48 protein-coding genes and 3 pseudogenes (1 of these 51 running past the window's edge) are annotated in these 56,918 nt (G+C 74.2%); 28 read left to right on the forward strand and 23 right to left on the reverse strand.

Features of this window, described 5'->3' with window-relative positions; translation table 11 throughout:
* The first annotated feature begins 247 nt into the window (after positions 1-247).
* The 8 genes from ACGFX4_RS34960 (at position 248) to ACGFX4_RS34995 (ending at position 10,783) form a co-directional block, all read left to right on the forward strand.
* On the forward strand, positions 248-1,153 hold the full coding sequence (locus tag ACGFX4_RS34960) for an alpha/beta hydrolase (RefSeq protein ID WP_393083412.1): 906 nt from the start codon (positions 248-250) through the stop codon (positions 1,151-1,153).
* Positions 1,154-1,198: 45 nt separating this feature from the next.
* Positions 1,199-2,428, forward strand: coding sequence for a serine hydrolase domain-containing protein (locus ACGFX4_RS34965; RefSeq protein ID WP_393083415.1), 1,230 nt, complete (start codon positions 1,199-1,201; stop codon positions 2,426-2,428).
* Between the two features lie 351 nt (positions 2,429-2,779).
* Positions 2,780-5,890: an ATP-binding protein gene (locus ACGFX4_RS34970; RefSeq protein WP_393083418.1), complete on the forward strand. Its 3,111-nt coding sequence runs from the start codon at positions 2,780-2,782 to the stop codon at positions 5,888-5,890.
* A 102-nt stretch (positions 5,891-5,992) separates the two neighbouring features.
* Positions 5,993-7,069, forward strand: a complete 1,077-nt coding sequence (locus ACGFX4_RS34975) for a class I SAM-dependent methyltransferase (protein WP_393083420.1) — start codon at positions 5,993-5,995, stop codon at positions 7,067-7,069.
* Positions 7,066-8,514, forward strand: coding sequence for an amidase (locus ACGFX4_RS34980; protein WP_393083423.1), 1,449 nt, complete (start codon positions 7,066-7,068; stop codon positions 8,512-8,514). The genes ACGFX4_RS34975 and ACGFX4_RS34980 overlap by 4 nt, the downstream gene beginning before the upstream one ends.
* Positions 8,515-8,573: 59 nt before the next feature.
* The gene (locus ACGFX4_RS34985; RefSeq protein ID WP_393083426.1) at positions 8,574-9,236 is read left to right on the forward strand and encodes a GNAT family N-acetyltransferase; all 663 of its coding nucleotides are present in this window, start codon (positions 8,574-8,576) and stop codon (positions 9,234-9,236) included.
* Positions 9,233-9,760, forward strand: a complete 528-nt coding sequence (locus ACGFX4_RS34990) for a hypothetical protein (RefSeq protein WP_393083429.1) — start codon at positions 9,233-9,235, stop codon at positions 9,758-9,760. Before ACGFX4_RS34985 ends, ACGFX4_RS34990 begins: the two co-directional genes overlap by 4 nt.
* A 105-nt stretch (positions 9,761-9,865) precedes the next feature.
* Positions 9,866-10,783, forward strand: coding sequence for a hypothetical protein (locus ACGFX4_RS34995; RefSeq protein WP_393083432.1), 918 nt, complete (start codon positions 9,866-9,868; stop codon positions 10,781-10,783).
* 22 nt (positions 10,784-10,805) lie between these two features.
* Here the strand turns inward: ACGFX4_RS34995 and ACGFX4_RS35000 are convergent, their stop codons facing one another.
* Complete coding sequence (locus ACGFX4_RS35000; RefSeq protein ID WP_393083435.1) at positions 10,806-11,609, reverse strand: class I SAM-dependent methyltransferase; 804 nt, start codon at positions 11,607-11,609, stop codon at positions 10,806-10,808.
* Positions 11,610-11,668: 59 nt separating this feature from the next.
* Here ACGFX4_RS35000 and ACGFX4_RS35005 point away from each other — a divergent pair, with 59 nt between their 5' ends.
* Complete coding sequence (locus ACGFX4_RS35005) at positions 11,669-12,079, forward strand: hypothetical protein (RefSeq protein ID WP_393083438.1); 411 nt, start codon at positions 11,669-11,671, stop codon at positions 12,077-12,079.
* A gap of 24 nt (positions 12,080-12,103) precedes the next feature.
* On the opposite strand, the gene ACGFX4_RS35010 is transcribed toward ACGFX4_RS35005, so the two are convergent.
* From ACGFX4_RS35010 to ACGFX4_RS35020, 3 genes are all read right to left on the reverse strand, one after another.
* The gene (locus tag ACGFX4_RS35010; RefSeq protein WP_393083441.1) at positions 12,104-12,307 is read right to left on the reverse strand and encodes a hypothetical protein; all 204 of its coding nucleotides are present in this window, start codon (positions 12,305-12,307) and stop codon (positions 12,104-12,106) included.
* A 64-nt stretch (positions 12,308-12,371) separates the two neighbouring features.
* A complete protein-coding gene (locus ACGFX4_RS35015; protein ID WP_393083444.1) occupies positions 12,372-13,112 on the reverse strand; it encodes a VOC family protein in 741 nt (246 codons plus the stop codon).
* A gap of 42 nt (positions 13,113-13,154) precedes the next feature.
* Positions 13,155-13,361 (reverse strand): hypothetical protein, encoded by a 207-nt coding sequence (locus ACGFX4_RS35020; protein ID WP_393083447.1) that lies wholly within the window; start codon positions 13,359-13,361, stop codon positions 13,155-13,157.
* Positions 13,362-13,549: 188 nt separating this feature from the next.
* Here ACGFX4_RS35020 and ACGFX4_RS35025 point away from each other — a divergent pair, with 188 nt between their 5' ends.
* Positions 13,550-13,837 carry a hypothetical protein gene (locus tag ACGFX4_RS35025; RefSeq protein ID WP_393083450.1) on the forward strand — a complete coding sequence of 96 codons (288 nt, stop codon included), beginning with the start codon at positions 13,550-13,552 and terminating at the stop codon, positions 13,835-13,837.
* A 75-nt stretch (positions 13,838-13,912) separates the two neighbouring features.
* Here the strand turns inward: ACGFX4_RS35025 and ACGFX4_RS35030 are convergent, their stop codons facing one another.
* Complete coding sequence (locus ACGFX4_RS35030) at positions 13,913-14,497, reverse strand: TetR/AcrR family transcriptional regulator (protein ID WP_393083453.1); 585 nt, start codon at positions 14,495-14,497, stop codon at positions 13,913-13,915.
* A gap of 91 nt (positions 14,498-14,588) precedes the next feature.
* On the opposite strand from ACGFX4_RS35030, the gene ACGFX4_RS35035 reads away from it, so the two are divergent.
* From ACGFX4_RS35035 to ACGFX4_RS35050, 4 genes are all read left to right on the forward strand, one after another.
* Positions 14,589-15,161 carry a DUF3995 domain-containing protein gene (locus ACGFX4_RS35035; RefSeq protein ID WP_393083456.1) on the forward strand — a complete coding sequence of 191 codons (573 nt, stop codon included), beginning with the start codon at positions 14,589-14,591 and terminating at the stop codon, positions 15,159-15,161.
* A 158-nt stretch (positions 15,162-15,319) separates the two neighbouring features.
* Positions 15,320-15,772 carry a molybdopterin-dependent oxidoreductase gene (locus ACGFX4_RS35040; RefSeq protein WP_393083459.1) on the forward strand — a complete coding sequence of 151 codons (453 nt, stop codon included), beginning with the start codon at positions 15,320-15,322 and terminating at the stop codon, positions 15,770-15,772.
* Positions 15,773-15,962: 190 nt separating this feature from the next.
* Positions 15,963-17,021, forward strand: a complete 1,059-nt coding sequence (locus tag ACGFX4_RS35045; RefSeq protein ID WP_393083462.1) for a hypothetical protein — start codon at positions 15,963-15,965, stop codon at positions 17,019-17,021.
* Between the two features lie 47 nt (positions 17,022-17,068).
* A complete protein-coding gene (locus tag ACGFX4_RS35050; RefSeq protein ID WP_393083465.1) occupies positions 17,069-18,760 on the forward strand; it encodes an Ig-like domain-containing protein in 1,692 nt (563 codons plus the stop codon).
* Between the two features lie 80 nt (positions 18,761-18,840).
* Here ACGFX4_RS35050 and ACGFX4_RS35055 read toward each other — a convergent pair whose 3' ends face one another.
* The 3 genes from ACGFX4_RS35055 to ACGFX4_RS35065 form a co-directional block, all read right to left on the reverse strand.
* Positions 18,841-19,263 carry a molybdopterin-binding protein gene (locus tag ACGFX4_RS35055; RefSeq protein WP_393083468.1) on the reverse strand — a complete coding sequence of 141 codons (423 nt, stop codon included), beginning with the start codon at positions 19,261-19,263 and terminating at the stop codon, positions 18,841-18,843.
* Positions 19,264-19,394: 131 nt separating this feature from the next.
* Positions 19,395-21,191, reverse strand: coding sequence for an acyl-CoA dehydrogenase (locus tag ACGFX4_RS35060; RefSeq protein WP_393083471.1), 1,797 nt, complete (start codon positions 21,189-21,191; stop codon positions 19,395-19,397).
* Between the two features lie 47 nt (positions 21,192-21,238).
* Complete coding sequence (locus ACGFX4_RS35065) at positions 21,239-21,886, reverse strand: hypothetical protein (RefSeq protein WP_393083474.1); 648 nt, start codon at positions 21,884-21,886, stop codon at positions 21,239-21,241.
* 170 nt (positions 21,887-22,056) lie between these two features.
* Here ACGFX4_RS35065 and ACGFX4_RS35070 point away from each other — a divergent pair, with 170 nt between their 5' ends.
* The gene (locus tag ACGFX4_RS35070) at positions 22,057-23,766 is read left to right on the forward strand and encodes a putative Ig domain-containing protein (RefSeq protein WP_393083477.1); all 1,710 of its coding nucleotides are present in this window, start codon (positions 22,057-22,059) and stop codon (positions 23,764-23,766) included.
* A 60-nt stretch (positions 23,767-23,826) separates the two neighbouring features.
* On the opposite strand, the gene ACGFX4_RS35075 is transcribed toward ACGFX4_RS35070, so the two are convergent.
* Positions 23,827-25,983, reverse strand: a complete 2,157-nt coding sequence (locus ACGFX4_RS35075) for a SpoIIE family protein phosphatase (protein WP_393083480.1) — start codon at positions 25,981-25,983, stop codon at positions 23,827-23,829.
* 83 nt (positions 25,984-26,066) lie between these two features.
* Between ACGFX4_RS35075 and ACGFX4_RS35080 the strand changes: the two genes are divergently transcribed.
* Complete coding sequence (locus ACGFX4_RS35080; protein ID WP_393083482.1) at positions 26,067-26,756, forward strand: HAD family hydrolase; 690 nt, start codon at positions 26,067-26,069, stop codon at positions 26,754-26,756.
* On the opposite strand, the gene ACGFX4_RS35085 is transcribed toward ACGFX4_RS35080, so the two are convergent.
* Positions 26,722-28,200 (reverse strand): condensation domain-containing protein, encoded by a 1,479-nt coding sequence (locus tag ACGFX4_RS35085; RefSeq protein WP_393083485.1) that lies wholly within the window; start codon positions 28,198-28,200, stop codon positions 26,722-26,724. The two genes, ACGFX4_RS35080 and ACGFX4_RS35085, sit on opposite strands and share 35 nt — an antisense overlap.
* Positions 28,201-28,423: 223 nt before the next feature.
* Entirely contained in the window at positions 28,424-28,699 is a 276-nt protein-coding gene (locus ACGFX4_RS35090) for a hypothetical protein (protein ID WP_393083488.1), read from the reverse strand.
* A 155-nt stretch (positions 28,700-28,854) separates the two neighbouring features.
* Between ACGFX4_RS35090 and ACGFX4_RS35095 the strand changes: the two genes are divergently transcribed.
* The 3 genes from ACGFX4_RS35095 to ACGFX4_RS35105 all read left to right on the forward strand — a co-directional run bounded on the left by ACGFX4_RS35095 (position 28,855) and on the right by ACGFX4_RS35105 (position 34,476).
* Positions 28,855-30,126, forward strand: coding sequence for a lytic transglycosylase domain-containing protein (locus ACGFX4_RS35095; RefSeq protein WP_393083491.1), 1,272 nt, complete (start codon positions 28,855-28,857; stop codon positions 30,124-30,126).
* A 135-nt stretch (positions 30,127-30,261) separates the two neighbouring features.
* The gene (locus tag ACGFX4_RS35100; protein WP_393083494.1) at positions 30,262-31,725 is read left to right on the forward strand and encodes a multicopper oxidase family protein; all 1,464 of its coding nucleotides are present in this window, start codon (positions 30,262-30,264) and stop codon (positions 31,723-31,725) included.
* A gap of 195 nt (positions 31,726-31,920) precedes the next feature.
* Positions 31,921-34,476 carry an ATP-binding protein gene (locus tag ACGFX4_RS35105; RefSeq protein WP_393083497.1) on the forward strand — a complete coding sequence of 852 codons (2,556 nt, stop codon included), beginning with the start codon at positions 31,921-31,923 and terminating at the stop codon, positions 34,474-34,476.
* On the opposite strand, the gene ACGFX4_RS35110 is transcribed toward ACGFX4_RS35105, so the two are convergent.
* Positions 34,460-34,690, reverse strand: coding sequence for an acyl carrier protein (locus tag ACGFX4_RS35110; protein ID WP_345695064.1), 231 nt, complete (start codon positions 34,688-34,690; stop codon positions 34,460-34,462). The genes ACGFX4_RS35105 and ACGFX4_RS35110 overlap by 17 nt on opposite strands.
* Before the next feature lie 54 nt (positions 34,691-34,744).
* Positions 34,745-35,599 carry a hypothetical protein gene (locus ACGFX4_RS35115; RefSeq protein ID WP_393083500.1) on the reverse strand — a complete coding sequence of 285 codons (855 nt, stop codon included), beginning with the start codon at positions 35,597-35,599 and terminating at the stop codon, positions 34,745-34,747.
* A 474-nt stretch (positions 35,600-36,073) separates the two neighbouring features.
* On the opposite strand from ACGFX4_RS35115, the gene ACGFX4_RS35120 reads away from it, so the two are divergent.
* From ACGFX4_RS35120 to ACGFX4_RS35130, 3 genes are read left to right on the forward strand one after another with little or no spacing between them, the layout of a single operon-like run.
* Positions 36,074-37,183: a phytanoyl-CoA dioxygenase family protein gene (locus tag ACGFX4_RS35120; protein WP_393083503.1), complete on the forward strand. Its 1,110-nt coding sequence runs from the start codon at positions 36,074-36,076 to the stop codon at positions 37,181-37,183.
* On the forward strand, positions 37,165-40,185 hold the full coding sequence (locus ACGFX4_RS35125; protein ID WP_393083506.1) for a DUF6271 family protein: 3,021 nt from the start codon (positions 37,165-37,167) through the stop codon (positions 40,183-40,185). The genes ACGFX4_RS35120 and ACGFX4_RS35125 overlap by 19 nt, the downstream gene beginning before the upstream one ends.
* Positions 40,182-41,447, forward strand: coding sequence for an MFS transporter (locus ACGFX4_RS35130; RefSeq protein WP_393083509.1), 1,266 nt, complete (start codon positions 40,182-40,184; stop codon positions 41,445-41,447). The genes ACGFX4_RS35125 and ACGFX4_RS35130 overlap by 4 nt, the downstream gene beginning before the upstream one ends.
* A 72-nt stretch (positions 41,448-41,519) precedes the next feature.
* Here ACGFX4_RS35130 and ACGFX4_RS35135 read toward each other — a convergent pair whose 3' ends face one another.
* The 3 genes from ACGFX4_RS35135 to ACGFX4_RS35145 all read right to left on the reverse strand — a co-directional run bounded on the left by ACGFX4_RS35135 (position 41,520) and on the right by ACGFX4_RS35145 (position 44,193).
* Positions 41,520-42,509 carry a tetratricopeptide repeat protein gene (locus ACGFX4_RS35135; protein ID WP_393083512.1) on the reverse strand — a complete coding sequence of 330 codons (990 nt, stop codon included), beginning with the start codon at positions 42,507-42,509 and terminating at the stop codon, positions 41,520-41,522.
* Positions 42,510-42,575: 66 nt separating this feature from the next.
* Entirely contained in the window at positions 42,576-43,160 is a 585-nt protein-coding gene (locus ACGFX4_RS35140) for a TetR/AcrR family transcriptional regulator (RefSeq protein ID WP_393083515.1), read from the reverse strand.
* A gap of 82 nt (positions 43,161-43,242) precedes the next feature.
* Positions 43,243-44,193, reverse strand: coding sequence for a LysR family transcriptional regulator (locus tag ACGFX4_RS35145; protein WP_393083518.1), 951 nt, complete (start codon positions 44,191-44,193; stop codon positions 43,243-43,245).
* Positions 44,194-44,298: 105 nt separating this feature from the next.
* Between ACGFX4_RS35145 and ACGFX4_RS35150 the strand changes: the two genes are divergently transcribed.
* Both ACGFX4_RS35150 and ACGFX4_RS35155 read left to right on the forward strand, forming a co-directional pair.
* The gene (locus ACGFX4_RS35150; RefSeq protein WP_393083521.1) at positions 44,299-45,192 is read left to right on the forward strand and encodes an NAD(P)H-binding protein; all 894 of its coding nucleotides are present in this window, start codon (positions 44,299-44,301) and stop codon (positions 45,190-45,192) included.
* A 160-nt stretch (positions 45,193-45,352) separates the two neighbouring features.
* Positions 45,353-46,102, forward strand: a complete 750-nt coding sequence (locus tag ACGFX4_RS35155) for an ATP-grasp domain-containing protein (RefSeq protein WP_393083547.1) — start codon at positions 45,353-45,355, stop codon at positions 46,100-46,102.
* A 19-nt stretch (positions 46,103-46,121) separates the two neighbouring features.
* Here the strand turns inward: ACGFX4_RS35155 and ACGFX4_RS35160 are convergent, their stop codons facing one another.
* The 3 genes from ACGFX4_RS35160 to ACGFX4_RS35170 all read right to left on the reverse strand — a co-directional run bounded on the left by ACGFX4_RS35160 (position 46,122) and on the right by ACGFX4_RS35170 (position 50,134).
* Positions 46,122-47,333 (reverse strand): serine hydrolase domain-containing protein, encoded by a 1,212-nt coding sequence (locus tag ACGFX4_RS35160; protein ID WP_393083524.1) that lies wholly within the window; start codon positions 47,331-47,333, stop codon positions 46,122-46,124.
* Positions 47,334-47,396: 63 nt separating this feature from the next.
* A complete protein-coding gene (locus ACGFX4_RS35165; protein WP_393083527.1) occupies positions 47,397-48,890 on the reverse strand; it encodes an MFS transporter in 1,494 nt (497 codons plus the stop codon).
* On the reverse strand, positions 48,887-50,134 hold the full coding sequence (locus ACGFX4_RS35170; protein ID WP_393083530.1) for a M20 family metallopeptidase: 1,248 nt from the start codon (positions 50,132-50,134) through the stop codon (positions 48,887-48,889). The genes ACGFX4_RS35165 and ACGFX4_RS35170 overlap by 4 nt, the downstream gene beginning before the upstream one ends.
* A 59-nt stretch (positions 50,135-50,193) precedes the next feature.
* On the opposite strand from ACGFX4_RS35170, the gene ACGFX4_RS35175 reads away from it, so the two are divergent.
* Positions 50,194-51,333: an Lrp/AsnC family transcriptional regulator gene (locus ACGFX4_RS35175; RefSeq protein WP_393083533.1), complete on the forward strand. Its 1,140-nt coding sequence runs from the start codon at positions 50,194-50,196 to the stop codon at positions 51,331-51,333.
* A gap of 342 nt (positions 51,334-51,675) precedes the next feature.
* A complete protein-coding gene (locus ACGFX4_RS35180; RefSeq protein ID WP_393083536.1) occupies positions 51,676-52,683 on the forward strand; it encodes an endonuclease VII domain-containing protein in 1,008 nt (335 codons plus the stop codon).
* Positions 52,684-52,712: 29 nt separating this feature from the next.
* On the opposite strand, the gene ACGFX4_RS35185 is transcribed toward ACGFX4_RS35180, so the two are convergent.
* Positions 52,713-52,907: a hypothetical protein gene (locus ACGFX4_RS35185; RefSeq protein ID WP_393083539.1), complete on the reverse strand. Its 195-nt coding sequence runs from the start codon at positions 52,905-52,907 to the stop codon at positions 52,713-52,715.
* A 46-nt stretch (positions 52,908-52,953) separates the two neighbouring features.
* Here ACGFX4_RS35185 and ACGFX4_RS35190 point away from each other — a divergent pair, with 46 nt between their 5' ends.
* Entirely contained in the window at positions 52,954-53,394 is a 441-nt protein-coding gene (locus ACGFX4_RS35190; protein WP_393083542.1) for a hypothetical protein, read from the forward strand.
* A gap of 202 nt (positions 53,395-53,596) precedes the next feature.
* On the opposite strand, the pseudogene ACGFX4_RS35195 reads toward ACGFX4_RS35190, so the two are convergent.
* The 3 genes and pseudogenes from ACGFX4_RS35195 to ACGFX4_RS35205 form a co-directional block, all read right to left on the reverse strand.
* Positions 53,597-53,797, reverse strand: a pseudogene (locus tag ACGFX4_RS35195) (transposase); the annotation flags it as partial.
* Positions 53,798-54,365: 568 nt separating this feature from the next.
* Positions 54,366-54,815 carry a hypothetical protein gene (locus tag ACGFX4_RS35200; protein ID WP_393083544.1) on the reverse strand — a complete coding sequence of 150 codons (450 nt, stop codon included), beginning with the start codon at positions 54,813-54,815 and terminating at the stop codon, positions 54,366-54,368.
* 409 nt (positions 54,816-55,224) lie between these two features.
* Positions 55,225-55,906: pseudogene (locus ACGFX4_RS35205) on the reverse strand (helix-turn-helix domain-containing protein); the annotation flags it as partial.
* Between the two features lie 388 nt (positions 55,907-56,294).
* Here ACGFX4_RS35205 and ACGFX4_RS35210 point away from each other — a divergent pair.
* A pseudogene (locus ACGFX4_RS35210) lies at positions 56,295-56,918 on the forward strand (collagenase) (its annotated part continues 138 nt past the right edge of the window); the annotation flags it as partial.

Below are 56,918 nucleotides of genomic sequence, written 5' to 3' on the forward strand. Positions count from 1 at the left end.
ATCGCCCGCGAGATCTACAAACACCTCGCCAGCCCACGCACCACAGCGCCACCACTCCTTCAGACCACTTGACGATCTATAGGAGCTTCCGGCCGGCCCCACCAGCGCCCGGCGGCCGGGCGACCTGACGGCCCGACAGCTTCGTGAGCCTCCGTGCACTCCGTGCGCCGGTCGGCGCGCGATCGGCGCCGGAGCCGCGACGGATGGCGGATGACCTCCCCCGGGCGTGCTCGGGAGGATGGCCGTCATGGACCCCGAGCTCGAAGCGTTCGTCCCGTTCTTCCCCCGCACCGACCTGACCGACCCCGCCGCCGCACGCGCCGGCCTGGCCGCCCTGGCCGCCGCCGTCCCCGCACCCGACACCGCGGACCTGGACGTCGAGGACCGCACGGTCCCCGCCGACCCGGACGTCCCGGTGCGGATCTACCGCCCGCGGCACGCCGACGGCGGGGCGATCGTCTGGCTGCACGGCGGCGGCTTCGTCATGGGCGACCTGGACACCGAACACCCCTGGGCAGCCAGGATCGCCGCCGCGTCCGACGCGGTGGTGATCTCCGTCGGCTACCGCCTCGCCCCCGAGCACCCCTTCCCCGCCGCCTTCGACGACGCCTGGGCGGTCCTCACCTGGGCCGCCGGGCACGCCGAGCGGCTCGGCCTCGACCCGGAGCGGATCGCGGTCGGCGGCCACAGCGCCGGCGGCGGGATCGCCGCCGCGCTCGCACTGCGCGCCCGCGACCGGGGCGGGCCGGCGATCCGCTTCCAGCTGCTCAACCAGCCCGGCCTGGACGACCGTCAGGAGACCTGGTCGCAGCGGCGGTTCACCGACACCCCGTGGTTCGACCGCGGCAAGGCCGCCACGGCGTGGCGCCACTACCTCGGCGGCCGGCCGGCCGGCCCGTACGCCGCACCGGCCCGGGCCGTCGACCTCGCCGGCCTGCCGCCCGCGTACGTCGCCACCGCCGAGCTCGACCCGAACCGCGACGAGGACATCGACTACGCGCTGCGCCTGTTGCGGGCCGGCGTCCCGGTCGAACTGCACCACTGGCCCGGCACCTTCCACGGCTCGCAGGCCATCCTCTCCGCCGCCGTCTCGCAGCGGCAGAACGCCGAGCTCGCCGCGGCCCTCCGCCGCGCGCTGGCCCACCCGTACTGACCGAGCACCTCGTACCGATCACCTCGACCCGAGAGGACACCCGACATGAGGATCCGACTGGCGGTGTGCGCCGGCGCCGCCGCGCTGAGCATCGGCGCGGGCACGGCGGCCGCCGTCCCGGCACCGAACGGCCTGCGTCCCGGGCACGCCGACGAGGCGGGTGCCGCCGCCACCCCCGGGCTCGACCCGGCGCGGCTCCGGTCCGCCCTGGACGAACTGCACCGCGCCGGCATGCCCGGCGTCTTCGCCGAGGTCCGCGACGCCGGGCGGACCTGGCGCGGCGCGTCCGGGGTCGCCGACCTCGCGACCGGCCGGCCGATCCGCCCCGACATGCGCCAGCGCGTCGGCAGCGTCACCAAGACCTTCACCGCCGTCGCCGTGATGCACCTCGTCGAGCAGGGACGCCTGCGGCTCGACGAGCCGATCGGCGACCGCCTGCCGCAGCTGGTGCCCGGCGAGCGCGGGCGCGCGATCACCGTCCGGATGCTGCTCGACCACACCAGCGGCCTCGCCGACTACCTGTACGCCGCCTTCCCGTCGCTGGCCGACGGGTCCGCCGCCAGCCTGGAGGACAACCGCTACCGGCAGTTCGACCCCGACGAGCTGATCACCATGGGCGTGGCCGCACCGCCGGTCGGCGAGCCCGGCGGGGCGACCGGCGTCTACTCCAACACCAACTACCTGCTGCTCGGCCGGCTGATCGAGCAGGTCACCGGCACGCCCGCCGAGGAGTACATCACCCGCACGGTCATCGAACCCGCCGGGCTGCGGCACACCGGGTTCCCCACCGGCCCGCGCATCGAGGGCCCGCACCCGCGGATGTACGAGGCGCTGTACGGCCTCCTCGACCCGCCGCGCGACTTCAGCGTCTACAACATGTCCTGGGTGGGCCCGGCCGCCGCCCTGGTCTCCACCCCCGAGGACCTCAACCGCTTCTTCGCCGACCTCCTCGCCGGACGGATCGTCAGCCGGGAGTCGCTCGCGCAGATGCAGCTCACCCACCCGGTCCGCGCCTTCGACGGCTCGACCGTCCAGTACGGCCTCGGCCTGCACAAGGTCACCGTGCCCGGCTGCGGCACCTTCTGGGGCCACGACGGCAGCGCCTGGGGCGCCGGCACCGTGTCCCTCACCCGCGCCGACGGCGCGCGGCAGATGACGGTCGCCGTCAACCTGATGCGCTGGGGCCGGCCGGACACCACCGGCACCCCCGGAACCCACCCGATCGACACCGCCCTGGAGGCCGTCCACCACCTCGCCCTCTGCGGCGGGTCGTAGGCCCGCGCACGGCCGGGCCGCCCCAGGTGTGCGGGCGGCCCGGCCGGGGCAGCCGCCCAGCGGGCCCGCCCAGCGGGCCCGCCTGGCGTCCCGCTCCTGGACGACGTCCCCACCCGCTTCACCGGGCAGGTCCTCGACCACGCCGTCTGGGGCGACCACACCGGCTTCCTCCTCGCCCCGCAGTGCGCCCTGGCCCCCGACCCCGCCGCCGACGTCCTCACCCTCCGCGACGCCACCGCCATCCAGCCGGGCCACCCGGCCTGACCCGGCCCCGCCCCGCACCCCCACCGGTTCGGCGCCGGGACGGTGGGCAGCCCCGCGGGCCCGCGGGCCCGGTGGGAGAATGCCGGTGTGGTCTCGCAGGTGGAGTCCCCGCTCGTGGGTCGGGCCGCGCTGCTGACGTCGCTGTGCGGTGCGGTGGACGCGGCCGCGGTCGGCCACGGCGCCCTGGTGCTGCTGGCCGGCGAGCCCGGGATCGGGAAGACCGCGCTCGCCGCCGAGGTGGCGCGCCACGCCCGCGGCAGCGGGCTGGTGACGGCCTGGGGCGGCTGCGAGGACGGCGGCACCGCGCCGGCCCTGTGGCCGTGGCAGCAGATCGTCCGGGAGGTCACCGGGCGGACGCCCGCTTTCACCGACCCCACCGGTCCACCGGGCGGTGAGGACTCCCGGCTCGCCCGGTTCGACCGGATCGCGGCGTCGCTGCTGGCCGGCGGCCGCCCGCTGCTCGCGGTCCTGGACGACCTGCAGTGGGCGGACACCGCGTCGCTGCTGCTGCTCGGCCACCTGGCCCGGCGGGCCCGGCACGAGCCGCTCCTGCTGCTCGGCACCTACCGGGACGTCGAGCTCCCCGCCGGCCACCCGCTGCCCGCCCTGCCCGGCGCCGAGGTGGTGGAGCTGCGCGGCCTGGACGAGGCGGAGGTGCGCACGCTGCTCGGCCGCCACGGACCGCCGGCCGCGCCCGAGACGGCGGCCTCCGTGCACCGGCAGACCGGCGGCAACCCGTTCTTCGTCCAGCAGCTTGCCCGCCTGCGGGCCGCCGGGAGCTCCGGAAGCGACGGAAGCGACGGAAGCGACCGGCCGGGCGTACCCGCGGCGATCGGCCCGACGGTGGCCCGGCGCCTGGCCCGCCTGCCGGACCCGACGGCCCGGGTGCTGGGCTCCGCCGCCGTGCTCGGACGCACCTTCACCGCCGCCCACCTGGCCACGGCGACCGGGCTGCCCGCCGCCGCGGTCCCGGCGCTGCTGGAGCCCGCCCGGCAGGCCCGCATCGTCACGGAGGACGGCCCGTACGCCTACCGCTTCCTCCACGACCTCTTCCGCGAGGAACTCGTCGCCCGGCTCGACCCGCGCCGCCGCGCCACCGCCCACCTGGCCGCCGCCCGCGCCCTGACCGGCACCGCGGCCGCCGCCGAACTGGCCCGGCACTACGGGCAGGCGCTGCCCGCCGGCCCGCGGGAACCGGCGATCCACTGGGCGGTCCTGGCGGCCGAGGAGGCGGCGGACCTGCTGGCGTACGAGGAGGCGGCCCGCTGGTGGCGGCAGGCCGTCCGGCTCACCGCGCCGGACGATCCCGCCGCGCCGCGCCTGCGCGTCTCGCTGGCCCGGGCCGAACTGCGCGCCGGAGCCCGGGACGCGGCCGCCCGCGGCTTCGCCGAGGTCGCCGACCACGCCGCGGCCGACCCCGAGCCGGCCGACCCCGGGCTGCTGGCCACGGCGGCGCTCGGCCTGCACGCGGCGGGGGTGCGCAGCGACGACTCCCGGCGCGCCGTGGTCGAGCGGTTGGAGCGAGCCGAGGCGGCGCTGCGCGGCGGCCCGCGCCCGGCACTGCACGCCGAGGTGCTGGCGGCCCTCGCCCGGGAGCTGGCCGACGGCCCCGAACGGGACACCGACCGGGCCCGGGGGCTGGCCCGCCGCGCCGCGGAGCGGGCCGAGGCCGCCGGCGACCCGGCGGCGCTCGCCACCGCGCTGTTCGCCGAGCACGACGTCGAGTGGGCGCCGGGCACGGCGCGGCGCCGCCTCGCGATCGCGGGGGCGATGCTGGCCGCCGCGGTCGAGGCGCGGGATCCGGCGCTGGAGGTGGAGGCGGCGCTGTGCCGCTTCGTGGCGCTGCTGGAGCTCGCCGACCCGGGTGCGGCGGCCGCCCTGCACCGGGTGGTGGACGCGGCCGAGTGCTCCCGCCTGCCCCGCGCCCGGTACCTGGCGCGCTCGCGCGAGGCCGCTTGGGCCCAGGCACAGGGCCGCTTCGAGGACGGCGTCCGCCTGCGCGCGGAGGCCGCCGAGCTGGCCGACGCGATCGGCGAACCCGACGGCCCCGGGGTGACCGCCACGCAGCGCACCGTCGAGGCCCTGCACCGGGAGGGGCCGGCCGGGGTCGCGGCGGCGCTGGCGGAGGCGGGCGAAGCGGGGCTGCCGCCCGAGTTCCTCCCGTACGGGCAGTGCTTCGCGCTCCTCACGTCGGGCGAGCCGGACGCGGCGGCCGCGATCCTGCGGGCGCTGCCTGCGGCGGAGGAGCTGTCCCGGTTCCGCTGGCGGGCGCTGGCCGGCCTGGCGTTCGACGTGGAGATCGCGGTCGCGGCCGGCGTTCCCGAGGTCTGCGAGGACCGCTACCGGAGGCTGCTCCCGTACGAGCACGAGACCGTGGTGATCGGCGGCGGTGTGGCCGTCCTCGCCCCCGTGGCGCTGTACCTGGGCCTGGCCACGGCCGGCCCGAGGGCCCGCTCGCACCTGGCGGAGGCACTCGACGCCGCCGAGCGGCTCGGCGCCCGGCCGGTCGCCACCCGCGCCCGGCTCGAACTGGGTCTGGCCCTGCTGGCCGACGACCCCGTCTCCGAGCGCGGCCGCGAGCTGCTCGACCGGGCCCGCGCCGCCGCCGAGGAGCAGGGCGCGCACTGGCTCGCCGACCGTGCCCGCGCCGCGCTCGCGGGCGCCGCCACCGATCAGGTCTTCCACCGCGACGGGGAGCTGTGGACCCTCGGCTACCGGGGCCGCACCGTGGTCCTCAAGGATGCCAAGGGCCTGCACGACCTGGCCTTGCTGCTCGCCAACCCGGACCGGGAGGTCCCCGCCACCCGCCTGCTCACCGGCGAGGATGCCCCCGCGCCGGGCAGCGACGAACGGTCCGACCGGCAGGCCCGCGCCGCGTACCGGGCCAGGCTCGACCGCCTCGACGAGGAGATCGGCGAGGCCCGCGCCGCCGACGACCTCCCCCGGCTCGACCGCGCCGAGTCCGAACGCGACGCGCTGATCGCCGAGCTGCGCGGCGCGTACGGCCTGGGCGGTCGACGCCGGCGCCTCGGCGACGCCGGCGAGCGGGCCCGCACCACCGTCACCGCCCGCATCCGCGACGCGCTGCGCCGCATCGAGCGCGCGCACCCCGAGCTGGGCCGGCACCTCGCCGCGTCCGTCACCACCGGCCGGGCCTGCGCGTACCGGCCGGAGCAGCCGGTGCGCTGGCGGCTGTAGCCACGGATCCCACACGGTGTGAGCCGCCTTCCCACGCCTTCCGGTCACCAGCACGCAGTCACCAACACGCAGTCACCGGCACGCACGGAGAAGGTGGTCACGATGGCGACCGTTGTCGACACCGACCGGGTCGAGGAGGCCGTGGAGAAGGTCTTCGGAGAGCTCGGCGTCAACTGCACCGCACCCCTGATCGTCCTCGGCGACCGGCTCGGCCTGTTCCGCTCCCTGGCCGGCGCGGGCCCGCTCACGCCCGCCGAGCTGGCCGCCCGGACCGGGCTGGTCGAGCGCTACGTCCGGGAGTGGCTGCGCGCCGTCGCCGTGGCCGGGTACCTCGCGTACGACCCCGGGGCGGACACCTTCGCGCTCACCGACGCGTACGCCGCCGTGCTCGCCGACGACGCGGCGCCGACCGCGCTGATCGGCGTCTTCCCCGGGCTGGCGGCGCTCTGGGCCGACCTCGACCGGGTGGAGGGCTTCTTCCGCACCGGCGGCGGCATGGCCTGGGGCGAGCACCACCCGGCCCTGGGCCTGGCCCAGGAACGCTTCACCCGGCCCGCCTACGTGCACGGGCTGATCGCCGCCTGGATCCCCGCCGTCGAGGGCGCCGTGCCCCGGCTGGAGGCCGGTGCCCGGGTCGCCGACATCGGCTGCGGCCACGGCCGGTCCTCGGTCCTGATCGCCGAGCGGTGGCCGCGCTCCACCGTGACCGGGTTCGACCCCGACGACGCCGCGATCGCCCGCGCCCGCTCCACCGCCGCCGCGGCCGGGCTCGACGGGCGGGCCGTCTTCGAGGTCGCCGACGCCACCGGCTACCCGGCCGACGGCTCGTGGGACCTGATCACCTTCACCGACTCCCTGCACGACATGGGCGACCCGCTCGCCGCCGCCCGGCACGCCCGCCGGGCCGTGGCCGCGGACGGCGCCGTCCTGGTCGTCGAACCGCTGGCCGCCGACCGCTTCGCGGACGACTTCGCCAACCCGTACGCCCGGATCGGCTACGCCGTCTCCACCCTGGTCTGCACCCCGTCCTCGCTCGCCCAGCCCGGCGCCGCCGCGCTCGGCACGATGGCCGGCGAGGCCCGGCTGCGCGAGGTGCTCACCGCCGGCGGCTTCACCCGCGTCCGGCGGATCGCCGAGGAGAGCGCACCGCTCAACATCCTGCTGGAGGCCCGGCCATGACCACGCTCACCGCCGCCGACGCCGACACCCTCACCGCGCTCGACGCCACCGCCCAGGCCGCCCTGGTCCGGTCGGGCCGGGTCAGCGCCGAGGAACTCGTCACGGCCGCCGTCAGCCGCATCGAACGCCTCGACCCCGAGCTCAACGCCGTCGTCACCCCGACCTTCGACCGGGCCCTCGCCGAGGTCCGCGCCGGGCTGCCCGACGGGCCGTTCACCGGCGTCCCGTACCTGCTCAAGGACCTGGCCACCGAACAGGCCGGTGTGCGCTTCACCGAGGGCTCCGCCTTCCTGCGCGACCACGTCTCGCACCACGACCAGGAACTCGTCCGGCGGCTGCGCGCCGCCGGGCTGGTCCTGCTCGGCAAGACCAACACGCCCGAGTTCGGCATGGCCCCGACCTGCGAGCCGCTGCTGCACGGGCCCACCCGCAACCCGTGGGACCCGACCCGCACCACCGGCGGCTCCTCCGGCGGCTCCGCTGCCGCCGTCGCCGCCCGGCTCGTGCCCGCCGCGCACGCCAACGACGCCGGCGGGTCCATCCGCTTCCCCGCCTCCTGCTGCGGCCTGTTCGGCCTCAAACCCGGCCGGGCCCGCGTCCCGCTCGGCCCCGCCTACGGCGACGCCTTCGGCGGCTGGGCCGCCGAACACGCCGTCACCCGGACCGTCCGGGACTCCGCGGCCCTGCTCGACGCCGTCGCCGGACCCGAACCCGGCGACCCGTACCCCGCGCCGCCGGCCGTCCGCCCGTACGCCGAGGAGGTCGGCCGCGACCCCGGCCGGCTGCGGATCGCCTGGAGCCTGCGCCCCAGCGGCGGACACCCCGTCCACCCCGACTGCGCCGACGCCCTGCACGACGCCGTCCGGCTCTGCACCGACCTCGGCCACGACCTCGTCGAGGACGACCTGCCCGGCCTCACCGAGGACGTCGGACACGCCATCGGCACCGTCTACGGCGCCGCGATGGCCTGGATCCTCGCCTACTGGACCCGCGAACTCGGCCGCCCGCCAAGGCCCGAGGAGCTCGAACCGTACACCCGCGCCTTCTGGGAGCACGGCCGCGGCATCACCGGCGGCGACTACCTGCTCGCCGTCACCACCCTCCAGTCCTTCGCCCGCACCGTCGCCCGCTTCCTCACCCGGTACGACACCTGGCTCACCCCGACCCTCGCCCAACCGCCCCTGCCGCTCGGCGAGATGACCTCCACCGAGGACGACCCGTGGCGCACCGCCCGCGCCGGCGCCCCCTTCGTCGCCTTCCCCGCCGTCGTCGCCAACCTCACCGGCGCCCCCGCCATGTCCGTCCCGCTCCACTGGTCACCGGCCGGCCTGCCCATCGGCGTCCACGTCCTCGGCCGGCCCGGCGACGAGGCCGGCCTCTTCCGGCTCGCCGCCCAACTCGAAGCCGCCCAGCCGTGGTTCGGGCGGACGCCCGCCGTCTCGTAACGTTCCTCTCCCTTGGTAAACCGGATGCGGCCGACCCCGCGGCTGGCTAATGTCCCGGCGTGGCCCACACCTATCCCCCGCTGAACGTCGAGATCCGCACGCCGCGCCTCACGCTGGCCGGCGCCACCGACGAGCTGCTGGAACGCCTCGTCCCGCACGTCCGGGCCGGCATCGCCGACACCCCGCCGTACCCCCTCGACGACCCCAGCTGCTTCTACGCCGACAGCCCCGAACGCGAATGGCGCTGGCAGCGCTCGATCTGGGCCGGCCGCTCCCGCGTCACCCCCGAGGCGTGGCGCCTCTACTTCGCCGTCCTCGTCGACGGCGAACCCGTCGGCATGCAGGACCTCATCGGCCGGGACTTCCACCGCTTCGGCACCGTCTCCAGCTTCTCCTGGCTCGCCACCGCCCACCGCGGCCGCGGCCTCGGCAAGGACATGCGGGCAGCCGTCCTCCACCTCGCCTTCGCCGGCCTCGGCGCCCGCGAAGCCGGCAGCGACGCCTTCGTCGACAACAACGCCTCCAACCACATCTCCCGCAGCCTCGGCTACGAACCCAACGGCACCGACTGGGACACCCGCCGCGGCGAACCCGCCCGCATCCAGCAGTGGCGCCTCACCCGCGACACCTGGGAGCGGACCCGCCGCGACGACATCCACCTCACCGGCGTCGAAGCGTGCCTCCCCGTCCTCGGCATCGGACAGGAGCCCACCGCGCCGTGACCCACCACCCCGACCTCAGCCCCTACAACCCCTCCCTCCCGGAGATCGTGGCCGACGGGCTCTACCACGCCACGTTCGCGCCCACCTACCGCCGGACCCGGATCGGCTGGCTGGGCGCAGGCCACGACTACCCGGTGGGGCCCAGCCCCGACGGCTTCCGTACCCGCCTCCTCGACATCGTCCGCCGGCAGACGGTCAACGCGACGCGGGGCTTCCACGTCTGCGAGCTGTGCCCGCGCGGCCGGTCACGCGCCTCCATGCTCGCCGTCGAGCACAACGGCGACACCGTCCACCTGGGCAACAGCGAGATCCGCGTCCCCGGCGCCCCCGGCGAGGTCTTCGCAGCACCCACCCTCATCGCCCACTACGTCGCCGTCCACGACTACCTCCCACCGGCGCCGTTCGTCGACGCCGTCCTGCACTGCCCCGACGGCTGGCTCTCCGGACCGGACGCACCCGGCGTACCGACCGACGCGACCAAGCACGACTTCCGACCGCACGGCGCAACCCCCGACACCTGGTGACGGTCCGAATACCGGCCCGTCCAGGGTGGCCGCGCTGCTGCCCCTGCCGGTAACGTGACCCTCTTCGAGTGCTGTCGGTGCCCGGAGTCCCGAAGGTGGATGCTGATGGCACTCGGTGAGCTGCCCGTCGCGTGGAGCTTGCCCGCCGCGGATGCCCGTGCCGGTTGGCGGGCGTTGTGGTGGAGCGTCGGACCGGGCAACGAACTCGCGGTGATGCTGGTCCAGAAGAGGAATCTGAGCCGCTCCCGGCACACCATGGGTTGGGTCGGATGGAGCGTGGCCGCTCCGTGCGACGGTGTCCTGGTCGCGGTGTCGGGCGGAGTCGAGCACCGCACCACGGTGACCGGCATCCCTCCGCACACCACCCACCTGGTCCTGCTCCCGTGGTCACGGTTCCTGCTGGTTTCAGGCCGCACACATCAGGACGGCACCGGAGTCTGGGAGCGGAACGCGCTTCTGTACTCGCCCGAGGGACACCCCGTGAGCCGCTTCTGCGTCGGTGACGACATCGACTACATCCTGTCCGACCGCAACGGGAGCATCTGGACCTCGTACGGCGACGAGGGCATCTACGGCGACCACCCGGAGAGTGCTCCCGGTCTGGCCCGTTGGGACACCGACGGCACCCACACCTGGAGCCCTCGCGGTCGGCTGCCCGTGTGGCCCCTCGGCGGGAGCGCGGGCGCCACCGAGGAGTCCGCGGCCTGGCTCGCCTGGTACAGCCACAAGGGCCCCTTCGTGTCACGGGTCGACTCCGCCAGCGGCGACGTCACCACCTACCGCAACCCCTTGCGGGGCACCGACGGCATCGCTGTCCGCGGCACCGGGATGCTCCTCACCCGCCGCGACCACGGCCGGCCACGTGTCGAGTTGAGCCGCGCGGAGTTCCTCGACGGCACCTGGGTGATCACCGGTCAGGAGAAGCTGACCGTGCCCGGACCCGTGGTGCTGAGCTGCGCGCAGGGCCGCGACGGTGTCCTCTGGCTGCGCGCCGGCGACACCTGGATCCGGTTCGAAGTCTGAGTGCTGGACACCGCGTCGTGGGTTACTCCTGGGCCTGCCTGCGGCGGCCGCGTACCGCCCACGCGCGTGCCGTGAGGGCGATCGAGCCGTCCGGGCGGCGGGGGACGGCGGAGGAGAGGGCGTCGCGGACGCGGTCGCGGTCGGCCGGGGCGAGGGAGGCGACGTAGGCGGGTGCCGGGCCCTGGCCGGCCAGGAACGGGGTCCAGAGGTCGTCGAAGTCCGCGAAGACGGTGGGTACCTCGATGGCCGTCGTCGACACCTCGACGAGCCCCGCGTCCTCCCACCGCGCGCGCAGCGCCTCCGGCCGGCACAGCGGGAAGCGACGGCCCTCGTCGAGGTCCGCCGCCGCCGGGAGGACTCCCGAGGCGGCGTCCCAGAAGGACCGCAGCAGGCCCATCCCCTCGGCGTAGTCCCACACGTACGCCGCCACCGTGCCGCCCGGCCGGACGGCGGCGGCCATCGCGGCGACGGCCGCCGCCGGTTCGGGGAGGAAGTTCAGCATCAGCGCACTGACCGCCACGTCGCAGGTGCCGCGACCGAACGGCAGTGCCATCGCGTCCGCCACGACGAACCCTGACGCCGTCCGCTCGGCCGCCGCCCGGACGAACGCCTCCGAGCGGTCGGCCCCCACCACCCACCGGGGCTCGCACTGCTCCGCCACCACCGCCGACAGCACCCCGGTCCCGCAGCCGACGTCCAGCCACCGCAGTCCGGCACCGCACCCGAGCCACCCGACGAACCGCCCTGCGACCTGTCGGCTCCACCGTCCCATGTACAGGTCGTACGCAGCGCCGGCCGCCCACACGTCGTACCTCTCGTGCTCCACACGGCCACGATTCACCACCGACCGCTCCGGGGCGGCCCCCGACACACCCGGGAGCCGGTGTGGTGGATGATCAGGACGTGCTGGTGCGTACCGAACTGATGCCGCAGAGCCCGTCGGAGCCGATGACCGTCCGGGTGCACACGCCCGTCGGCAGCGCCGTCGCGGTGTGGCGCGGCGAGCCGCACGAGGCGGCCGGCCGGCACCACATCGAGTGGACCGTCGACGAGGACGTCCGCTGGGGCGTCAACACCCGGCGGGCGACCGTCGCCGAGCCGGGGCTGCGCGAGGAGTCCGGCCGGGTCGTCCTGCGAGGGCGTCTCCGGCTCGCCGAGGACGGCATGCCGGCAGTCCTCGAGATGGGGGAGTCGCAGCTGCCGTTCGACATCGGCTCGCCTCCGCCGGACGACGGCATCTGGGTGGAGATCACCGTCGACGCGCACAAGGTCGAGCTGTATCCGTATCTGCTCTGACCGGGCAGGACGGAGCCGGCGGCCTCAGGTGTAGACGTTGCGACCGTAGTCCTCGCGGCCGACCTGGAAGTCGTCCGGCCGGTCACGGCGGAGTTCCTCGTACCGCAGCGAGAAGACGTCGATTGCCTCGTGGAGGGTGCGACCCGACGCGTCCATGATCGCCTTCAGTGCGAGGACTATCCGGTGGTCGAGGATGTGGCGGTCCACGGTGTCGGGCAGGTCGTCCATGAGCCGACCGTACCGACAGGTGCCTGGCTGCGCCGAGCCATTTTCGGTTCCTGTCGCCTGCCTGTCAGTACGGCGCGAGGACGCAGAATTCGTGGCCCTCCGGGTCGGTCAGGCAGGTCCATGGGACCTCGCCCTGGCCGAGGTCGAGGTCGGTGGCGCCGAGGGCGCGGAGCCGGGCGACCTCGGCCGCCTGGTCGTCGCCCGGGTGGGGCAGCAGGTCGAGGTGGACGCGGTCGGGCACGGTCTTCATGTCCGGGGTGCGGATGAACTCGAGGTACGGGCCGACGGCCTTCGCGGAGCGCAGCGTGGCGTGGTCGTCGGCGACCTCGTGGACGGTCCAGTCGATGGCCGCGCCCCAGAACCGGGCCATGGCGCGCGGGTCGGCGCAGTCGACGACGATCGCGGCGATCGGGCCGGTGTCGCGGTAGACCTCGCGGGGTTCCAGGACGCAGAACTCGTTGCCCTCGGGGTCGGCGAGGACCGTCCACGGCATGTCGCCCTGGCCGATGTCGACGGGTGTGGCGCCGTGGGCGCGCAGGCGTTCGACGAGTTCCGCCTGGTGGGTGGCGGAGGTGGTGGCGAGGTCGAGGTGCAGCCGGTTCTTCGTCGCGGTCTTGGGTTCCGGGACGGGGACGACGTCGATGCCGACGTGCGTCGGATCCGGCCAGACAAGGCCGCCGGCCGGGCCGACGTAGCTGGTCACGCCGGGGAAGTAGGCGGTCCAGCCGAGTGCCTCCGCCCAGAACCTGCCCACGGCCGGGGCGTCGAGGGCCTTGATGTTCACCTGGACGGGTCGCAGCGCCATGCCGGCGATCCTACGCATCCGGCCGGCCGCGAGCGGGTGGGCTCAGCTGTCGCCGCCGCCGCTGTCGCCCGCCTTGGTGATGCTCCGCCGCCGGTTGCCCTTCTCCAGTTGGCGCAGTGTCTCTCCCAGCACGACGGTGACGGCGGCGACGGCCCGTACCCAGCGGGGCCCGCCGCGGTCGGCCCAGATCACGCACACGCACCCGCCGGCCACCAGCGCCAGCACGCCGACCAGCACCGCACCCAGCATGTTCCCTCCTCGGGGACCACGGCCTCCTCGTACACCGTCAATGTCCCACACGCTGGCCGCTCCCCCGCGTCGGGGCGGCTCGGCCACGCCGGGTGAGGGGCGCGCGGGTCGTCGGCGCCCGCCGGGCGACGGTCCGTCCGGCGGGGTGCCGGGGTGCGGGAGTGATGGGGGCCGGGTTGGATGACACCGTGGAATGCGACGGAGCCGCCCGCGAGCCGAACCCGTGGACCCTGCCCGCCATCGTGATCGGTGGTGGGCTCCTGATCGCCGGCCTGGTGTGGAGCAGGTTCGTCCTCGCGCCGGCACTGCCGTGTGCGTTCCTGGGTACGGCCTTCGCCTGCGCCGGCCTGCGGCGGGCCCGGCGCACGGGAGGCGGGCGCCTGGGCGCGTGGACCGGCCTGGTGCTCTGCGCGGCCGCCGTGGTGGCGGGGGCGATGGCGCTGACCGCGTTGGCCGAGAGCTACGACGGCCTGTAGGACGGCGCCGGGGCAGGGGGTCGCGCCGATCCGGCACACCGTCTGCCGCATCCCGGAAGCCCGGCGCGGGGCGGGTCAGGGGCCCGGCGGCGGGGCGAGGACCATGGCGGTGAGGTGGTCGAGGGCGGCGCGGGCGTCCGGATGGTCGAGGTGGCTCTCGGGGGCGGTGTCGGGTGCGACCCTGCGGAGTTCCAGCCAGCCGAGGTAGGTGGCGTAGGCGGCGAGGGCGCGGTGACGAGCGGACGCCGGGTCCAGTCCGAGGTCGGTGAACACCTCGGTGAGGTAGTCGAGCCGGGTGGCGGTGACGCGCGCGACGACGGCCGCGACGGCGGGGTGTGAGGTCTGGGTGGCGAGCGCCGGTTCCAGGCCGGCGATCTCCTCGCTGCCGAGGGCCTCGGCGAAGAGCGCCCTGGCCCGGACCTGGGGGTCGGGGACACCGCGGAGGGTGTCGATGACGTCCGTCGTCGCCTTCTGTTCCCAGGTTTCGAGTGCGGCGACGAGCAGCGCCTCCCGGTTCGCGAAGTGCCAGTAGAAGCTGCCCCTGCTGACGGCGAGTTCACGGGCGAGGACGTCCACGGCGACCGCGGCGACGCCGCCGCGGGCGAGTGCTCCGAGTGCCGCCATCGTCCAGTCTTCTCTGCTGACTCTGCCCTTGGCCATGTTCCGTACAGTACTGTACGGAACATCCGTACAGTGGTGTACGGAACTGCCGGGCAGTGGCGGTCCCGCGCGCCGGGGAAGGGGCGACACGATGAACGTGCTGGGATGGCTGCTGGACGAACCCCCGGTCGAGCGGGCGAGCGGAGGGCCGACCGCCGACCGCTCCCGCGGCCCGGCGGCCGCCGGGGCGCTGGCGGCGGGCGGACTGCTCGGCGCGGCGGCGTTCCACGCGGTCTGGGTCGTCTCCCCCTGGCCGCTGGGCTCCTGGGCGGAGTTCGCCGAGCTCGTGGTCGGCGTGCCGGAGGCCGAACTGCCGTCGGCTCCGGCGACCGCGGCGGTGGCGGTCCTGCTGTCCGCGGCGGCCTGGCTGGTCGTCACCGCGGCCCGGCCCGGCCGCAGGTTGGCGGCCTCCCGGCTGGTCCGCTGGGGCGCGTGGACCGTCACCGGCATCCTCGCCCTGCGGGGCCTCGGCGGGCTGCTCGCCCCGGCACTGGCACTCGGCACGGCCCCCGACGGCTTCCGCCGCTGGGACCTGCTGCTCTACTCGCCGCTCTGCACCGCTCTCGCCGCGCTGACCGCCTTCGTCCTGCTCCGCACCCGTCCGGTCGGCACCCCCGACGGCGCGGGCGATGAGGGCCCGTCCGGCGGATCGGCCCGAGCGTGATCGCAACCCGCCCCGCCTCGCTTCGCGCCGCACCGGAGAGGGGAAAGCAGGGACCTGGCTCGCATCTGCCAGCAAAGAAACACCATAACCCGGGTATCTGCGCATCCTGACGGGGTACCACTCCGGGGACCTTGGATCCCGGCTCCCAGGAGTGGCCCGTGAGCAGAACCGACGCACCGCCCGCAACGCTCCGCCTGCACGGGCTGCTGGACGAGCCCGCCGAGTTGACGGTGGAGCACTTGCGCGCGCTGCCCTCGCACCGGGTGGAGGCCCGGTTCAACTGTCTGGGCAGTGGTGAGCAGCGGCACCGGTTCGACGGCCCGCGGCTGTGGGACGTGGTGCGGGCGGCCCGGCCGCGGGTGGATCTGCGCGGGCGGAAGGAGCGGCTGCGGTTCCTGTTGACGGTGACGGGTGCGGACGGGCACGTCGCGGTGGTGTCGTGGGCGGAGATCGACCCGGATTTCGGGGGTCAGCAGATCCTGTTGGCGACCGGTGTCGACGGCGTTCCGTTGGACGGGGCGGGTCCGCAGCTGGTGGTGCCGGCGGACTTCTGCGGGGCGCGGTACATCAGCGGGGTCACCGAGGTGTGGGTGGGCCGGTTCGGGGACTGACGGGTCGGCGGTCGTCGGCCGGGGCCGGGCCGGGTCGGGTGATCACCCAGGTGTGCGGCGGCGGCGCGGTGCGGATCACCAATGGTCTACCGGCGGGTCGCGCAGCAGGCTTTCAGCGCCCCCTCCGGCCGTACCGCCGGGGCGGGGCCGTGACCCTCACCCACCCTGCAGAAGGGATTCCTCGATGTCCATGGCCACTTCCGGTCGGGCGTTGGCGCTCGCCGCCGTTCTGGCGCTGGCGCTGCCGGCCGTCGCGTACGCGAACTCCGTCGGTGTGACGGTGAAGACGCCGGGTGCCACCTCCGGGCCTGCTGCGACGTTCGCCGAGATCTCCACCCACGCGGACTGCGCGAGCGGCCTGATCTCCGGTGGCGGCATCAACCAGGCGATCGGGACCGGGACTTCGTCCAACGGCAACCACGTGAACGGCACCTCGCCGAGCCCGGACGGCTCGACCGAGTACCTGGGGTCGACCGGTGTGGTCGGCACCGACGTGACGCACTGGCTGGCGATCGGCGGCAGCGGCGGCGCGGTCAACGCGTCGTTCTCGACCACGCCGTACGCGGTGTGCTTCAGCAGCAGCCTGATCGGCCACACCCAGGTCGTGATGAACAAGATCTCCGGACCGTCCTCGGCGGCCACCGTGGGCCTGGTGGTGGCGAGTTGCCCGTCCGGCACCCGGCTGCTGGGCGGCGGCGCGCGGACCACACCCGCGAGCGTGGGCAGCCTGAAGCCGATCGCCTCGTACCCGACGTTCAACGACTCGGCGCACGACTACGGGCAGAAGGCCGCCGCGAACGGCGAGACCAACCCCGACTCCTGGGCCGCGGTGGGCTGGAACGGCGGCGGCGGTGGCGGGAGCAACGCCACGTACGCGTACGCCATCTGCAGCGGCAACGGGATCAACGTCGGCGGTGCCACGGTGACCGTGCGCTTCGCGGAGGCGAGCGGGCCGAACAGCGCGACCTCGGGGCAGACCGTGACGGTCGGCTGCGGCGGGGGCGACGGGAAGCTGATCAGCGGCGGTGCAGCGATCAGCGGCGGCAACGTCACCACCACCGACTTCACCGGGCCCGGTTCCGGCGGTGACCACCTGAACGGCAGCTACCCGAGCGACTCCGGCGGCTCCCCGGTCGCGGACGGCACCACCACCGCCGCTTATTGGACGGCGTACACCCACACCGGCGGTGTGGGCTCCAGCAACAACCACTCCGACGTGTGGGCGCTCTGCGCCGACGACGGCATCTGACCCACGCACCTGTACACGCTGAACGCCCCGAGAGGCATCGACTCCCCTTGAACAGAACCACCCTGACCGCTGTCGTCGGCACCACCGGCCTGCTCGCCGCCGCCCTGGTCCCGGTCGCCGCGGCGTCCGCCGCCCCGCCGTCGCCCCAGGCGGCGTCCCCGTGCGGCGCCGGCGGCGTGTTCACCGTCTCGCCGCCGACCTGCAGCTACTCGGCGGCCGGCACCGACACCTTCACCGTCCCGGACGGGGTCACCGCCGTCACGGTCGACCTGTTCGGCGCCGAGGGCGGCAGCGCCGCCGGGTACGTCGCCCCCAATCCGCCGAACACCGGCGCGCCCGGCGGCCCGGGTGGCGAGAGTCGCGCCACCCTGGCCGTCCGCCCGGGCGAGCGGCTGCAGTTGACGCTGGGTGCGGCGGGTACGCCGGGCACCTCGCGGCACGGCGAGTTCGCCCGCCCGGGCGGGTACGGGCACGGCAGCGGCGGGGGCGGCGCGCACGGCGGCGGCGGTTCCGGGGGCGGCGGGTCGGACGTCCGGACCGGTGCGTTCGGGCCGTCCGACCGGGTGCTGGTCGCCGGTGGCGGCGGGGGCGCGGGCAACGGCGGTCCGCTGCTGCACGGCGGCGCGGGTGGCGGCCCGGTGGGCGAGGACGGCGGCCAGGGCGGCGGTCCGGACGGTTCGGGTGTCGCCGGGGGCGGCGGCGAGAGCGCGCCCGGTGCGGGCAGTCCCAACTCCGCGCTGGGCGGCCCGGGTGTCCCGGGTGGCGACTACGACATGTGGACCGGCCTGTACAACCCGGGCAGCGGCGGCACCGGGGGCAACGGCGCCCGGGGCGGCAACGGCGGCGGGGGCGGTGGCGGCGGCTGGCAGGGCGGCGCCGGTGGCTCGGGCGGCGGCAATCCGGGCAACCTGTACGGCGCGGGCGGCGGCGGTGGCAGCAGTTGGGCGGCGCCCGGCGCCACTGATGTCAGTCTGCTCCGGGGCGTCAACCACGGCGCCGGCCGGGCGACCGTCACCTTCCGGTACGGCAGCACCACCACGCTGACCGCCGACGAGCGGAACCCGCTGTTCGGGCACCCGGTGACCCTCACCGCGACCGTCGCCTCCGCCGCCGGCACCCCGGACGGCACGGTGACCTTCACCGACGGCACGCGGGCGCTCGCGACCGTCCCGCTGACCGACGGCCGGGCGTCGTACACCACCGCCGCGCTGCAGCCCGGCGCGCACCCGGTGACCGCGAGCTTCGGCGGCTCACCGGACGTCGCGCCGAGCGGCACCGCGCAGCCGCTCGACCTCGCCGTGGGCTTCAGCGGGCCGTGCCTGACCACGGCGCACCACGGTCCGCTGGCCGTGGACGCCGGGAGCGCACTGTGCCTGGGGCCCGGCGGCAGCCAGAACGGTCCGCTGACGGTGCGGCCGGGCGGGGCGCTGGCCGTCCTCGGCGCACGGCTCGACGGCCCGCTCACCTCGGACGGGGCGCTCGCGCTGACCGTCTGCGGCTCCACGCTGAGCGGGCCGGTCACGGTCCGCACCAGTGCGGGCGAGGTCCGCCTCGGCGCGGGTGCGGACGGCTGCGACGGCAACACCGTCACCGCGCCCGTCCGGCTGACCGACAACGCCGGTCCGGTGCTGCTGGACGGCAACACCGTCACCGGGCCGCTGCGCTGCGAGGGCAACGCCCAGCCGCCGGCCCTGACCGGGAACACCGTGTCCGGTCCGCGTTCCGGCCAGTGCCGCTGAGGCACCGGCCCACCGCTCCCCGCCCGGCCCGACGGTTCCTCCCCCGTCGGGCCGGGCGGGGCCCACATCCATGAGCCCGCTCAGGCGGTCGCCAGCGCGACCTCGGTCGACTTGATCAGCGCGACCACCGACGAGCCCTCGGCCAGGCCGAGCTCGGCGCAGGCGTCGGCGGTGATCGCGGCGGTCAGTTCGCCGCCGGCCACGGTGACCTTCACGGCGGCCATCGCCTCACCGGTGGAGACGCCGGCCACCGTCCCCGGCAGCTGGTTGCGGATGCTGACCCCCGCAACCGGCCCGGTGGCGAGCGCGACCTCGGTGGCCTTGACCAGCGCCCGCACCTCGCTGCCCTCCCGCAGGCCGAGCTCCCGCACCGCGTCCCGGGTGACGGCGGCGGTCAGCTCGCCGCCCCCGCCGGCCAGCCGCACCCGGACGGTGGCCATCGCCTCGCCCTCGGCGACCGAGGTCACGGTGCCGGACAGCTGGTTGCGGATGCTCAGACTCATCGGGACTCCTCGGGTTCGCAGGCCGCACCCGCTCCGGCCCCGGCCGCGCGGCCGGGCTCCGATCATGCGGCTCCCGCCGGGCCCGGCCAAGCAGCCCCGCCCGAGTGGCGGCGCGCGTTCCTCCGGTCGGCTCAGAAGGCGTCGTCGGGCATCTCCAGGACCGTCCGGTCCAGGCTCTCCAGGAGCTGGAACTGCGCCTCGGTCCGGGGCAGTTCGTGGCGGTAGAAGAACCGGCAGGCGTGCCGCTTGCCGTCGTGGAAGGCGCTGGTGGAGCCCTCGGCGGCGAGGAGCTGCTCCAGCCACAGCCAGGCGACGACGGTGTGGCCGACGGCCTCCAGGTAGGCGGTGGCGTTGGCCAGGGCCGTCTCCGGGTCGCCGGTCGCCCACAGCCGGCCGGTGACGGTGACGATCCGCTGGAGGTTCGCGTCGAGGCGCGCCGCGTACTCGGCGGCGTCCCCGCCGGCGGCCTTCGCCCGGTCGACGGTCGCCGAGGCGGTCTCCACCAGCAGGCGCAGGCCCGCGCCGCCGTCCATCACCACCTTTCGGCCGAGCAGGTCCAGCCCGTGGATCCCGTGCGTGCCCTCGTGGATCGGGTTGAGCCGGTTGTCGCGGTAGAACTGCTCGACGTTGTACTCCCGGGTGTAGCCGTACCCGCCGTGCACCTGGATGGCGAGGCTGTTGGCCTCCAGGCACCACTGCGAGGGCCAGCTCTTGGCGATCGGGGTGAGGACGTCCAGCAGCAGGTGGGCGCGCGCCCGGTCCTCGGGCGTGGCGGCGGTGCGCTCCTCGTCCAGGAGTCGGCCGCAGTACAGCACGAGCGCCAACGCGCCTTCCGCGTAGACCTTCTGGGCCAGCAGCATCCGGCGCACGTCGGCGTGCGCGATGATCGGCACCTGCGGGCTGGCGGCGTCCTTGGCACCGATCGGGCGGCCCTGCGGCCGGGTACGGGCGTACTCCAGCGCGTGCAGGTAGCCGGTGTACCCGAGTGCGGTGGCGCCGAGCCCGACGCCGATCCGGGCCTCGTTCATCATGTGGAACATGTACGCCAGGCCGCGGTGCTCCTCGCCGACCAGGTGGCCGACGGCGCCCGGCTCCCCGCCCGGACGGTGGACGCCCTCGCCGAAGTTGAGCAGCGTGTTGGTGGTGCCGCGGAAGCCCATCTTGTGGTTGAGCCCGGCCAGGACGACGTCGTTGCGCTCGCCGAGCGCGCCGTCCGCGCCGACCAGCACCTTGGGCACGACGAACAGCGACAGGCCCTTCACCCCGGGCGGCCCACCGGGGATCCGGGCCAGCACCAGGTGGACGATGTTCTCGGACAGCTCGTGCTCGCCGCCGGAGATCCACATCTTGTTGCCGAACAGCCGGTACGTGCCGTCGGCGCGCGGCTCGGCCCGGGTGCGGATGTCGGCGAGCGAGGACCCGGCCTGCGGCTCCGACAGGCACATGGTGCCGAAGAACCGCCCGTCCACCATCGGTCGGACGTAGGTGTCGATCTGCTCGGGGCTGCCGTGCGCCAGCAGCAGGTTGGCGTTGCCCACGGTGAGGAACGGGTACGCGGCCGTGCCCGGGTTGGCCGCCTGGAACCAGGCGAAGCAGGCGTTCGCCACCACGGCCGGCAGCTGGGCACCGCCGACCTCGTGGTCCATGGCGCTGCCGAGCAGGCCGGTGGAGGCGAAGACGGCCAGCGCCTGCTTCACCTCCGGGATCATGTGGACCCGCTCGCCGTCGAAGCTCGGCTCCTCGGCGTCGTTCCGCTTGTTGTGCGGGGCGAAGTGCCGCTCGGCGACCTGCTCGCTGAGCTCCAGCGCGGCGTCGAAGGTCTCCCGCGAGTGGTCGGCATACCGCGGCCGCGTCGTGAGCGACTGGACGTCCAGCCATTCGTACAGCAGGAAGTCCAGGTCACGGCGGGAGAGCAGCAGGGAGGTCATGGGGCGCACCCTTCCGATTGACTAAGCGCTTGCTTAGAGTACGCCAGCTACGCGGGTTCCAACAGGACGGTCGGCAGGGCGCCGCCGACGACCGCCTCCTTCGGCAGCGAGAGCCCGAAGACCTCGTCGAGGACGCCCAGCGCCGCGCGGTGCACCTCCCGCTCCTCACGCTCCGGGTCCGGCAACCCCGCGGCGGCGAACAGCGCCTCCAGCCGGGCAGCCGTCGCGGGGTCGCCCTCGACCCCCTCGTAGCCCCAGGAGGAGTCCAGGTGGAGGTTGAAGGAGACCGCCGGGCGGCCGTCGTGGAAGTACGCGAACTGCGGCGGGACGAGCTTGCCGTTCTCCTCCTCGCACTCCAGCAGGAAGACGTGCGCGCCACCGTCCGACACCGGGCCCGGCGGGGCGAACTCGCCCTGCCAGCCGCCGTAGGCGACGGCGTACACCCACTCCCCGGCGTGGCCGACGCGCAGGCCGACCCCGTCCAGGAAGTAGCCGTAGGCCTCGTCCATGTGCGCGAGCAGGGAGTCTCCGGTGTGCTCGCCAACCGCCACGACCTCGTGCGGCCCGGGGTAGGTGAGCGTCGCCGCGAGCCGGGCGGTGAGCTCGTCGGCGGTCAGGCCCCGGGCGAGCACCACGCGGTACCCGCCGAAGGCGATGGACTGGGGTGCGGCGAGCCAGGTCGTTCCATCCGTCATGACGGCCCATCCTGGCCGGTCCCACTGACAACGCCTCACGGGTTTTCCGGAAACGTCGAGTCAACATGTTCCGTTCAAGCTCCGATTACCCGACCATGTCACCGTACGGCTGCGCCTACGCGCGTAGCGCGCTCCCTCTGTTACCCCTCTGGCACGAGGAGTGTTGACACGTGATCAGATCCACGACCGCCGCCCGTCCCCTGGCGCTCGCCGCCGCCGCGCTGGTGGTGCTCGCCGGCGCGAGCGCCGTCCCGCACCGCGCCGCCGCGGCGGAGAGCTCGACCGCCGTGGCCGCCGCGACCCCCAAGCGGATCCTGTTCGACAACAGCAAGGGCGAGACCGCGGGCAACGCCGACTGGATCATCTCCACCAGCCAGCCCGACCCGCTCGGCCAGAACGCCAACCCGAGCACCGAGACCTCCTGGACCGGCGCCGTCTCCGCCTGGGGCGTCGCCCTCCAGAAGACCGGCCAGTACAGCCTGAAGACCCTCCCCTCGGGGTCGACGATCACGTACGGCACCGGCGGCGCGCTCGACCTCGCCAACTTCGACGAGTTCGTGCTGCCCGAGCCGAACATCCGGCTCAGCGACGCCGAGAAGACCGCGGTCATGAAGTTCGTGCAGAACGGCGGCGGCCTGTTCCTGGTCTCCGACCACACCGTCAGCGACCGCAACAACGACGGCTGGGACTCCCCCGCCATCATCAACGACCTGATGACCACCAACAGCGTCGACAACACCGACCCGTTCGGCTTCTCCGTCGACCTGCTGAACATCGCCAACGAGAACCCGCGCGCCGTCGCCGACACCACCGACCCGGTGCTCAACGGCTCCTTCGGCAAGGTGACCGGCTCGATCATCCGCAACGGCACCACCTTCACCCTCAAGCCCGCCGACAACCCGGCGGTCAAGGGCCTGGTCTACCGCAGCGGGTACAGCGGCAACACCGGCGCGTTCTTCGCCACCTCCACCTTCGGCAGCGGACGCGTCGCCGTCTGGGGCGACAGCTCCCCGATCGACGACGGCACCGGCCAGTCCGGCAACACCCTCTACGACGGCTGGAACGACCCGGCCGGCACCGACGCCGCGCTCGCCCTCAACGCGACCGCCTGGCTCGCCCAGGGCACCGGCTCCGGCACGGGCACCGTCACGCTCGCCAACCCGGGCTCCCGCACCGCCACCGTCGGCACCGCCACCAGCCTCCAGCTCTCCGCCACCGACACCGCCGGCGGCACCCTCTCCTACAGCGCCACCGGCCTGCCCGCCGGGCTGAGCGTCAACGCCTCCACCGGCCTGATCAGCGGCACGCCCACCACCGCCGGCACCTCCACGGTCACCGCCAAGGCCACCGACTCCACCGGCCCGTCCGCCACCGCCACCTTCAGCTGGACGGTCAACCCCACCGGCGGCAGCTGCACCCCGGCCCAGCTGATCGCCAACCCGGGCTTCGAGACCGGCTCCACCTCGTCCTGGACCGAGACCAACAGCGGCGGCACCTCCACCATCAACAGCAGCTCCAGCGAGCCGCCGCACTCCGGCACCTACGACGCCTGGCTCGACGGCTACGGCACCACCAACACCGACACCCTCGCCCAGACGGTGACCCTGCCGACCGGCTGCAGCACCTACACCTTCAGCTTCTGGCTCCACATCGACAGCGCGTCGTCCACCACGACCGTCTTCGACAAGCTGACGGTGACCGCCAACGGCACCACCCTCGCCACCTACTCCAACGTCAACGCCGCCGCCGGCTACCAGCAGCGGACCTTCAACCTCTCCGGCTACGCCGGCCAGAGCGTCACCCTGAAGTTCACCGGCGCCGAGGACTACACCAAGCAGACCTCCTTCGTCCTCGACGACATCAACGTCAACGTCTCCTGACACCGCTCCACCGCGTCACCCGGTCTCCCGCCCCACCCCGGGGCGGGAGACCTCCGCGTCTCAGGGGCGAGTGCGCAGCAGCAGGACGGCGATGTCGTCGCTGCGCGGGAAGTCGTGCGGCCAGGCCCGCAGGAGGATGTCGACGAGCGGGTCGAGCCGTCCGTCCTCCGGCTCGCCGAGGTCGCTGAGCAGGGCTGCGCACTTGGCGAGCTGCCGGTCGAGGTCGATGCCGGGGGCCTCGACGAGTCCGTCGGTGTAGAGGCCGATCAGGGTTTCGGGCGGCAGGTCGAGCTCGGTCAGCGGGTACTCGGGGTCGGGGACGGTGCCCAGCAGCGGGCCGGGGGCGACGTCGGCGACGGTGCAGGGGCCGCCGGGCGGCCGGAGCAGCGGGGGCAGGTGGCCGGCGCTGGCGAGCAGCGCGCGGTGGCGGACCAGGTCGAGCCGAAGGTACAGGCAGCTGGCGAGCAGGTCGGTGTGCAGGTCGTCGAGGAGGCGGCTGGTGCGGGCGAGGACCTGGTCGGGCGGGGCGCCGGCGCTGGTGTGGGCGCGGATCGCGGTACGGACCTGGCCCATCATGGCGGCCGCGGCCACGTTGTGGCCCTCCACGTCGCCGATGACGGCGATGACGGTGTCGTCGTCGATCCGGATGAGGTCGTAGAAGTCGCCGCCGATGTCCATGCCGCGGGTGGCGGGCAGGTAGCGGGCGACCGCTTCGAGCTTCGGGTGCCGGTCGAGGGCCCTGGGCAGCAGCGCCTCCTGCAGTCCGTGGCCGATCCGCCGCTGTTCGTCGTAGAGGCGGGCCCGGTCGAGTGCCTGGGCGATCAGTCCGGACAGCGAGGTGAACACCGCGCGCTCACCCGCTTCGAAGGTCCGCTCGCGGTCGTAGGCGAAGAGGCAGCAGCCGGTCGGTTCCTGGTGGGTGACCAGCGGGAGGACGGCCCAGGCCGGCTTGCCGGTGAGTTCGGCCAGCCGTGGGTGGAAGCGGTCGGCCTCGGCGGCCGAGCCGAGGAACCGGGCCCGCCCTCCGCCGGCGGCCCGGGCCGCGGCGCCGTACACGGTGTCGAGCGGCGGGCCGGCCGACGGCTCGGCCGCGCCCGGCACGAACCCCGCGTGGCCGATCATGAGCAGCCGGCCGTCGCGGATCTTGCAGAGCACCGCGCCCTGGGCGTCGAGGACGGGCGCGACCTGCTCGGTGACCACCTCGGCGACGTCCAGGACGGTCGCGGCCTCGGTCAGCGCCGCGGCGACGTGCACCACCTGGTAGAGGTGGGCCGCGCTCCGGGGCGGCCCACCGGACCCGAGGTCGGCCCGCATCCGCACCGCGGCCGGCCCGGTCTCGGGCTTGCTCAGCAGGACGGTGATCCCGCTGCCGTCCGGGTAGAGGCGGAAGAGCAGGCTCTCGTCGGGCGGCCGGACCACGGTGAACGACACCGGCTCGCGGCTCAGCAGGGCAGCCCGGTAGCCGTCCTCGCAGACCGGGTTGTCCAGCCAGGGGACGGAGTGCCAGGGGAGCGTCCCGAGCAGGTCCGCCTCGGTGCTCCCGAGGAGCTCCGCCGCCCGGGGGCTGAGGTAGCTGAAGCGGCCCTGCAGGTCGAGCCCGCAGGCGCCGACCGGCAGCCGTTCGAGGGCGTCGGCGGCGGCGAGGGCGCGCTGGGACGGGTCCTGCACCGGGGAGGCGGCCACCAGGACGCGGGGCTCGTGGGGCGGCAGCGGGAGGCGCCTGCGTGCCTCGGCGTCGATCAGGCGGGCCAGGCGGTGCGCGCCGGCCGCGATGTTCCGGCGCTCGCGGGCATTGGTGACCGGCGGGTGCGTGGGGGGCCACATCAGCAGCAGGATCCCCCAGCGGTGCGCCCCCGTGATCGGGAGCGCACCGAGGGCGAACGGGTACGGCAGGGCGGCCGCGACCCGGGGGTAGACGTGTGCCATCTCCTCCTGGCTGCCGACCCACACGAAGCGCTGCTCGCGGTACGCGTCCGTACCGGGGAGCGGGGCGGGGATGGCAGCGCTCAGCCACGGGCTCATCAGGTCGAGCGGGAGTCCGCTGAGCAGCGCGAGCCGCAGCATGCCCGGGTCGGCGTCGCGCAGGTAGACGGCCCCGGCGATCGCCCCGACCTGGCGCATGCACTCCTGGAACGGGGCGTCCAGGTACGCCACCGCGTCCGCGTCCCCGCCCGCGTCCGGTGCCGGTCCGTGCGCCCGCGTGGCGACACCGCCCATACCAGGGACACTAGGCCTCCGCCCGTCCGGCCGCACCCCGGGCCGGAGGGGTACGCCATGGCCGCCCCTCTATCATGATCCAAATGACGGAACCCGCGGAACCCACCGGCTCCATCGACCTGGTCGTCCTCGACTGCGACGGCGTCCTGCTGGACAGCGAGCGGCTCGCCGTCCGGGTGGACGCGGTCGTCCTGGCCGCGCTGGGCTGGGAGTTGAGCACCGAGGAGATCGTCGAGCGGTTCGTCGGCCGCTCGCACGCCTCGATGGTCGCCCAGATCGAGTCCCACCTCGGCCGGAGCCTGCCGGCGGGCTGGGAGGCCGAGTTCCAGCCGCTGTACGACGAGGCGTTCGCCACCGAACTGGTGCCCGTGGACGGTGTGGAGGCCGCGCTCGACGCGATCGACCTGCCCACCTGCGTCGCCTCCAGCAGCAGCCACGAGCGGCTGCGCGCCACCCTCACCCGGACCGGCCTGCACCACCGCTTCGCCGGGCGGATCTTCAGCGCGAGCGAGGTCGCGAACGGCAAGCCCGCCCCGGACCTCTTCCTGCACGCGGCCGCCGCGCTGGGCGTCGATCCGGCCAGGTGCGTCGTCGTCGAGGACAGCAAGTACGGCGTCGCCGCCGCCCGCGCCGCCGGGATGCGGGCCTTCGGCTACGCGGGCGGCCTGACCCCGGCGGACTGGCTGGCAGGACCGGACACCGTGGTCTTCGACTCGATGGCCGAGCTCCCCGGACTGATCAGCGAAGCCGCCCGCCGGCCGCCGCGCCGCTGACCGCCGCGTCGGCGGCCGCTCGGGGCCCCGGCAGGCCGGGGGCGCGGTCGGTGCCGGTGCCCGCGACGGCGAGGACGGTCGCACGCAGCCGCTCGTTGAGGTCCGCCATGGTCGCGCGGGCCTGCGGGGTGTCCACGTAGATCGAGTCCATGTGCAGACCGTCCAGGTCGCGGTGGAACCAGGCACAGGTGCCGTTGGTGCGGGCCGACCAGACGTGCGTGGTGGGCCGCCAGCGGTCGTGCCGCTCGGCGCCGGGACACTTACGCATGTCGATGTACGAGAAGAAGTTGACCGCGTAGGGCCAGGAGTTCGCGGCGAACTCCTCCGGCGCGAGGAGCTCCCAGGCGCGGACGAACGGCACCTCCTGATGCCCGATCATCTCGGTGAAGGCGGCCCGCACACCGGTCAGCACCTGGGCGAAGTCCCGGTCCGCGGAGGCGTCGAACTCGATCGGCAGGGTGTTGACGAACCAGCCCATCGAGTTCGCCCAAGGCCCGTGGCCGCGCTCGCTGACCGGCATCAGCCCCCGATAGGTGCCCGGCCCGCCCGCCTCGCGCAGGCCGATCGCGGTGGCCGCGAGCACCCCCATGAACGGCCGGCCGCCCGCCGCCACGCACTGCTTCTCGAACAGCTCGGCCTCCTCCGCGTCCAGCAGCGTGCACGCCTCGCCGACGGTCGGGTACATCCGGCCCGGGAGCACCCCCAGGTCGAGCGGGAAGCGCGGGAAGAACCCGCCGTTGCGCGCCGTGAACGACTTCCAGTACCCGAGCCGGTCGTCGTCCGCGTCGATCGACAGGTAGCGGCGGCGCTGCTCGGCGGCGAAGTCGAAGTAGCTGGGCGCGGGCGGCAGGTCGGGCTCCTCACCGCGCAGCGCCGCCTCGTACGAGGTCTGCAGCTCGTTGACCACGATCGGCATCGACATGCCGTCGCAGACGATGTGGTCGAACGCGAGGAAGACCGTCGCGCAGTCCGCGCGCAGCACCGCGCCGCAGAGGAACAGCGGCCAGGACAGGGTGTCGATGCGCGCGCGGAACCAGTCGGCGAGCATCGCACCCGGCGGGGTGTCGTCGCCGGCGAGCTCGTGGAGCTCCAGGGCGAGGTCCTCGACCGGGCCCGGGCGTCCGGAGAGCTCGCCGTCCAGGCGCTGGAAGGCGCTGCGCAGCACCTCGTGGCGGCCGATGAAGTCCAGCAGCACACGGGCCATCACCGGCTCGTCCAGGGCGCCCTCGACCTCGAACGTGACCGCGATCCAGGAGGCGGGGCGGTCGGCGCCGGGGCGGGTGCACTCGGCCGCGGTGTAGTGCTTGTCCTGGTTGAAGGACGCCTTCCGCGACGGCGGCTCCTGCGCCGTCGCGTCCGGCCCGGGGGCTGCGGTGGAGCGCAGCCTCCACTCCACGACCCGTCCGGGGGTCAGCCGGTACACGTCCAACGGGAACTGCCGCATGCTCGTCATCCCTTCCGCCCTGCAGGGGGCCGACCCCCGGGTGCCCTAACGAGGACCGGTACCGGGAGATGCCGTACCGGTGGCCGGCGGGTGGACGAGGTGGACCGTTGGAGTGATCCGCACGCCGCCGGACGACGACGGGTGTTCGGAACCGGTCCGATCGTTCGGTCCGCGGAGCCGGTCGCCGCGGTCCGCCACGCCGAGAAAAGCCGTACCGGAGGTGTCAGCTCGTCAGGCCTTCGCGCCAGCGGCGGGCGGCCTCGGGCGCGTTCGGGGCCGTTTCGATGAGGTGCAGGAGGCGCCAGGCCACGCCGAAGCACTCGTCGGGGCCGAAGCAGGCCGCCAGGGCGTGGGCCTCCTCGTCGGTGACGGGGCGTTCGACGAGTTCCAGGAGGTCAGCGGCGCGGTCGACGCGGACCTCCAGGGCCTCGTCGGGCTCCTCGTCCTCGGAGGGGAGCGTGCCCAGGGCGATGAAGTCGGCGACCTCCGGACGGATCACGACGCGGCCTCTCTGTCGGGGGGGTGGAAGCGCCGGGGCGGCGTCGCCGCAGGCTACCGCGCCGCTGCGACGACCGGTCGGCGCACCGGGGAACCTGAGGGACCGTCCGTTCGTCCAAGGACTGGCCACAAGATCCACGGAGAGGAGCCCGAACGGTGCGGCGAATAGCGACACGGCTGGTGCAGACGGCCGGGGCGATGGTGGCCCTGGCCGCCGTGACGGCGCCGGCGGCACCCCACGCGGCGCTCGCGGCGGACGCCGCGGCCCCGGCCGCGTACGCGGTGAGCAGTGCCGCGCCGACCACGCTGCCGGTCGACGGGACGCCGCTCGACGGCGGTGGTACGCGGCAGCTGCCGCAGCCGCCCGCGGCACCGGACCCGGCGGCCGGGCCCGGTACGTCGGCACCCACCGTTCCGGCGGGCGGCGGGGCGCGGCTGCCGTCCACGGTCTTCGACGCGTACCGCAGGGCGGAGAGCTCGCTCGCCGTCTCCTCCCCCGGCTGCCACCTGCCGTGGCAGCTGCTCGCCGGGATCGGCCAGGTGGAGTCCGGGCACGCGGACGGCGGGCGGGTGGACGCCGCGGGCACCACCTGGACGCCGATCCTCGGGCCGGTGCTGGACGGGAACGGCTTCGCCGCGATCCGCGACACCGACGGCGGCCGGTACGACGGCAGCGCGGCGTGGGACCGGGCCGTCGGCCCGATGCAGTTCATCCCCTCCACGTGGGCGGTCTGGGGTGCGGACGGCAACGGTGACGGTGTGAGCAACCCGAACAACGTGTGGGACGCGTCGCTCGCCGCCGGCCGCTACCTCTGCGCGGGCGGGCGGGACCTGGCCGATCCGGCGCAGCTCGACCGGGCGGTCCTCGGCTACAACCACTCGACGGAGTACCTGCGGACGGTCCGGGCCTGGATGGTGCACTTCCGGGCGGGCGCGTCCGTCGTCGCGGACGCGCTGCCCCGCCCGGCGACCGCCTCGCCCACGCCGTCGCCCTCGCCCACCGCTCCGGCACCCACGCCGACGCCCTCGCCCGGCCCGACCACCGGCACCGGCACCGGCACCAGCACCGGCACCGGTTCGACGCCCGTGCCGTCGTCGACCGCGCGCCCCTCCGCGTCCACCAGCGCCTCGCCGTCACCGTCCCCGACGCAGTCGCCGACACCGACTCCGTCGCCCTCGCCGAGTGGCTCGCCCACCGCCTGCCCGTCGCCGGTGCCGTCGCCCTCGGCGTCCCCGTCGGCCGGGCCGAGCACCACGGCCTCGCCGTCCGCGGCACCCACCGCGACCGCGTCGCCGACGACGGCGTCGACGCCCGCGCCACTGGCCGCCGTCCCGGGCTGCCCCACCCCTTCCCCGACCCCGTCCCCGAGCACCACGGCAACGGCCACCGCGTCGCCCACGCCGTCGTCGACCCCGCAGCCGCGCTAGGACCCGGCCGCACGACGTCCGGGCGCCGGCGGGGCACGAGCCTCGCCGGCCGCCCGTCGCGGGTACGGCGAACGGCCGCACCTGAACGGCCCTGCGTCGCGGGCGAACGGCGCGGATGCGTCGTTTGATGCACAGATGGTGAACCGACGGAGCTTCCTCGCCCTCACCGCGGTCTCGGGCCTCGCGGCGGCCTGCCGGACGGCGGACAGCCGGCCGTCGCCCCCGCCGGCGGTCGACACGTCCGTGCCGCTGCCGGTGCCGCCGCTGCTGCATCCGGAGCCGGACGGCGACGGGGTGCGGCAGTTCGAGCTGACCCTGCAGGCCGGGCGGACCGAGATCCTGCCGGGGCTGTCGACGCCCACCTGGGGGTTCAACGGCGCGTTCCTCGGCCCGACGCTCCGCGCGGGCCGGGGGGACGTCGTCCGGGTGACGGTGCGCAACACGCTGCCGGAGGCAACGTCCGTGCACTGGCACGGGATGCACCTGCCGGCCGCGATGGACGGCGGACCGCACCAGACGGTCGAGCCGGACGCCGTCTGGACGCCGAGCTGGACGGTCCGTCAGCCGGCCGCGACCCTCTGGTACCACCCGCATCCGCACGGCAGCACCGCCCTGCACGTCTACCGCGGACTGGCGGGGATGTTCATCCTCGATGACGGCGAGGAGCACGGGCTGCCCACCGCGTACGGCGTCGACGACGTCCCGCTGGTCCTGCAGGACAAGCGGTTCGCGGCCGACGGCTCGCTCGCGGGCGACCCACTGGGCGGGTTCTACGGCATCCTCGGTGACCGCATGCTGGCCAACGGCACCCTGAACGCGCGCTTCGACGTGACCACCGAGCGGGTCCGGCTGCGGATCCTCAACGGCGCCAACGCCCGGATGTTCAACCTGGCGTTCGCGGACGGTCGCCGGTTCCACGTGGTCGGCAACGACAGCGGCCTGCTGTCCGCCCCCGTGGAGGTGGACCGGCTGCCGCTGACCCCGGGCGAGCGGGCCGAGGTGGTGGTCGCGTTCGCCCCGGACGAGCGCGTCGTGCTGCGCACCCTCGACAACGGCGTGGACCTCGCCAAGGGCAACTTCGACATCATGTCGTTCGCCACGGCGTCCGAGCTCGCCCCCTCGCCCGCGCTGCCGGCGCACCCGGCCGACCTGCCTCCGATCACTCCTCCGTCCGGTGCGAGGGTCCGCACCTTCACCCTCAACGGGCGCGACACGATCAACAGCAAGCAGATGGACATGGACCGGATCGACGTGGTCGTGCCGGCGGGCGCCACCGAGGTCTGGGAGGTCGCGACCGGGGGTTCCTCGCACAACTTCCACATCCACGGCGTGGCGTTCCAGGTCCTGGAGGTCGACGGCGCCCCGCCGGACGCCTCCGCGGCCGGCTACAAGGACACCGTGTTCGTCCGGTCCCGGTCGAGCGCGAGGCTCGCGGTGCGGTTCGGCACCGACACGGATCCGGCCCGGCCGTACATGTACCACTGCCACATCCTGCGGCACGAGGACGCGGGGATGATGGGCCAGTTCGTCGTCGTCGAACCGGGTACCGAGAGCGGGGTGCCGCGCACCCTGGCGCCCGGGGCCGGTCACCACCACTGAGGGCCCGGGGCGGTGGGTCGGGACTGGGTGTCGGGTCAGGGTGTCGGCATCGCTGCTCCTCTGGCCTGGATCGTTGCGTGGGCGGCCGGTCCGCCGCTTCCCTGACGGCGGATAGGCTGGCGCCCGGCTGCTGCGGCGCCGGTCACCGCCCCCCATCCTTCGGGTGGGTCGGGAGCACCGGCAAGGTGTTGCCCGTTGACAGGGCGGAGTGTCAACACCTGGCAACCGCACGCCGTGCGGCAGCGGCGGGGCAGCACGGGGCTGCGTGGCGGGGAGTGGAGCGGGGGCCTGGGGCAGGTGACGTTCGGGGAGCGGCTGCGACGGCTGCGGGAGGAGCGCGGGGTCTCGCTGGCGGAGCTGGCCCGCGCCACCAACTACAGCAAGAGCTACTTGAGCCGGGTGGAGACGGGCGCGCGGCACGGCACCGAGGCCCTGGCGGCGTGCTGCGCCGAGGCCCTGGGGGCGGACGTCGCGCTGCTGGGCCCGGTCGGCGGCCCGGACAGCGGACCGGCGGGTGGTCCGACAGGCAGCCCCGTCGGCGGCCCGGGCGGAGCCGGCCGGGCCGACGGCCTGCCGGTGCCCGGCCGCCGCCTGCCGGCCGTCCCCACCGAGCGGTCGGCCGCCGCGTTCGCCGCCCCGCCCGGCGTCGCCCTGCCCGGCGTCGCCCCGGTCCCGGTGCAGCTCCCGCCCGCGCCGGGCGTGTTCGCCGGCCGCGAGGCGGCGCTCGCGGAGCTGGGCTCGGCGCTGGCGGCGGTGCGGCCGCGCTGGGGCGAGGGCGGGCCGCGGATCTGGGTGGTCGACGGGATGGGCGGGGTCGGGAAGACCGCGCTGGCCGTGCACTGGGCGCACCGGGTGCGCTCCCGCTTCCCGGACGGGGTGCTGTTCGGCGACCTGGCGGGGCACGGCAGTTCGGGGGCGCCGCGGGAGCCGGGCGAGGTGCTGGACGGGTTCCTGCGGGCGCTGGGCGTGGCCGCCGAGCTGATCCCGCCGCGGCCGGCGGACCGCAGCGCGCTGCTGCGTACGCTGCTGGCGGAGCGCCGCGTGCTGCTGGTGCTGGACAACGCGGCGGCGCCGGCCCAGGTGCGTCCGCTGCTGCCGGGGTCGCCGGGCTGCCTGGTGCTGGTGACCAGCCGGACCAGGATGGCGGGGCTGGTGGCGCGGGACGGGGCGCGCCGGGTGACGCTCGGTCCGCTGCCGGAGGAGGCGGCGGTGGAGGTGCTGCGCCGCACGCTGGGCGCCGGGCGGGTGAACGCCGATCCGCCGGCCGCCCGTGAACTGGTCCGGCTCTGCGGCCGGTTGCCGCTGGCGCTGCTGGTCGCGGCGGAGCGGGCGGTGTCGCGTCCGGGTGTGACGCTGGCGCGGGTGAACGAGGAGCTGCGCTCGGGCCGCGACCGGCTGCGGGTGCTGGCGGCGGCGGACGACGGGGACTCGGCGCTGCGGGTGGTGTTCTCCTGGTCGTACCGGGCGCTGGCGCCGGAGCCGGCCCGGGCGTTCCGGCTGTTCGCGCTGCATCCGGGTGCGGCGCTGACGGCCGACACGGCGGCCGCGCTGCTGGGCACCACGGCGGCCAACGCCTGGGAGCTGCTGAACCTGCTGGCGGACGTCCACCTGATGGAGGTCGACGCCGCCGAGCGGTTCCGGCTGCATTCGCTGCTGCAGGTGTACGGCCGGGAGTTGGCCGAGGCCGAGGACTCGGCGCGGGACCGGACGGCGGCGCTGGACCGGCTCTACGACTGGTACCGGCAGGCGGCGGACGCGGCCGGCCGGCTGCTGGAGCCGGGCGGCCGGGCGGTGGTGGCGCGCCCGCTGCCGGGGGTGCGGCCGCCGGTGTTCGACTCGTACGAGGACGCGGTGGCGTGGTGCGAGACGCACCTGCCGGACCTGCTGTCGGTGATCCGGTACGCGGCATCGGTGGGGCGGCCCCCGGCGGCGTGGCAGCTGCCGTTCGCGCTGTGGTCGTTCTTCCACCGGCGCCACCACCGGGCGGAGTGGCTGAACGCGGCGCGGATCGCCGTCGCGGCGGCGGCGGACAGCGCCGATCCGCAGGCGCTGACGGTGTCGCTGGTGCTGCTGGGGACGGCGCAGGTGCACGCGGGGCGGCCGGGCGAGGCGGAGGTCCACCTGCGCAGCGCCCTGGCGCGGTGCGCGGCGGGCGGGGCGGACGCGGAGATCGAGTGCGCGGCGCGCAACAACCTGGCGGAGCTGATGCTGCGCCAGGGCCGGGCGACGGAGGCGCTGGAGCTGCTCGCTCCGGCGCTGGCGCTGTCCCGGGCGACGGGCTACCGGTGGGTGGAGCGGGTGACGCTGACCAACCTCGGGGACGCCTCGCTGCGTCTGGGGCGGTTCGCGGACGCGGAGCGGCTGCTGCTGGAGGCGCTGCTGCTGCGGTCGGGCAGCGGCGACCACCACGCGGAGGGGCTGGCGCTGCTGCACCTGGGGACGGTTCACCGGGTGCGGGGCCGGCTGCCGCAGGCGCTGGGGTGCCTGCGGCGGGCGCTGGAGCTGCACCGGGTGGCGGGCGACCGCTGGGCGCAGGGACGGACGCTGGAGCAGCTGGGTCACGCGTGCGCGGCCGCCGACGGCCAGGTGGAGGCGGTCCCGCTGTGGCGGGAGGCGCTGGAGGTGATGACGGAGACCGGGGATCCGCGGGCCGAGGTCCTGGCCGAGCGGCTGCGCGGCCCGGGTACGGCGCTGCCCGCCCGGCTGCCGGCCGGGCGGGCGCAGGGGTGGTCGGTCACGCGCCGGGGGTGAGGAAGCGCTCGCGCACGCGGTTGACGGTGCGGAAGTCGTCGATGGTGACGTCCTGCAGGTCGATGCTGTCGCCGGTGAGGTCCTCCAGCAGGTCGACGAACTCCAGGAAGTCCATGGAGTTGATCAGCCGGCCGTCGATCAGGTCCTCGTCTGCGCCGATCGGGCCGTCCAGGTCGGGGTTCTTCTCGTGCAGCCAGGCGGTGATGGGGTCCATGCGGGTGGTGCTCCTGTCGGGTGTGCGGTGATGGCCGTGGTCAGGTCGACCGGTTCAGGCGCGGGCGGCGTCCAGGCGCTCCAGGGCGGCCTCGGCGCTGCCGTGGGTGAGGATCATGGCGTGCACCCAGCGCTCCAGCCCGAACGCGACGCAGGCGCTGTGGGCGGGGCCGTGCTCGCCGGCCCGGATGGCGAGGCGGTCGCCGAAGAAGTTGCGGTGCCGGTTGACCGAGGCGATGGCGGTGCCGTCGGGGGCGCTGAACTCGTGCTTGACGGGGTCGAGCTTCATCAGGCGCGCGCGGGAGCCGCCCTGGTCGTAGAACGGGTCGTCGGCGGCGGCGCGGGTGAGGTCCAGACCGAGGCGTTCGGCGGTGGCGGTGATGAACGCGGCGCCCAGCTCCAGGTGTTCGGCGGCGCCCTCCCGGCTCCCCAGGTACAGGACCTCGCGCATGTGGAAGCCCCACAGCCGGCGCAGCCCGTCGTAGTGGGTCTCGTTGCGGAAGCACCGGCCGCTCGCCGACAGCCGTACGCCGTCGCCGACGTCCTGGCCCTCCAGGGAGAGCAGCAGGCCGTAGCAGGTGGCGGAGGGCAGCAGGTGGCCGGTGGGCTCCAGCGGCCGGCCCTCGGGGCTGCCGCCGGCGGCGAGGCCGGCGTGGGTGTCGGCGGTGAAGCGTCCGGCACTGACGCCGAGGTGCGGGAAGTTGCGGAAGTAGTCGAGCTTGGCGAGTCCGTCGACGGCGAGCAGCGGCGGACCGATCACCTCGGGCGCGGCGAGTGTGCCGGCCAGGCCGGTGAGGAGTTCGTCGAGTCCGCGCAGCAGGGCGGTGCGGACGGGGTCGAGGGTGACCAGTCCGGGTCCGGGGTCGGCGAGTTCGACGCCGGGCACGGCAATGGTACGGGTGGTGCTCATGGCAGGGGTTCCCTCTCGGCGGGAGCGGTCGGGGACGGCGGGCGCGCACGGGCGGACGGCTGGTCCCGCCGTGCGGTGGGCCGTGGTGGTGAGGTGCGGACGGCGCGGATGCGGGCCGTCGTCGGCGCGTGGCGTACCGCAGCGAAGGTGCGGAGAGCGGGCCGACGCTCCGTCAGGGACCGGAGTCGAGGGGGACATTAGGCCAGCCTCTCGCCAAATGTCTAGACCAACCCGGCGTCACAACGTGCTCCACCCCGATCCACCTGCGGTTACCGATCAGGAACTTGACAAGTCGCATGGTCTGGACCAATGCTGACGACCGGAAGCGGCCGCGGCGCACCTCCTGCGCCGCCCTTCCCCGCCGCCCTCCTCTTTCTTCGGCCCCGCTGCGGGGGCCACCGTGCCCGTGCCGCCACCCCGGGCCGTCAGACCGTCCGTTCCACCGACTTCCGCATGCTCCCTGGAGGGGCTCCCATGTCCGCGCCATCCCGCCGCGCCCACCTGTTCCGGGCCGCGAGCGAACGCCCGTACTTCAGCAACGACGGCGAGTCGTACCTCGCCCAGCACACCCTGCGCGAACTCACCAAGTCCCGCCCGCTGCGGGTGCTCTCCGAGGAGGACTTCGCGCACTGGCAGACCTATGGCTACGTCGTCGTCCGCGAAGCCGTGCCGGCCGAGCACGCCCGCCGGATGCTCGACTTCGCCTGGGAGTTCCAGGGGCTGGACCCGCAGGACCCGGACAGCTGGTTCGCCGACCGGCCGTTCCGCTCCGAGCTGGACCAGCAGCTGCACATCTACGGCTTCGTCGAGGCCTACCACCACCAGCTGCTCTGGGACAGCCGGCAGAACACCCGCGTCTACGACGCCTTCGTGGACGTCTGGGACTGCGAGGAACTGTGGGTCACCCTCGACCGGCTCAACCTCAACCCGCCCAACCGCGGCAACCGCGACCGGGCCCTGATCGACCCCACCGACCGCGGCTTCGACATCGAACTGCACTGGGACATCGACACCACGCTCGGCGTGCCGCCGCAGCGGGTACAGGGCATCATCGCGCTCAACGACACCACGCCCGAGACCGGCGGCTTCCAGTGCAACCCGGAGCTCTTCCGGCAGTTCGACTCCTGGAAGCTCGCCCAGCCGGCCGGCCGCGACCCGATCCGCCCCGACATCGACCGCGCCGAACTCCCGGTCGTCCGCCCCGACCTGCACCCGGGCGACCTGCTGATCTGGAACGGCCTGCTCGCCCACGGAGTCGCCCGCAACCTCTCCGAGCAGGGCGTGCGCGCCGTCCAGTACCTGTCGATGATGCCCGCGCTGGAGGAGCACGAGCGGCTGCGCCGGTCCCGCGTGGAGTCCTGGCGGCACCTGCGCACGCCGCGGTGGAACCGCACCCTGGTGGGCGACCCGGTCCTGCACGAGTCCAAGCGCTACCCGACCGCGCAGCTCACCGGGCTCGGCGCCAGGCTGCTCGGCCTGAGCTCCTGGCACGAGCCGGCCGCCGAGCCCGCGAGCGCGGCAGCCGGTGCGGCGGCGGCTGGTACGAGCACGTCCGGAGTCGCCGCGTGCGCCGCGTCTGCCTGACCCTGCCCACCAACCGGGCGTGCGTCCCGGCCCTCCTCGCGCTGGCCGAGGAAGCCGCTTCCGGGGCACGGGAGTTCGGCGTCGAGGTCGAGCTGCTGGTGCTGGACTCCTCCCCCGCGCCGGTGGCCGCCGGGCACGCCGCGGCCCTGGCTGCGCTGCCGCCGGTGCCGGGCGTGCGCGTCCACCACCTCGACGAGGACGCCCAGCGCTCCTTCCTCGCCTGGGCCGTCGCCCGGGCGGGGCTCGCCGAGCCGGAGCGGATCCTCGGCCTGCTGCTGCCGGACGCCGTCTCCTACGGGGCGTGCACCGACCGGGCGTTCCTCTTCGCCGAGGCGCTGGGCTGCTCCTCGGTGCACCGCCGCGACTCTGACAGCCGCTACCAACTCCTCGACGGCGCACCGGTGTTCCCGCTGCACCAGGAGCTGGACGCGCTCGGTCTGCCGGCCGCGGAGGTCGCCGGGCGGATCGGCGGCGGCCGGCGGCTGGAGCGGATCCGCCCGGGGGCCGGGCAGCTGCCCGTGGCCCTGGTCGGCGCGTCCTTCATCGGCGAACTCTCGGTGGACGTCGCGGAGATCCAGGAGCTCGACCCGGCAGTCCACACCGAGCTGGTCGGGCTGTCGCTGCCGCCGTCCACCCCGGCGCTCTGGCGCGGGCAGGCGATCCGGGAGGCGTTCCGCGGCGCCGGCACCGAGCCGTTCACCGCGGACCGGGCGACGCTCGGGCAGGTCGCGCCGAACCGCGTCGACATGTGCAACGTGGCGCTCGGCCGCGAGGTGTACGGGCGGATCCCGCTCCCGCCCGCCGTCGACACCATCGGCACCGACTACGTCCTGCTCCACGTGGTCCACCACGCGCGCCTGCCCGGGGTGCTGCACAACCGGCACATCGTCAACTTCCACACCGGCGAACGCCGTACCGCGTCCGGTCACACCGCCTACCACCTGCGGCTCGCCCGGTTCCTGCTGCTCTCCGGCCGGCTCGCGCACCTCTACGACGCGCTCGCCGACCTCGCCGACCCGCTGGATGCCGGCCAGGTCGCCTCCGCCGTCCGCGAAGCGGCCGACGGCCCGACCGACCACCCGCCCGGCCACGACGGCCCGTCCGGCGACGCGGAGCGGCTCTCCACGATCGAGGGCTGCTACCGCCGTCTGGGCGGCGCGTTCGACCGGGTCGCCAACGCGCTCGCCGAGCGCCGGAAGGAGCTCCTGGACGGCGCGCGCGCCGACCTCCGGGACTTCGCCGACCTCATCGACGCCTGGGCGCCTCTGACCGCCGCCGTCCGCTCCGAAGGGCGAACCCTCGTGCCCACCACCGCCGCCACCTCCCGCACCGTCCCCGTCCGCTGGCAGGGCGGGGAGCCCCGCCGCGGGCCGTTGACGCTCGGCCAGGCGAACATGATCCGCTGCATCCTCCGGGACGGCGCCGCCGACGTCGACATCCACGACGTGTGGCCCGTCCCGGCCGGCGCCGCCATCGAGGCGGTGCTGGACGCCCTGCGGACGCTGACCGTGCGCCACGAGGCGCTGCGGACCGTCTTCCCGCAGCCCGACGGCGCCACACCGAACGAGCAACTCGTGCTGACCGAAGGCGAGTTCGACGTCACCGTCGTCGACTTCGACACCCTCCCCGTCGACCCCGGCGGCTACGCCGACGAACTGGCCCGCGCCGTCCGCCGCGCACCGTTCGACCTCGGCCGCGACCACCCGCTGCGCGCCGCGCTGCTCACCGAGCGCGGCACGCCCACCCACCTCGCACTGGTCGCCGGCCACGCCGCCGCCGACGGCAGCGCCCTCGCCGTGCTCCGCGAGGAGTGGACCGACCTGCTCGCCGGACGCGAACTCGCCCCGCTGGGCGACACCCTGACGCCGATCGCCCTCGCCGAGGAGGAGTCCGCCCCGGCCGGGCGGCGCAAGGCGGAGGCCTCGGTGCGGTACTGGGAGAAGGTCCTGCGCACCGGCCCGCAGGCGATGTTCGCCGAGCCGCGCGCCCGAGCCGCCGGCGGACCGGCCGCGCAGCTGACCCTGCGCTCGGCCCGCGGCGGCGAGGCCCTCGCCCGGGCGTCCGCCCGACTCGGCGTCCCCGCGTCCACGGTGCTGCTCACCGCCTGGTGCGCCCTGGTCGCGCACCGCGCCGGGCAGCGCGCGTACGTCGGCGCCGCCCCCACTGCCAACCGCTGGAAGGCCCAGCTGACCCGGGCCGTCACCCCGCTCTCCCAGGACGCGCTGATCCTGCTCGACACCACGGCGTCCGGCTTCGACGAACTGCTCGGCTCGGCCTGGTCCGCCGCGCTCAACGCCTACCGGCACAGCCGCTTCGACGCCGTCCGGCTGTGGGAGACGATCGACCGCACCACCGTCGAGCGCGGCTCCCGGTTCGCCCGCGACGTGGTGTTCAACGACGTCTCCGGCCTCCCCGGCGCGCTGCGCCCGGCGGCCGCGACGGCGCAGGCGGCGCCCGACCTGGAACTCACCTGGGGCGACGAACAGGCCCTGCCCACCGCCCTGCTGGCGTTCGTGTACCGCACCGACCCGCTGCTGCACCTCGCGCTCTGGCCCGACCCGCAGCTCTTCGACCGCGGGGAGGCCGAGGGCTTCCTGACCGGGCTGGTCCGCCTCCTGGAGGCCGCCGCCGACGGCGACGTCCCCCTCGCGGAGCTGACCGCCGTCACCGGCGTCCGCACCGCCGAACGGGACGCCGAGTGGCAGCTCGTCGACGGCTGCTGGGTCTCCCCCGCCGCCACCGCCGCCGCACTCTCGGACGCCCTCGACGGCCGCCCGGTGCACGTCACCGCCGACCTCACCGCGTACCTGGCCGGCGGCCCCACCCCCGCGCGGGCGCACGCCGCCCTGATGCGGATCCTCCCCGCGCGGCCGGGCGTGCTCGCCCCGCGCCGCTACCTGATCGTGCCGGAGACCCCGGCCGAACCCGGCCTCCCCCAGGCCTGGTTGCAGCAGCCCGCACTCACGGAAGGAAGCGGCCGCCCCCAGGCCGACCCGAGATGACCATTGACGACGACCTGACGGACGGCCTGACGGCACGTCCGCAGCCCGAGGCGCTGCCCAGCCCCTGGCGCTCCCACCGCTTCCGCATGCTCTTCCTGGCCCGCAGCTCCTCGCTGCTCGCCGACGGCATGCTGATGGTGTCGCTGACCGCCGCGGTGCTGCAGACCGGCTACGGCGAGAGCGGCGTGGGCTACGCGCTGGCCGCCTGGATGGCCCCGATCGCCCTGCTGGTGCTGTTCGGCGGCGTGCTCGCCGACCGGTTCACCCCGCAGGTGATGATGGTCGGCGCGGACGCCGTCCGGATGATCGCGATGCTGACCCTGGCCCTGCTGCTCGCCACCACCGACGTGCGGCTGTGGCAGATCATGGCGCTGATGGCGCTCTCCGGCGCGGCCACCGCGATGTTCCAGCCGGGCCTCGCGGGCATCGTCCCCCGGGTCGCCGAGGACATCCAGCGGGCCAACGCGCTGCTGCGCATCGCCGAGGCCGTGTGCACCCTGCTCGGCCCCGGCGTGGCCGGCCTGCTGGTCGGCTACTGGAACGTCGCCGGCTCCTTCACCGTCATCGCCGCGGCGTTCGCCGTCAGCGCGCTCGGCCTGCTGCCGCTGCGCAGCCTCGGCTCCGTCCAGGACACCGGCAGCGACCCGATCTGGCGCCGACTCGCCGACGGCTGGCGGGAGTTCAGCTCCCGCCGCTGGCTGTGGGGAGTGATCGCGGTCTGGTCGGTGTACGGGCTGCTGGTCTTCGGTCCGGCGCTGCCGCTGGGCGCCGTCGCCCTCACCGACCAGCACGGCAGCTCCGGCTACGGCTGGATCGCCTCCGCGGACGGCGCCGGCACCATCGTCGGCGGCCTGCTCGGCATGCGGGTCCGGCCCGCCCGACCGGTGGTCGCCGGGGCGTTCGCGATGCTGTTCTTCTCCCTCAACCCGCTGGCACCCGCGCTGCACTGGCCGTTCGCGCTGACCGCCGTCACCGGCCTGATCGCGGGCTGCGGCTTCGCGTTCTGGGGCGTCATGTGGTCGACCAGCGTCCAGACCCACATCCCGCTCGGCGTGCTCAGCCGGGTCTCCGCGTACGACGTGGCCGGCTCCATCATGGTCATCCCGGTCGGCCGCGCCCTCTCCGGCCCGGCCGCCGCCGCGTTCGGCACCGAGCACGTCCTGCTCTTCTCCGCCGCGGCCGGCCTCCTGCTCCTCGGCCTGATGATCGCCCTCCCCGCCGTCCGCAGCCTCGGCCGCACCCCGGACACCCCGGCGGCCTGACCGGGACCGCCCGGCGGGAGGGCTCGTCACACCCCGGGCACCGGCCGTACCGGAATACGGCTGGTGCCGCGGTCATTCCCCGCCGAGCGCCCGCCGCACCTCGTCCACCAGGTCGCCGGGGAGCCCCGGTCCGGCGCACGCGAGGTCGGTCAGCGCGGTGCGGTACGGGCTCGGCGGCAGCTGCGCGGCCCGGTCGACGTACTCGCGCAGCGCGCCCGCCGAACCGGTGTGCCGGCTCCGGTAGGCGGCGCCGGCCGCCCGCAGGGTGGGCTCGTCCGGCTCCGACTGCAGGGCCCGCTCCACCAGCCGGACCGCCTCCGCGAAGTCGTCCTGGAGGGCCCGGACATCGGCGAGGTCCAGGTACAGCGACCAGTTGTCCGGGTCCAGCGCGAGCGCCCGCTCGAACGCCGCCGCGGTCAGGTCGAGGTCGCCGAGCCGGCGCCAGGTGCCCGCCCGTACGACCTCGGTGAGCATCACCCGCTCGACGGCATCCGCACGGTCGCACAGGGCGAGCGACGCCTCGGTGAGCCCGCACGCCCGCAGGAAGATCGCCATCCGCGCCATCGCCTCCGGCTGCGGCTCGCGCTCGCACACCTTCCCGATCGCCTCGATCCACGGCCCGAGCGCCTCCCGCGCGGGGTCCGTGTCCAGCGGGCGGCCGTAGTCCGTCGTCCGCATCACCGCCTCGGCGAGGGCGTCGGGGGTCAGCCCCGCCAGGAAGCCCGGGTCGCCGAACCACGGCGCTGCCGTCCAGCGGACAGTGGGCCGCACGCCGCAGACCGAGCCGATCGCCAGCGCCGCGCCGTCCATGTCGCCGTCGAGGTAGCTCACGTACGACTGTGCCAGCACCTCGGACAGCGAGGCGGCACCGTCGAGCGTCGCCGCGAAGTCGTCCCGCCGCTCGCGCCGCAGTTCGGCGAGCACCGCGTACGGTTCGGGGTCCGCGGGCGCGGCGGCGATCGCCCCGGCCACCTGGTGCAGGGCGGCCTCGATGTTCCCCCCGCAGTGCGCCATCACCTTGGCGAGGGCGACTCCGGCCGCAACCGTTCTGTTCGACGTCATCCGGGGATGGTAGGCGAACGGTGCGCCGACCGGTCGCTCCGGCTCCCGGCACGGCCCCGCGGAGAGTCAGTGCTTGCGGATCCCGTTGAGGAGGTAGTCGACGCGGGCGGCGGTGTTCTCCGGGTCGAGCGTGTCGGGTCCCATGATCAGGAGGCGGTGGTAGACCGGGCCGAAGAGGAGTTCGACGATGGTGCGGGTGGGGACGTCGGTGCGCAGTTCACCGGCGTCAACGGCCGTTTGGAGGCGTTCCTGCCAGCGTGCCATCCGGGGCTCGAAGAAGGTCCGGCGCAGGTCCTCGGCGAGGCGGGGATCGCCCTGGGCGTCGGCGACCAGCCCGCGCCAGACGGTTCCGAGGTCGGTGCCGAGCAGGCGGATGACGGCCTCGGCCGTGGCGGTGATGTCGGCCTCGACATCGCCGGTGTCCGGCACCTGCGAGGCGGGCCCGGAGCGGTCGTTGAGCGCTTCGAGGACGACCGCGGCCCGGCTCGGCCACCAGCGGTAGATGGTCTGTTTGCCGACCCCGGCGGCCTGGGCGATGCCCTCGACGGTGACCTTGGCGTAGCCGTCGCGCAGGGCGAGTTCGAGGGCGGCGTCGAGGATCGCGCGGTGGGAGCGCTGGTTGCGCAGTTCCGGGTTCGGAGCAGGGGTCATGCCCGCAATGGTTTCACGGGACGGCACCGCTCCCGGTCTCCGAACTGCGGGGCGGGACGCCGTCGCGCACGTGCCGCCCCCGTCAGGCGGCGGCCGTTGAGGTACGCAGCGTCCGCCGGACGGCGTCGCGGAGCCAGCGGTGCGCGCCGTCGGCGGTGTGCCGCGGGTGCCACGCCATGCCGATGGTCAGCGGGGGCAGCGTCAGCGGGATGTCGAGGAGCCGCAGTCCGAGCGCGTCGGCGTCCCGGGTGAGCGGCGAGGGGGCGGCGCCAGGGAGGGCGGCGGGGACCAGGCAGACGACGTCGCTGCGGGCGGCGAGCGCCATCGCGGCCAGGTGGCCGGGGAGGACCACGCCGACCCGCCGGGTCAGGCCCTGCTCGGCGAGGGCGGCGTCGAGCGGGCCGGTGAACCGGCCGCGACGGCTGACCGCGACGTGTTCGGCCGCGGCGAGTCGCTCCGGGGTCAACTCCCCTTCGCTGAGCGGGTGTCCGGGCCGGACGGCCGCGACCATGCGCAGGCCGACCAGTTCCTCGACCTGGGTCTCGGGGTCCACGTGGTCGATGGACCCGACCTCCAGGTCGATCCGGCCGTCGCGCAGCGCCGGTCCGGCCTCCAGCTCCTCGGCCCGGATCCGGAACGACACCCCCGGCGCCTCCCGCCGGCCCAGCTCCAGCAGGCCGGGGGCCAGGGCCGCACCGACCAGGTCGGCGGCCTGCAGGGTGAAGGTGCAGCGCAGACCGGCCAGGTCGACGCTCGCGCCGGGGCTGAGCAGCGCGCCGAGGCTGCGCACCACCGCGGCGGCCTCCTCGCGCAGCGCCAGGGCGCGCGGTGTGGGCACCATGGCCTGCCCGGCCCGGACCAGCAGCGGGTCCTGGAGGATCCGGCGCAGCCGGGCGAGGGTGCGGCTCATCGCGGCGGGCGAGGTGTGCAGCCGCGCGGCGGCGCGGGTCACGCTGTGCTCGGCCAGCAGGGCGTCCAGCGCGATGGCGAGGTTGGCGTCGATGACCGGTTCCGGGCTGTTCACCTGCATCATTCCGTTTCGAGCAAAGATTGCGTGCCGAAGTTCCCATTGTGGCAGCACGGCCGGCCTCCGCAGGATGAATCCCGCACCCCGATCCGTACGACCTGCGAGGAATTCATGATCGTCATCACTGCCCCGACCGGGAACATCGGCCGCCACCTGCTCTCCCGACTCCTGGACGCGGCGCCCGCCGCGGGCGAGCAGCTGCGGGTGATCGTCCGCGATCCCGCGCGGCTCCCGGACGCGGCGCGCGGACGTGTCGAGGTGGTCACCGGCTCGCAAGCGGACGCCGCCGTCCTCGACCGGGCCTTCGAGGGCGCGGACGCCGTCTTCTGGCTTGTCCCCCCGGACGCCTCCCTGACCCCCTACGACGCCTATCTCGCCTTCAGCCGACCCGCCGTCACCGCGCTCGCCGCCCACGGCGTCGGCCACGTCGTCGGCGTCTCCGCGCTCGGCCGCTCCACGCCGCTCGCCGACCGGGCCGGCCTCGTCACCACCTCGCTCGCCGTGGACGACCTGATCGCCGGGAGCGGCGTCGCGTACCGGGCGCTCGCCAACCCGTCCTTCTTCGAGAACCTGTTGGAGGAGACCGACTCGATCCGCGAGCGGGGCGTCTGGGTCGACACCGTCGACGCCGACCGCAGGGCCCCTCTCGTCGCCGTCTCCGACATCGCGGCCACCGCGGCCGGCCTGCTGCTGGACCGCTCCTGGACCGGCACCGCCGACGTCCCCGTCCTCGGCCCGCAGGACCTGTCCCCCAACGACCTGGCCCGCATCATGACCGAGCAGCTCGGCCGGCCGGTCCGCTACGAGCGGCAGCCGCTCGACGAGTTGCACACCACCCTGCTCGGCTACGGCCTGAACGCGGAGTTCGTCCGGGGCATCGTCGAGATGAAGCGCGCCAAGGACGAGGGCCTCGACGCCGGCGTCGCCCGCACCCCGCGCACCGCCTCGCCCACCACCTTCGAGCAGTGGTGCGCACAGACCCTCCGGCCCGCGGTCCTCGGCTGACGACCGGCACCGCGGCGACCGCCTGCCGGAGCCCCCGAACCGGCCGGCCCGGATACTCGGTTGCGGGTCGCGGGCGCCGCGGTTCAGGCTGGCGGCTCTGCGGAACGGAGAACGAGGAGGGGTCGCGGTGCTGGTCATGCCCGGGCGGCGGACGTCGACGATGGAGCTGCTGGCCGTCGAAGCGGCGGCTCGCGGGATGGAGGTCCGCGCGGCGGAGGACGTCGCGGCGACCGGGGGTCCGGCGTACTGGTACGGCGGGCCGGTGGCGGGTGCGCGGCTGGCGGACCGGCTCGGCTTCGCGCTGCTGGAACCGACGGACGGCTGGCTGGCCGAGCTGCCGCGGGAGTTCACGGGTCGGGACATCGTGGCGGCCACGGTCGCGGACGCGTGGGCGCTCGACCGCCCGACCTTCGTCAAGCCGCCCCGCGACAAGTCCTTCCCGCCCGCGGTCTACGCGGACGGCTCCCGCTTCCCTTCGGACCTCGATCCGGCGACGCCGGTGCTGCTCTCCGAGGTGGTGACCTTCGCCGCCGAGTACCGGCTGTTCCTGCTGGACGGGCGGATCGCCACGGCGAGCCGGTACGCGGTGTTCGGCCGGCTCGACCCGCGACCGCTCGACCTGGCCGCCGCGGACGCCGAGGACACCGCGGACGCCGCGGAGATCACCGCGTTCGTCGACCGGCTGCTCGCCGCGGCCGGCGACTCCCTGCCGAGCGCCGTCGTCCTGGACGTCGGCCGACTGCTCGACCCGTACCGCCCGGGCCACCGCTGGGCCGTGGTGGAGGCCAACATGGCGTGGTTCTCGCACGCGTACGCCGCCGACCCGGCGCGGGTGCTGGACGTGGTGCTGCGCGCGGCGGGTCCGCGCGCACGGCTGCGGCCGGACGATCTGCTGTTCGTCCGGCCGTGAGTCCCGTGGGTCCCGGGCGTCACCCCTCCGGGGTGGTGGCCTTGCCGTCGTACACGTTGTCCGGGGTGATGATCCGGGTGATCGCCCGGGCGATCAGGGTGGAGGGCTCCTGGCCGCCGCTGCTGGAGTCGGTGTTCATCATCAGGACCAGGGTGGCCTTCTGCGAGGGCAGGTACACGGTGACCGTCTCGTACCCGGGGATGGAGCCGTTGTGGCCGATCCAGCCGCTGGTCTCCAGGATGCCGAGGCCGTAGCTGGTGCCGGGGAAGCCGGTGGGCACGAACTTCAGCCGCTCGGCCTGGGTCTCGGGGCTGAGCAGCCGCCCGGTCGCGACGACCTCGGCCCAGTGCCGCAGGTCCTGCAGGTCGGAGATCATCGATCCCGCCGCCCAGGCCCAGCTGGGGTTCCAGTCGGTGGCGTCCTCGGTGGCGCCGCTGAGCGTCTGGTCGGTGTAGCCGCGCGGGTGCGGGTCGGGGAACTCGTTGCCGACCGGGAAGAGCGTGTGCCGCAGGTGGGCCGGGCGCAGCACCCGGTCGTGGATGAACTCGGCGAGCGGCCGGCCGCTGACCTTCTCGACCACCAGGCCGAGCAGGATCAGGTTGGAGTTGGAGTACTGGAACTGCGTGCCCGGGTCGAAGGTGTTGTCGTGCTTGTAGCCGTACGCGAGCACCTCCTGCGGGGTGAAGGTCCGCTGCGGGTCGCTCAGCAGGTCGTGCTGGAAGTCGGCGTCGAAGCTGTACGGGTAGAGGCCGCTGCGCATCTCGGCGAGCTGGCGCAGGGTGATGCAGTCGCCGCCCGGGACGCCGTCGATGTACTTGGCGATCGGGTCGTCGAGGCCGATGAGGTGGTCGTCGACGAGTTCGAGGAGCGCGGTGACGGTGAAGGTCTTGGTCTCGCTGCCGATCCGCACGTACTGGTCGGTGGTCATCGGGGCGCCGGTGGCCTTGTCGGCGACGCCGGTGGCGCGGACGTAGCAGCCCTTGCCGGGCATCCAGATGCCGACGACGAGGCCGGGGACGCCCGCCTGGGTGCGGACCTGCTCGATGGTGCCGTCCAGCTCGGCGTCGAGCTCGGGGCCGAGACTGCCGGGCCCGCCGGGCCGGCAGTCGGCCTGGACGGGCCGCAGGGCACCGGCGGCGTGGACCGTCGCGGCGGGGCCGACGGTGGCCGGGGCCAGAACGGAGGCGACCAGCATCGCCGTGGCGAACAGCCTGCGGTGGGTACGGCGCACGTCGGGTTTCCGTCTCTTCCGGATCACGGGTTCGGACGGCCAGCATCGCCACCGGACGCCGCGTCAGAGCCCGTGCCGCGCCTCGCTTCCTGGCGAGTCCACTCGTTCGGCGGGCAGACCGGCGGGGGTGGCGGTCGGTCCGGCGGGGGTGGCGGTCGGTCCGGCGGGGCCGGCCGTGCGCCGCCGGGTGGCGGCGACCAGGGCGACGGCGAGGAGCGCGCACAGGGCGCCGACCAGCCAGACCGCCCGGTAGCCGGCCTCGTCGGGCTGTCCGGTGGCGGGCCGGACGAAGGAGCCGAGGAGCGCGGCGAAGGCACCGCCCGCGACGGCACCTCCGAGGGTCTTGACGTTGTTGTAGAGCGCGGCGGCGACGCCGGTCCGGGTCGGGTCGGAGGCTTCGACGATCACGGTGGGCATGGCGCCCAGCGACAGGCCCACGCCGAGGCCGAGCAGGACGGATCCGGCGGCGAACTGCCAGACGGCGTCGTGCACCAGCGCGAACTGGAGGAAGGCGGCGGCCACCATGGCGAACGCGGCGAGCAGGGTGGTCCGGTAGCCGATCCGGGCGGCGACGGCGGCGGTGGCGAAGGAGCCGAGGACGGCGGCCAGGTGGCCGGGCAGCGAGACCAGGGCGATGGCGAGCGCGGACAGCGCGAAGCCGTAGCCGGTGGTGGCCGGGTCGGCGGCGAGGAAGGTGGCGTTGGGGGCCTGGCTGCCGAAGTAGAAGACGCCGAACGGCAGGGCGGCCAGGTAGACCGGCGCGACGTCCCGGCCGGCCATCGCCCGCAGGTCCACCAGCGGTTCGGCGGTGCGCAGTTCGACCGCCGCCCAGCCCGCCAGCAGCAGCCCGCCGGCCAGCAGCGGGCCGATCACCGCGGCGCTCCCCCAGGCGCCGTCCTTCGCACCGCCGACGCCGGCGAGCAGCGCGGTGACGGCCGCGCCGAGCAGGGCGACGCCCGGCCAGTCGACCCGTCCGCCCGCCCGCCGCGAGGACTCGGGGACGGCCAGGAACGCCACGGTGACGCACGCGGCGGCGAGCAGCGCGGGGACCAGCAGGGTGAGCCGCAGCGAGCCGGTGGCGGAGTGGATCAGCCCGGTGGAGACGCCGCCGAGCAGCGTGCCGAGCGCGAGCGAGCCGACCAGCCGGGCGATCGCGCGGCGGGCGCCGGCGACCGGCAGCCGGTCGCGGGCCAGGGCCATCTCCAGCGGCAGCAGGGCGGCGATCGGTCCCTGCAGCAGCCGTCCGGCGAGCAGCACCGGCAGGCTGTCGGCGAGGGCGACGACCAGGCTGCCGACGGCGATCAGGGCGAGGGCGGCGCGCAGCACGCGCCGGTGGCCGTACAGGTCGCCGAGCCGGCCGAGCAGCGGGACGCAGACGGCGGCGGCGAGCAGCTGGACGGAGATGATCCAGCTGGCGTCGGCGGCGTCGATGCCGAGGTGGGCGGTGAGTTCGGGCAGCAGCGGGGTGATGCCGATCTGCAGGAAGCCACTGGTGAGTTCGAAGAAGACCAGGGCGCCGACGGCGGCTCCCGCGGAGGCCTCGGGGGTGCGGGTCACGGTCGCTCCTGTCCGGTGGCGGCATCGCCAAGGGCGGCAGCGTCAGTGGCAGCGGCTGGGGCGAGGCGGCGCAGGGCGAGGCCGGCGAGCAGCGCGGCCGCGTACGGGAGCGCGCCGTCGTCGTAGACGGCCTGGGCGGAGTGGTTCATCGGCGCGGTGGCGGGGTCGGTGCCGGGTGGGCAGGCGCCGAGTCCGAGGTAGGCGCCGGGCACCTCGCGCAGGACGAAGGAGAAGTCCTCGGAGCCGGCCATCGGCGTGGGCAGCGGGAAGACCCGGTCGGCGCCGAGGACCTCGCGGCCGGTGTCGAGGGCGAACGCGGCCTCGCCGGGGTGGTTGACGGTCGGCGGGTACTGGTGGACGTACTCGATCTCGGCGGTGACGCCGTGCGCGGCGGCGGTGCCGTGCACGGTCCGCTCGAAGGAGGCCCGGACGGCCGTGCGCGCGGCGTCGGAGAAGGTCCGTACGGTGGCGGACAGTCGGGCGGTGTCGGGGATGACGTTGGGTGCGGTGCCGGCCTCGATCCGGCCGACGGTGACCACGGCCGGGTCGAAGACGTCGACCTCCCGGGTGACCAGGGTCTGCAGGGCGGTGACGGTGGCGCACAGCGCGGGGACCGGGTCGGTGGCGGAGTGCGGGGAGGAGCCGTGGCCGCCGGCGCCGCGCAGGGTCACGTGGACGGTGTCGGAGGCGGCGAGCATCGGCCCGGGCCGGGTGGCCGCGAAGCCGGTCGGCGCGTCCCGGGCCACCACGTGCAGCGCGTACGCGGCGACCACCCGCTCACCGGCCGCGTCCAGCACCCCCTCCTCGATCATGATCCGGGCGCCGCCCTGGCCCTCCTCGCCGGGCTGGAACATCAGCACCACGTCGCCGGCGAGCTCCGCGCGGCGGGCCGCCAGCAGGTGCGCGGCGCCGACCAGGCCGGCGGTGTGCAGGTCGTGGCCGCAGGCGTGCATCCGCCCGGCCAGTGCCGAGGCATACGGGACGCCGGTGTCCTCCTGGACGGGCAGCGCGTCCATGTCGCCGCGCAGCAGGACGGCCGGGCCGGGCCGTCCGCCGCGCAGCACGGCGGTGACCGAGCTGAGCGCCCGGCCGGTGGTGATCTCCAGGCCGAGCCCGTCGAGGGCGGCGAGCACCCTGGCCTGGGTGAGCGGGAGGTCGAGGCCGAGTTCGGGTTCGCGGTGCAGGGCGTGCCGCAGCTCGGTGAGGACGGGGGCGAGGGCGTGGGCGTCGGTCAGCAGGGACATGCGCGCTATCGTGGCGATCCGCACCACCGTTCCCGCCGATCCGCAGGAAAGCGTCAGCCATGGCCTACCAGGTGCCGGAAACCACCGGCGAGGCTCTCGACGAGCTGGACCACCAGCTGGTCACCGCGCTGCAGACCGCGCCGCGCGCCCGCTGGGAGCGGATCGGCGCGGCGATCGGTGCGGACGCCACCACGGCCGCCCGGCGCTGGCGCCGCCTGACCGGGGCCGGGCACGCCTGGCTGAGCTGCCACCCGGCCGGCATCGGGCCGACGCCGCCGCTGGTCGCGGTGATCGAGGTGGACTGCGTGGCGGGCGCGCTGCACGAGGTGGCCGCCGCGATCGTGGACGACCCGCACCTGATCACCGTCGACCACGTCACCGGCTCCCGGGACCTGGTGCTCACCGCGGTCTTCCCCGACCAGGCGGCGCTCGCCCGGTACCTCGGTCTGCGGCTGGAGGCGCTGCCCGGCGTCGCCGCGACCCGCTCCCAGGTCGCCTCCGCCGTGCACGCGGTCGGCAGCCGCTGGCGACTCGACCGGCTCGCCCCGGGCGGCCGGGACGTCCTCGACGAGACCGCGCCGGGCGGCGGTTCGGGGATCGGCCGGGGCCTGTCCTCCGCCGACCCGCTCGACCTGCGGCTGTTCTCGCTGCTCGCCGAGGACTGCCGGATGCCCGCCGCGGACCTCGCCGAGCGGGCCGGCGTCAGCCCCAGCACGGTCCGCCGCCGGCTGGAGCGCTACCAGCGGGAGGAGGCGCTGGTGTACCGGTGCGAGGTGGCCCGCTCGCTGTCCGGCTGGCCGGTCTCGGTGACCCTGTGGGGCGTCGCGCCGCCGGACGCGGCCGCCCGGATCACCGCGCAGCTGCCGACCCAGCGCGAGACCCGGCTGTGCGCCACCCTCTCCGGGCCGCACAACCTGCTGCTGACCGTCTGGCTGCGCTCGGTGCAGGACATCCCCGCCTTCGAGGCCCGCCTGTACGCCCGCTTCCCCGAACTCACCGTCACCGACCGGGCGGTGACCCTGTGGCCGCTCAAGCTGGCCGGGCAGGTCCTCGACCCGCGCGGCCGCCGGATCCGCGGCGTACCGGTCGACTTCTGGCACGACCCGGCGGCCGAACGCGCCGAGGCCGACCTGGTCCGCCGCCTCTCCGTCCCCCGCCGGCCGCTGCCCTGGAGATCGTCTTCAAAGGTGATCAAGTGATGGGAGATCATGTTCGGCGTGATACGTCGTCATGAGCTCTCGGATGTGGAGTGGAGGTGCTGTCCCGGTTCCTGCCGAGGTCTTTGAAGACGAGCTCTGGGCGACGACTGGCTGACGATCACCGCGGAGGTAACAGGAGGTCCGCGGCAAAACCAAGCCTCTTCACAGGTCATAGGCTTGCTGGGGGCTACACGACGTAGGCCGACGCGTAGCCCGAACCACAGGTCGAGGCGTAAGGGTTTTTCGGTGCGTCGGCGCCTGCATGCCTGCCCCTGGTAAGGGCCCGGGCGGCACACCTGCGCGTTTGCGCGGCAAATGCCGCGAGGTATAACTTGGCCAGCCGTGGAAAACTTCATACCCGCTAAGGCGCCCTCGATCTGCTCGAACTGCGGGAAAGAGTACCGGCCGCTGCGAAATAAGCTGTGCCAGCCGTGCTACCGGCGCGAAGCCAGGTACGGCACACCCGAGTACAAGGAAAAGGCCCCTACCGTCCTGACGGTCGAATGGGTCGAATCTCAGTGCCGATGGGAGGGTGACTGCCTGGTTTGGGAAGGAACTACCAGCAAAGAAGGCAATCCCCAGACCTCGGACCGCGAGTTGTGGGAGTCTCAGGGCATCAATCGCCAGATTCTCCTGCACCGATGGTTGTTTGAACAGGACTACGGCGTAACCCTTCGCAAGGGGCAGCACGTAAAGCGCTCCTGCGGCAAAAATCTGTGTCTGGCCTCGGATCATCTCAGCGCCAAGCCGCCATTCGCCGACCCGAATGACGAGCCGGCCCAGACTGGTCAGGTCGGTCCAGCTCCGCGTCCTGACGCAGAGGAAAACTGCGCCAACGGCCATCTCTGGACGGAAGAGACGCTCCACATTGACCCCAAGGGACGTTGGTCGTGCCGTCGCTGCAACGCTGAATCCAAGATGCGCGCCAAAGGAATCGACCCCGCCACCACGGAGTGGCAGCGTCGCAAACCGAGGGAGGAGGTTCTCGAGTGCAGCAACGGTCACGTGTATGGGGAGACGGGGTTTTACTTCAACGGAGAGACGCGCGTCTGCAAGCCGTGTTTCGCCTTGAAGGAGCGCAAGCGATGGCTTCGTGTCCTGTACGGACTGACAATCGAGGACTTCGAGCGGATGCTCGCCGAGCAGAGTCTGAAGTGCGCGATCTGCGCAGTGGAATTTGACCCGGAGGAGCACGACCGCAAGCCGGTGGTGGATCACAACCACAAGACTGGGGCCGTTCGAGAACTCCTTTGCCATAAGTGCAATCTGGCACTCGGCCATTTCGAGGACGATGTCACTCGCCTGCGGTCCGCGATCGACTACCTGATTAAGCATTCGGCGCCTTCATAACCGGATGTCGGCCGTTGTAGATGGGGCGGCTACGTGGCGAGGAGAACGTCCACCACGTGGTCGAGCATCCCCACCGTGAACAACTGCTGGTCTCCTGGCTGCCGGGTGACCAGACGACGCAGGTAGGTGGCGCGCAACGGGTCGGGCACCAGGAAGACCACCCGACGCGGCAGGCCCGAGCTGGTGCCGGCCAGGAGCTGTCCTGGCGATGATCCGTAGGGCACCTCGGTGGTACTTTGCCGGGAAGTCGCGGGAGGGGTGGGCAGGCAGGTGGACAGGGAGTTGCGGCATGCCGCTGTAGTGGCGCTCGGCGAACTCGGGCGAAGTCACGACTACCGTGACCGCGCGGATGCCGGCCACGGCCTGGCAGGGTTTGCCGAGATGCAGGAGGCCTTCGGGCCGCTACTGAAGCTCGTGCTCGACCCTGGTGACACCTTCGTGGCCAGAGTGACCGTGGAAGCACTGCTTCGGCGAAAGGGCAGGGTTGGACTGACGATAGTCGCATCCGCACTGGCAGTCGCCGACCCGAATCACGGGGATTGGATCCACACCGCAGTCGTGGACGTCTTCAGCATCTTCTCCCACGACCGGGACAACGCGATCCGCTTGTGTGAGGAGCTGTCGCAGGACGCTGACGACCGCGTTGCCCAGGGGGCTCGTCAGCTGCACGAACTCCTGGCTGAGATCGATCCCCTTCGTCGCCCCGCATAGCGCGGGGCGACCGCTGTCGCGAGAGCGCAGGTGATCGACGGCAGATCTTGGAGCCGTTACTCGCCCATCATGCGCGAAGCCAGATGACAACAGCTGGAGCAGTGACGGTGCCGAGGAAGACGTAGCTGCGCTTGCCGTAACGGGTCCCGACAGCGCGGGAGTTCTTGAGCTTGCTGATGGCCCTCTCCACGGTGTTGCGTTTCCACAGCCGATGGCGCTCGTAAACCGTCTTCCGCGGCCCGAACCGCTCCGGCAGATCGCGTCAGTGCACCCCGGTCCGAACCCCGTGAAGAATCCCGTCAATCGCCTGGCGGTGATCGCACCACCGCCCGCACCGACCGTTGCTCACCGGCAGAAACGGCCGCAGCCGTTCCCCCTGCGTCCGACAGATCCCCGCGTTCACCCCGCCCCACACCCAGGAGAACGATCCGACCAGGCAACAGTCGCATGATCGCCAGGACAGGCGCGCCAAAGCGGCGTCGCATACCGGCTTCCAGGCGGGACTGCTCGTTCCGACCAGAAGGACCAGGCGTACTTCCCTGGCGTGAGGAGGCCATCCGGGGCGACGTTCTCCCGCCCGGTGCCGTCCACCGCTGCGCTGCAGAGCGCGGTTTCCCGTCGGGTTGCCGGCTCGGTAGTTGGTGGCAGGGGCCTGCTTCGGTCCTGCGGTGCTGCCGTGCGCGGCACGCTGGTTCCCCTCCCCTGGGCCTCGATGTGACAGCGGAACCGTTGCGCATGCGGGCTGTGGACAGCGCTTGGTGGCGGCTCCGACTACGCATCTATCAGCACGGTTGGTGGGCAACGATATGACACGCCATCGGCCAGGGGTCGATCTCGTAGGCCACGAACGGGCGTTGGCAGACCGGACTCGACGACGACATCGTGTCCGCCCGCGCGCTGTGCGCGACGTGGACATCCCGGCCGGCCGCTCGCTTCGCCAACCGGGCGCTCTGAGGGGCGGATCCGGTTGCTCAGTCCTCCGGCCCGGCGGCGACCGTCTCGTAGGCGTATCCGCCCCGGCGAAGTGCCTGCACGAGGGCTTCGACTTCGACGGCGGTTCCGAGGGGTTCCCCGGCCTTCGCCGCCTTCAGCCTGCCGATCGCCTCGGCCGGGCTGTGGTCGAGGATCTCCCGCAGGTGGCGGGCCGCCGCGACGGTCCCGTCCCGGCCTTCCACGAGCCGGGGCCGGAATCCTCCGAACTCCGCCAGCAGTCCTTGCCTGACGTCCTCCGGCCCGGGCCCGTCGCCGTAGTCGCAACTGACCAGACCGCAGTTCTCGCACTGCCATTCGTCGAACCAGCCGAACTTCTCGGCCACGATCTGCTGGCCCCGCGAGCCCGTCACGTCATGGCCGCACTTGCTGCAGGTCAGCTGGTAGTCGAGTGCGCGATAGATCATGTCCTCTTCACGCTCCCGTTCCATCCATGCATGTTCATGTACCTCTGGACAATCTCATAGGACTTGTCCGTCCGGGCGAGGTGGGCGGCGTTCCGGGCCTCCGACAGCTTGGGGTGGTGCTTCCTGACATAGCTCTGCGGCCGATCTGGACCGGCTGCCCGGGGTCGGAGAGCTGTGACCGCACAGGTCCGCCGGGTGAACGGCGGAGACAGATGCGGTGGCCCTGAGCAGCCTCGCCTCGTGGTGGATCATGAGCAATACGTCCGATATCGGGAAGACGCGAAGGTGCTGCCAGCGATCGGGGAGCGCGTCGACGCCCAGGTCGGTCGGGTCACGATGCGACTGCCCAGGGCTGCAGCCGAGGCCGCAGTGGCGGCATGGGAACGTGACGAACTCGGTGGGCGAGCTCCCGAGACGCATGAGGAGTACGTCCGAGGTTGTCCAGGATCACGTGGACCGGGGCGCCGTCCGGGCGAGCGGCCCGGATCGACCTGAGCGCGGCCAGGGTGTTCGCCGTTTCCTTGCGACGCCTGTTGGCGCCCACAGGGTGTCGTCGCCGACCGAGCAGCAACTGCCCGGCATGGCCCTGCAATCGGGCGGATGCCGAACGGCCCGAACTCGTCGAACGCGAATGTTCGGTCGGGAAAGCGGTCCAGGACATGCTCGATGCGGTCGGGTTCGGCGTCGTAGTCGGGGTCGCTGGACTCCTTCCAGGTCTTGGTGCGCTGGAAGGTGACGCCGCGTCGGCCGAGCAGGCGGCCCAGGGCCTCACGGCCGATGCGGATCACCCGGCCGTGGACCCGGCGCAGGTAGGCGAGCAGTTTGCGGATGGACCAGCGGGTGAAGGGCTGCCCGAGCCTGGTGGGGCGGGTGGTGGCCGTCGCCACGACGAAGTCCTCGTCGTCAGGACTGAGCAGACGGGGACGGCCTCCCGCCCATTGAGGGTCCCAGGCAGGCCAGGCCGATGTTGTTGAACCGGTGGATCACGTCCCGCACGGTGTCCCCGTCCGCCTGCACCAGCTGGGCGATCACCGGGACCCGGTTGCCGCCGGCCGTGGCCGGCAGCATCATCGCCCCCGGTAGCGCACCGTGCTCGCGCCACCCCGACGCACGATCCGTTGTCACTGCCGGCCCTCCTGGTCCGCGAGTCTGCGAACCCTGACCGGCTGTCGGTTCGCCGGCGCCAACCCGGTGTACCTGTGCGGTCACAGCACCAGGTCGTTCTGCGCGCGGCATTGAAAAGCCATGTGACGTGTGCCATTTTACTTCGCAAGCCGTCACCGACGGACACCCCTCCGCTCCCTCCCCCAGGAGTGACTCTTGCGTGCCCTCGCCACGACCTTGCTGATAGCCGCCGTCGCGACCCCCCTGCTCCCCGTCGCCCAGGCCGCCGCCACGCCGTCACCGACCTCGGAGCAGTCCGCCCTCAAGGACTCCGGCCAGCGCCCCGCCCACGGCACCGCCAAGGGCGCCCCCGGCGCCGCCGCCCCCACCGGCGGCAGCCGGCTCGAATCGCGCATCCTGCCGATCACCTACACCTGCAGCCCGTCGCTGCGGATCCGGGCGCAGGAGATGACCTCCGCGCAGCTCACCGCCACCTGCACCAGCCTCGCCAACCAGGACGCGTACTTCCACGGCATCGTCCACGACCCCGGCCCGGTCGCCGGCGACCTCAACACCACCCTCGAGGTCGACGTCTTCAACTCCAGCGCCGACTACAAGGCGTACGCCGGGAAGATCTACGGCATCGACACCAACAACGGCGGCATGTACCTGGAGGGCGACCCCTCGCAGGCCGGCAACCAGCCGCGGTTCATCTGCTACGAGCGCACCGACGTCAGCCCCGGCTGGCAGATCTGGAACCTCAATCACGAGTACACCCACTACCTCGACGGCCGCTTCGACCTGTACGGCGACTTCAACGCCAGTCAGAGCACGCCGACCGTCTGGTGGGGCGAGGGCGTCGCCGAGTACGTCTCCTACTCCTACCGCGGCGTCACCTACGCCAACGCGGTGGCCGAGGCCGGCAAGCACACCTACGCGCTGCGCACGCTGTTCGACACCACGTACGCCAACACCGACACCAACCGCACCTACAACTGGGGCTACCTGGCCGCCCGTTACATG

This window comes from Kitasatospora sp. NPDC048365 (assembly GCF_043200835.1).
GTDB lineage: Bacteria > Actinomycetota > Actinomycetes > Streptomycetales > Streptomycetaceae > Kitasatospora > Kitasatospora terrestris.

Bases quoted from the DNA above. Each gene is read 5' to 3' on its own strand.
- ACGFX4_RS34960 (WP_393083412.1), top strand. From the start codon at position 248: ATGGACCCCGAGCTCGAAGCGTTCGTCCCGTTCTTCCCCCGCACCGAC.
- ACGFX4_RS34965 (WP_393083415.1), top strand. From the start codon at position 1,199: ATGAGGATCCGACTGGCGGTGTGCGCCGGCGCCGCCGCGCTGAGCATC.
- ACGFX4_RS34975 (WP_393083420.1), top strand. From the start codon at position 5,993: ATGGCGACCGTTGTCGACACCGACCGGGTCGAGGAGGCCGTGGAGAAG.
- ACGFX4_RS34980 (WP_393083423.1), top strand. From the start codon at position 7,066: ATGACCACGCTCACCGCCGCCGACGCCGACACCCTCACCGCGCTCGAC.
- ACGFX4_RS34995 (WP_393083432.1), top strand. From the start codon at position 9,866: ATGGCACTCGGTGAGCTGCCCGTCGCGTGGAGCTTGCCCGCCGCGGAT.
- ACGFX4_RS35010 (WP_393083441.1), bottom strand. From the start codon at position 12,307: ATGGACGACCTGCCCGACACCGTGGACCGCCACATCCTCGACCACCGG.
- ACGFX4_RS35015 (WP_393083444.1), bottom strand. From the start codon at position 13,112: ATGGCGCTGCGACCCGTCCAGGTGAACATCAAGGCCCTCGACGCCCCG.
- ACGFX4_RS35020 (WP_393083447.1), bottom strand. From the start codon at position 13,361: ATGCTGGGTGCGGTGCTGGTCGGCGTGCTGGCGCTGGTGGCCGGCGGG.
- ACGFX4_RS35030 (WP_393083453.1), bottom strand. From the start codon at position 14,497: ATGGCCAAGGGCAGAGTCAGCAGAGAAGACTGGACGATGGCGGCACTC.
- ACGFX4_RS35035 (WP_393083456.1), top strand. From the start codon at position 14,589: ATGAACGTGCTGGGATGGCTGCTGGACGAACCCCCGGTCGAGCGGGCG.
- ACGFX4_RS35045 (WP_393083462.1), top strand. From the start codon at position 15,963: ATGGCCACTTCCGGTCGGGCGTTGGCGCTCGCCGCCGTTCTGGCGCTG.
- ACGFX4_RS35055 (WP_393083468.1), bottom strand. From the start codon at position 19,263: ATGAGTCTGAGCATCCGCAACCAGCTGTCCGGCACCGTGACCTCGGTC.
- ACGFX4_RS35060 (WP_393083471.1), bottom strand. From the start codon at position 21,191: ATGACCTCCCTGCTGCTCTCCCGCCGTGACCTGGACTTCCTGCTGTAC.
- ACGFX4_RS35065 (WP_393083474.1), bottom strand. From the start codon at position 21,886: ATGACGGATGGAACGACCTGGCTCGCCGCACCCCAGTCCATCGCCTTC.
- ACGFX4_RS35075 (WP_393083480.1), bottom strand. From the start codon at position 25,983: ATGGGCGGTGTCGCCACGCGGGCGCACGGACCGGCACCGGACGCGGGC.
- ACGFX4_RS35080 (WP_393083482.1), top strand. From the start codon at position 26,067: ATGACGGAACCCGCGGAACCCACCGGCTCCATCGACCTGGTCGTCCTC.
- ACGFX4_RS35085 (WP_393083485.1), bottom strand. From the start codon at position 28,200: ATGCGGCAGTTCCCGTTGGACGTGTACCGGCTGACCCCCGGACGGGTC.
- ACGFX4_RS35100 (WP_393083494.1), top strand. From the start codon at position 30,262: ATGGTGAACCGACGGAGCTTCCTCGCCCTCACCGCGGTCTCGGGCCTC.
- ACGFX4_RS35110 (WP_345695064.1), bottom strand. From the start codon at position 34,690: ATGGACCCCATCACCGCCTGGCTGCACGAGAAGAACCCCGACCTGGAC.
- ACGFX4_RS35115 (WP_393083500.1), bottom strand. From the start codon at position 35,599: ATGAGCACCACCCGTACCATTGCCGTGCCCGGCGTCGAACTCGCCGAC.
- ACGFX4_RS35120 (WP_393083503.1), top strand. From the start codon at position 36,074: ATGTCCGCGCCATCCCGCCGCGCCCACCTGTTCCGGGCCGCGAGCGAA.
- ACGFX4_RS35130 (WP_393083509.1), top strand. From the start codon at position 40,182: ATGACCATTGACGACGACCTGACGGACGGCCTGACGGCACGTCCGCAG.
- ACGFX4_RS35135 (WP_393083512.1), bottom strand. From the start codon at position 42,509: ATGACGTCGAACAGAACGGTTGCGGCCGGAGTCGCCCTCGCCAAGGTG.
- ACGFX4_RS35140 (WP_393083515.1), bottom strand. From the start codon at position 43,160: ATGACCCCTGCTCCGAACCCGGAACTGCGCAACCAGCGCTCCCACCGC.
- ACGFX4_RS35145 (WP_393083518.1), bottom strand. From the start codon at position 44,193: ATGATGCAGGTGAACAGCCCGGAACCGGTCATCGACGCCAACCTCGCC.
- ACGFX4_RS35150 (WP_393083521.1), top strand. From the start codon at position 44,299: ATGATCGTCATCACTGCCCCGACCGGGAACATCGGCCGCCACCTGCTC.
- ACGFX4_RS35155 (WP_393083547.1), top strand. From the start codon at position 45,353: ATGGAGCTGCTGGCCGTCGAAGCGGCGGCTCGCGGGATGGAGGTCCGC.
- ACGFX4_RS35170 (WP_393083530.1), bottom strand. From the start codon at position 50,134: ATGTCCCTGCTGACCGACGCCCACGCCCTCGCCCCCGTCCTCACCGAG.
- ACGFX4_RS35175 (WP_393083533.1), top strand. From the start codon at position 50,194: ATGGCCTACCAGGTGCCGGAAACCACCGGCGAGGCTCTCGACGAGCTG.
- ACGFX4_RS35200 (WP_393083544.1), bottom strand. From the start codon at position 54,815: ATGGAACGGGAGCGTGAAGAGGACATGATCTATCGCGCACTCGACTAC.